45 protein-coding genes and 1 pseudogene (2 of these 46 only partly in view) are annotated in these 57,671 nt (G+C 55.4%); 11 read left to right on the forward strand and 35 right to left on the reverse strand.

Going from position 1 to position 57,671, the window contains the following annotated elements; genetic code table 11:
- From NR114_RS10590 to NR114_RS10660, 15 genes are all read right to left on the reverse strand, one after another.
- Positions 1 to 162: the beginning of a hypothetical protein gene (locus NR114_RS10590; RefSeq protein ID WP_115058613.1), read on the reverse strand. 1,092 nt of this gene lie to the left of the window's left edge; 162 of the gene's 1,254 nt are visible here — the first part of the coding sequence; the start codon lies at positions 160 to 162; its stop codon lies off the left edge, out of view.
- Positions 163 to 218: 56 nt separating this feature from the next.
- Positions 219 to 1,121, reverse strand: a complete 903-nt coding sequence (locus NR114_RS10595; RefSeq protein WP_176983426.1) for a glycosyltransferase family 2 protein — start codon at positions 1,119 to 1,121, stop codon at positions 219 to 221.
- A 103-nt stretch (positions 1,122 to 1,224) separates the two neighbouring features.
- Positions 1,225 to 2,211 carry a glycosyltransferase family A protein gene (locus NR114_RS10600; protein ID WP_256813581.1) on the reverse strand — a complete coding sequence of 329 codons (987 nt, stop codon included), beginning with the start codon at positions 2,209 to 2,211 and terminating at the stop codon, positions 1,225 to 1,227.
- A 6-nt stretch (positions 2,212 to 2,217) separates the two neighbouring features.
- On the reverse strand, positions 2,218 to 4,104 hold the full coding sequence (locus NR114_RS10605) for a carbohydrate-binding protein CenC (protein ID WP_256813580.1): 1,887 nt from the start codon (positions 4,102 to 4,104) through the stop codon (positions 2,218 to 2,220).
- Entirely contained in the window at positions 4,101 to 4,844 is a 744-nt protein-coding gene (locus NR114_RS10610) for a glycosyltransferase family 2 protein (RefSeq protein WP_020827444.1), read from the reverse strand. Before NR114_RS10610 ends, NR114_RS10605 begins: the two co-directional genes overlap by 4 nt.
- Before the next feature lies 1 nt (position 4,845).
- Positions 4,846 to 5,907: a glycosyltransferase family 4 protein gene (locus tag NR114_RS10615; RefSeq protein ID WP_256813579.1), complete on the reverse strand. Its 1,062-nt coding sequence runs from the start codon at positions 5,905 to 5,907 to the stop codon at positions 4,846 to 4,848.
- Between the two features lies 1 nt (position 5,908).
- Positions 5,909 to 6,814: a glycosyltransferase gene (locus tag NR114_RS10620; protein ID WP_256824832.1), complete on the reverse strand. Its 906-nt coding sequence runs from the start codon at positions 6,812 to 6,814 to the stop codon at positions 5,909 to 5,911.
- Between the two features lie 139 nt (positions 6,815 to 6,953).
- Positions 6,954 to 7,802, reverse strand: a complete 849-nt coding sequence (locus NR114_RS10625; RefSeq protein WP_020827447.1) for an ATP-grasp fold amidoligase family protein — start codon at positions 7,800 to 7,802, stop codon at positions 6,954 to 6,956.
- The gene (locus NR114_RS10630; protein WP_256813577.1) at positions 7,792 to 9,081 is read right to left on the reverse strand and encodes a flippase; all 1,290 of its coding nucleotides are present in this window, start codon (positions 9,079 to 9,081) and stop codon (positions 7,792 to 7,794) included. The genes NR114_RS10625 and NR114_RS10630 overlap by 11 nt, the downstream gene beginning before the upstream one ends.
- A 4-nt stretch (positions 9,082 to 9,085) precedes the next feature.
- Entirely contained in the window at positions 9,086 to 11,266 is a 2,181-nt protein-coding gene (locus NR114_RS10635; RefSeq protein WP_129940760.1) for a polysaccharide biosynthesis tyrosine autokinase, read from the reverse strand.
- A gap of 28 nt (positions 11,267 to 11,294) precedes the next feature.
- Positions 11,295 to 12,428 (reverse strand): polysaccharide export protein, encoded by a 1,134-nt coding sequence (locus tag NR114_RS10640; RefSeq protein ID WP_020827450.1) that lies wholly within the window; start codon positions 12,426 to 12,428, stop codon positions 11,295 to 11,297.
- 45 nt (positions 12,429 to 12,473) lie between these two features.
- Positions 12,474 to 13,523 (reverse strand): UDP-N-acetylglucosamine--undecaprenyl-phosphate N-acetylglucosaminephosphotransferase, encoded by a 1,050-nt coding sequence (gene wecA, locus NR114_RS10645; RefSeq protein WP_046373286.1) that lies wholly within the window; start codon positions 13,521 to 13,523, stop codon positions 12,474 to 12,476.
- Positions 13,524 to 13,703: 180 nt separating this feature from the next.
- Positions 13,704 to 14,660 carry an NAD(P)-dependent oxidoreductase gene (locus NR114_RS10650; RefSeq protein WP_046373285.1) on the reverse strand — a complete coding sequence of 319 codons (957 nt, stop codon included), beginning with the start codon at positions 14,658 to 14,660 and terminating at the stop codon, positions 13,704 to 13,706.
- A 182-nt stretch (positions 14,661 to 14,842) separates the two neighbouring features.
- On the reverse strand, positions 14,843 to 15,742 hold the full coding sequence (locus NR114_RS10655; protein WP_256813576.1) for a winged helix-turn-helix domain-containing protein: 900 nt from the start codon (positions 15,740 to 15,742) through the stop codon (positions 14,843 to 14,845).
- Positions 15,743 to 16,521: 779 nt separating this feature from the next.
- The gene (locus NR114_RS10660) at positions 16,522 to 17,910 is read right to left on the reverse strand and encodes a NarK family nitrate/nitrite MFS transporter (RefSeq protein WP_256813575.1); all 1,389 of its coding nucleotides are present in this window, start codon (positions 17,908 to 17,910) and stop codon (positions 16,522 to 16,524) included.
- A gap of 361 nt (positions 17,911 to 18,271) precedes the next feature.
- Between NR114_RS10660 and narX the strand changes: the two genes are divergently transcribed.
- A complete protein-coding gene (narX, locus tag NR114_RS10665) occupies positions 18,272 to 20,056 on the forward strand; it encodes a nitrate/nitrite two-component system sensor histidine kinase NarX (protein WP_256813574.1) in 1,785 nt (594 codons plus the stop codon).
- 11 nt (positions 20,057 to 20,067) lie between these two features.
- Complete coding sequence (gene narL / locus NR114_RS10670; protein WP_046373282.1) at positions 20,068 to 20,718, forward strand: two-component system response regulator NarL; 651 nt, start codon at positions 20,068 to 20,070, stop codon at positions 20,716 to 20,718.
- On the opposite strand, the gene NR114_RS10675 is transcribed toward narL, so the two are convergent.
- Positions 20,715 to 22,220: a YchO/YchP family invasin gene (locus tag NR114_RS10675; RefSeq protein WP_256813568.1), complete on the reverse strand. Its 1,506-nt coding sequence runs from the start codon at positions 22,218 to 22,220 to the stop codon at positions 20,715 to 20,717. The genes narL and NR114_RS10675 overlap by 4 nt on opposite strands.
- Positions 22,221 to 22,745: 525 nt before the next feature.
- On the opposite strand from NR114_RS10675, the gene NR114_RS10680 reads away from it, so the two are divergent.
- Positions 22,746 to 23,462: an A24 family peptidase gene (locus tag NR114_RS10680; protein ID WP_256813567.1), complete on the forward strand. Its 717-nt coding sequence runs from the start codon at positions 22,746 to 22,748 to the stop codon at positions 23,460 to 23,462.
- 100 nt (positions 23,463 to 23,562) lie between these two features.
- Entirely contained in the window at positions 23,563 to 24,129 is a 567-nt protein-coding gene (locus NR114_RS10685; RefSeq protein ID WP_020827459.1) for a YbhB/YbcL family Raf kinase inhibitor-like protein, read from the forward strand.
- Between the two features lie 16 nt (positions 24,130 to 24,145).
- On the opposite strand, the gene NR114_RS10690 is transcribed toward NR114_RS10685, so the two are convergent.
- From NR114_RS10690 to chaB, 9 genes are all read right to left on the reverse strand, one after another.
- Entirely contained in the window at positions 24,146 to 25,720 is a 1,575-nt protein-coding gene (locus tag NR114_RS10690) for an ABC transporter substrate-binding protein (RefSeq protein ID WP_234530638.1), read from the reverse strand.
- Positions 25,721 to 25,854: 134 nt separating this feature from the next.
- A complete protein-coding gene (locus NR114_RS10695) occupies positions 25,855 to 26,526 on the reverse strand; it encodes an ABC transporter ATP-binding protein (protein WP_234530639.1) in 672 nt (223 codons plus the stop codon).
- Positions 26,523 to 27,359 carry an ABC transporter ATP-binding protein gene (locus tag NR114_RS10700; protein ID WP_046373277.1) on the reverse strand — a complete coding sequence of 279 codons (837 nt, stop codon included), beginning with the start codon at positions 27,357 to 27,359 and terminating at the stop codon, positions 26,523 to 26,525. The genes NR114_RS10695 and NR114_RS10700 overlap by 4 nt, the downstream gene beginning before the upstream one ends.
- Positions 27,349 to 28,218, reverse strand: a complete 870-nt coding sequence (locus tag NR114_RS10705) for an ABC transporter permease (RefSeq protein ID WP_020827463.1) — start codon at positions 28,216 to 28,218, stop codon at positions 27,349 to 27,351. Before NR114_RS10705 ends, NR114_RS10700 begins: the two co-directional genes overlap by 11 nt.
- Positions 28,215 to 29,267 (reverse strand): ABC transporter permease, encoded by a 1,053-nt coding sequence (locus NR114_RS10710; protein WP_020827464.1) that lies wholly within the window; start codon positions 29,265 to 29,267, stop codon positions 28,215 to 28,217. Before NR114_RS10710 ends, NR114_RS10705 begins: the two co-directional genes overlap by 4 nt.
- Positions 29,267 to 30,835, reverse strand: a complete 1,569-nt coding sequence (locus NR114_RS10715; protein ID WP_116690271.1) for an ABC transporter substrate-binding protein — start codon at positions 30,833 to 30,835, stop codon at positions 29,267 to 29,269. The genes NR114_RS10710 and NR114_RS10715 overlap by 1 nt, the downstream gene beginning before the upstream one ends.
- A gap of 693 nt (positions 30,836 to 31,528) precedes the next feature.
- On the reverse strand, positions 31,529 to 32,482 hold the full coding sequence (cbl, locus tag NR114_RS10720; RefSeq protein ID WP_020827468.1) for an HTH-type transcriptional regulator Cbl: 954 nt from the start codon (positions 32,480 to 32,482) through the stop codon (positions 31,529 to 31,531).
- 299 nt (positions 32,483 to 32,781) lie between these two features.
- Entirely contained in the window at positions 32,782 to 33,477 is a 696-nt protein-coding gene (locus NR114_RS10725) for a gamma-glutamylcyclotransferase (RefSeq protein WP_020827469.1), read from the reverse strand.
- Between the two features lie 256 nt (positions 33,478 to 33,733).
- Positions 33,734 to 33,961 carry a putative cation transport regulator ChaB gene (chaB, locus tag NR114_RS10730; RefSeq protein WP_115060997.1) on the reverse strand — a complete coding sequence of 76 codons (228 nt, stop codon included), beginning with the start codon at positions 33,959 to 33,961 and terminating at the stop codon, positions 33,734 to 33,736.
- Between the two features lie 129 nt (positions 33,962 to 34,090).
- On the opposite strand from chaB, the gene NR114_RS10735 reads away from it, so the two are divergent.
- Together NR114_RS10735 and chaA are read left to right on the forward strand one after the other, a co-directional pair.
- A complete protein-coding gene (locus NR114_RS10735) occupies positions 34,091 to 34,909 on the forward strand; it encodes a siderophore-interacting protein (RefSeq protein WP_256813564.1) in 819 nt (272 codons plus the stop codon).
- A gap of 314 nt (positions 34,910 to 35,223) precedes the next feature.
- Complete coding sequence (gene chaA, locus NR114_RS10740) at positions 35,224 to 36,324, forward strand: sodium-potassium/proton antiporter ChaA (protein ID WP_020827472.1); 1,101 nt, start codon at positions 35,224 to 35,226, stop codon at positions 36,322 to 36,324.
- Between the two features lie 34 nt (positions 36,325 to 36,358).
- Here chaA and lpxO read toward each other — a convergent pair whose 3' ends face one another.
- The gene (lpxO, locus tag NR114_RS10745; RefSeq protein WP_020827473.1) at positions 36,359 to 37,261 is read right to left on the reverse strand and encodes a lipid A hydroxylase LpxO; all 903 of its coding nucleotides are present in this window, start codon (positions 37,259 to 37,261) and stop codon (positions 36,359 to 36,361) included.
- A gap of 463 nt (positions 37,262 to 37,724) precedes the next feature.
- Between lpxO and NR114_RS10750 the strand changes: the two are divergent.
- From NR114_RS10750 to NR114_RS10760, 3 genes and pseudogenes are all read left to right on the forward strand, one after another.
- Positions 37,725 to 40,059: pseudogene (locus NR114_RS10750) on the forward strand (molybdopterin-dependent oxidoreductase).
- A 2-nt stretch (positions 40,060 to 40,061) separates the two neighbouring features.
- Positions 40,062 to 40,616, forward strand: a complete 555-nt coding sequence (locus NR114_RS10755; protein ID WP_185959390.1) for a 4Fe-4S dicluster domain-containing protein — start codon at positions 40,062 to 40,064, stop codon at positions 40,614 to 40,616.
- A 3-nt stretch (positions 40,617 to 40,619) separates the two neighbouring features.
- A complete protein-coding gene (locus tag NR114_RS10760; protein ID WP_256813563.1) occupies positions 40,620 to 41,489 on the forward strand; it encodes a DmsC/YnfH family molybdoenzyme membrane anchor subunit in 870 nt (289 codons plus the stop codon).
- Positions 41,490 to 41,559: 70 nt separating this feature from the next.
- Here NR114_RS10760 and phoH read toward each other — a convergent pair whose 3' ends face one another.
- The 6 genes from phoH to putP form a co-directional block, all read right to left on the reverse strand.
- Complete coding sequence (phoH, locus tag NR114_RS10765) at positions 41,560 to 42,345, reverse strand: phosphate starvation-inducible protein PhoH (protein ID WP_020827477.1); 786 nt, start codon at positions 42,343 to 42,345, stop codon at positions 41,560 to 41,562.
- A gap of 683 nt (positions 42,346 to 43,028) precedes the next feature.
- Positions 43,029 to 45,173, reverse strand: a complete 2,145-nt coding sequence (gene pqqU, locus NR114_RS10770; RefSeq protein ID WP_142815049.1) for a TonB-dependent receptor PqqU — start codon at positions 45,171 to 45,173, stop codon at positions 43,029 to 43,031.
- A gap of 201 nt (positions 45,174 to 45,374) precedes the next feature.
- Entirely contained in the window at positions 45,375 to 46,673 is a 1,299-nt protein-coding gene (gene efeB, locus NR114_RS10775; RefSeq protein WP_256813562.1) for an iron uptake transporter deferrochelatase/peroxidase subunit, read from the reverse strand.
- A gap of 11 nt (positions 46,674 to 46,684) precedes the next feature.
- A complete protein-coding gene (gene efeO, locus NR114_RS10780; RefSeq protein ID WP_256813561.1) occupies positions 46,685 to 47,821 on the reverse strand; it encodes an iron uptake system protein EfeO in 1,137 nt (378 codons plus the stop codon).
- An 18-nt stretch (positions 47,822 to 47,839) separates the two neighbouring features.
- Positions 47,840 to 48,685 carry an iron uptake transporter permease EfeU gene (gene efeU / locus NR114_RS10785; protein ID WP_020827481.1) on the reverse strand — a complete coding sequence of 282 codons (846 nt, stop codon included), beginning with the start codon at positions 48,683 to 48,685 and terminating at the stop codon, positions 47,840 to 47,842.
- A gap of 248 nt (positions 48,686 to 48,933) precedes the next feature.
- Positions 48,934 to 50,418 carry a sodium/proline symporter PutP gene (gene putP / locus NR114_RS10790; RefSeq protein WP_046373267.1) on the reverse strand — a complete coding sequence of 495 codons (1,485 nt, stop codon included), beginning with the start codon at positions 50,416 to 50,418 and terminating at the stop codon, positions 48,934 to 48,936.
- A 556-nt stretch (positions 50,419 to 50,974) separates the two neighbouring features.
- Here putP and putA point away from each other — a divergent pair.
- Both putA and NR114_RS10800 read left to right on the forward strand, forming a co-directional pair.
- The gene (putA, locus tag NR114_RS10795) at positions 50,975 to 54,946 is read left to right on the forward strand and encodes a trifunctional transcriptional regulator/proline dehydrogenase/L-glutamate gamma-semialdehyde dehydrogenase (RefSeq protein WP_256813560.1); all 3,972 of its coding nucleotides are present in this window, start codon (positions 50,975 to 50,977) and stop codon (positions 54,944 to 54,946) included.
- Positions 54,947 to 55,144: 198 nt separating this feature from the next.
- Positions 55,145 to 55,597 (forward strand): transposase, encoded by a 453-nt coding sequence (locus NR114_RS10800; protein ID WP_256813559.1) that lies wholly within the window; start codon positions 55,145 to 55,147, stop codon positions 55,595 to 55,597.
- 92 nt (positions 55,598 to 55,689) lie between these two features.
- Here NR114_RS10800 and tcyN read toward each other — a convergent pair whose 3' ends face one another.
- The 3 genes in view from tcyN to tcyJ are tightly spaced (at most 3 nt apart) and all read right to left on the reverse strand, a layout consistent with a single transcriptional unit that may run on beyond the window.
- A complete protein-coding gene (gene tcyN / locus NR114_RS10805) occupies positions 55,690 to 56,442 on the reverse strand; it encodes an L-cystine ABC transporter ATP-binding protein TcyN (RefSeq protein ID WP_020827486.1) in 753 nt (250 codons plus the stop codon).
- Between the two features lie 3 nt (positions 56,443 to 56,445).
- Positions 56,446 to 57,108, reverse strand: coding sequence for a cystine ABC transporter permease (gene tcyL / locus NR114_RS10810; protein WP_020827487.1), 663 nt, complete (start codon positions 57,106 to 57,108; stop codon positions 56,446 to 56,448).
- Positions 57,108 to 57,671: the 3' portion of a cystine ABC transporter substrate-binding protein gene (gene tcyJ, locus NR114_RS10815; protein WP_046373262.1), read on the reverse strand. 237 nt of this gene lie beyond the right edge of the window; only the last 564 of its 801 coding nucleotides appear in the window; the start codon falls outside the window, past its right edge; the stop codon is at positions 57,108 to 57,110. Before tcyJ ends, tcyL begins: the two co-directional genes overlap by 1 nt.

Raw genomic sequence — 57,671 nt, forward strand, 5'->3', positions numbered from 1 at the left:
CGGAATTTTAATGAAGAAAAAGAAAAAACACAGCGCAATCAGCACATAAGCTGCCGAGTTTTTCTTTCCTGCCCTCAGCGTGCCTATGCTGTGCAACAAGGCGAAAAGCGGTACCGTCAGCAACAGTACGCTGCCGATCAGCGTCGAACGTTCAAAGCGCATAATCATCCTCTGAAAGGGGGAATCTCTTAAGGGTAACGGAGTACGCGAAACGCATCTCAGAATGGCACGCCGCGGAAAAACACATTGCGGATGATATTTTTCATATACACCCCCGCCATCAAGCCGCTATTAACGTAAACAATGCCCTTCAACCCATAGAAAACGCCTGCCAGGCGACTCTTGCCGTCGGTAATGATGCGCGAAGTAATGCAGGTATGGCGCAGACGCATGATCTTGCGTGCCCGGGGTGACACCTGCGGCATCAGCCGCTGCTCAAACTGCATTTTGTTGCGGTAGCCAATAATGCCCTTCGGACTGGAGGTGATGCGTTCGCCGTCATGGTCGTTGTGCACCGCCAGTCGTTCGTGCAGCGTACCGATCTTCGCTCCGGCCGCCAGCAGCCGGTAGAGGAAGATATGATCCTGGTAGCGAGGAGTGTTGAAAAAACCCCGTACCGCAATCGCCGTGCTACGGCGCATCATGATCATCGGCGTGTAGGCTACGCCGGCCAGCATAAAGTCCTCCAGCCCTTCGCAACGCGCGCGGTAGTAATGCTCAGCGCTGATCTGCCCGTTTTTCAGAATATCCATATCGCACAGGCTGACGTCGTAATCGCCCTGCTGCATAAACGCCAGTTGATGGGCGATTTTCTGTGGGTGGTAGTAATCGTCATCATCCAGAAAGCTGATGTACTGACCGCTCGAACGCAGGATCCCGCTGTTACGTGCCAGCGCGCCGCCGCCATTGCGCCTGCGCGGGTAATAGATAATCTCACCCCGCTCAATGTAGCCGGCCAGGCGTTCGCGGGTCGCCAGGCGATGGGCGTCGCCCTGCGGGTTGTCATCCACCACGATGATTTCCAACGGGCGATGGGTTTGTGCCAATACGCTATCGATGGCGCGTGCCAGCAGTTCGCTGCGGCCATAGGTGGGTATGATGACGCTGACGGTGATACTCATAGTTTTATTCTGCCTGTTGGGGGCGAGAGGGCTCGCCCCAATTGACATGGGTACAGCATGCTGCTGCTTTGACGAAAACGGGAAAGAGGCGAATGCTGTGCCGCTAGCCGCGCAGGTTGTACAGCCGGGCCATCAGGTAGTAAGCCAGCGGGCTACGGTAAAACAGCCGGTTTTTACGGCTCAGCATTTTACGCTCCTCGCCGCGCAGGCCGGAATAACGGCGCTTCAGCTCGCGGGTTTCGCGCAACGCATCACGCGGCCCGAAAAAGTCCAACCCCACCAGCAAGCGCGCTTTCAGGGTGGTGACGTAGAGAATCGAGTAAAGTCCATGCCCCAGTCCCTGCCGTCGCCCGCTGTCAGCGCCGTCGAGTGCGTAATCCAGATCGTCCAGATCGCGTCGCTTGGGCGCGCGCGTAATGCCATTCGGGTTGGCGCGGTATCCCACCAACGGCGTATCGCAGACCACGATGCGTTCGGCCTTCAGGTAAAGCTGCGGGATCAGCTGAATATCTTCAAAATTGCGCCCCGCCGGGAAGCGAGCCTCATCGAACAGCGTTTTGCGATAAATCCTCGCCCAGGCGTACCACATGCTGCGGTTAAAGCTGTCTGCCAGCAGCGCCATATGCTCATCACGCTGCTGCGGAGCCGCATTACCGGGCACGATAGCCATGGTTCCGTCCGGTTGGATCTTGCCGTTATTGAAGGTCGAAAAGCGCTGGGCGTTGAAGGCCACAATGTCGGCCAACGGATTATCCGCCATCAAACGCCCCAAAATGCTGAAGTAGCCCTCCAGCAGTACGTCGTCGGAGTCCAGGAAGCCAATGTAGTTCCCCTCGGCATGGTCAATGCCGTTGTTGCGCGCCTGGCTTAACCCCTGATTTTCCTGTCGCAGAATGCTGACCCGCCGTTTGTGCTGCGGGTAGCGACACAGCATCTCTTCGGCAATGCCGATGGCACCGTCCGGGCTGCCGTCATCCACGATGATCACTTCCGCCCAGTCAGGTAACTGTTGCAGCACCGAGTCAAGACATGCCTCGATGTAAGCCTCGACCTTGTACACAGGAATAATCAGGCTCAGGGTAATATTCATGACCGGTTATCCTTTATCTTCTGTTTGACGTTGCACCCATACCGCACGGCTGCCCATCGAAGGCAATTCCGCCTCAATCTGCCGTTGCCCCTGAGCCTGCCAACCGGCAGGCAGATCAAAACGTGCCGACATTTGACGGTAATAAGGGTTGGCTATCAGTACCAGGCCGCGATCGCCGCGGATAAACAGCCGGGCCGGGATGGCGGTATTGTTGCCTTGCAACAACCGGCTTTCACCTGAAAGCAGGTAAGGCTCAAAGCTGACAATCTGCTGTGCTACGCTGGCGACGCCACGCCAGATAGCATCGAACTCCTGCTGACTGAAGCCGCCACGCTGGCGCTTGTAGAACAAGTCGGTATAGGAATAAAACAGGATGCCTCTGGCCCCGCCGATCAGCCCTAGCCAGGCCTGATTGCGGATCTCCGCCTCGGTAGGCTGACGCGGTTTGCGGCCGGGGGCGTAAGCGGCATGATCCATAATTTGCATCACCAACCAGGCTCCTTTTGCCTGGCGCGCCACCTGGCTGGTAATACGGCTGTACTCCAGCGTTCGCGTCAGATCGGCGTCTCTGCCGACCGGATAAGGGTCGCTGGCCAATACGTCCGAACTGTTGAAATAGGCATTGAGCGTCCCGGTCTTGTCCAACACCTGGAACGTCAGGTGATCCGGATCCAACTGCTTGACCTGCAGGTGTTTTTGCTCAATCTGCGGCACATATTCCGGGCCCAGTTCGTCGTTGATGTACCAGGCGAGCAGGTTTGGTTGATGCTTGAACTTCTCCACATAGCTGGCCGTCAGCTGCGGATAGCTCATTTTGGTTTCCGGCGCAAAGCGGGTGCCGGCGTACATATCCTTGAGCGAAAAAATCACCTGCAAACCATACTGCTGGGTTTTGCGGAAATAGTTATAGGGGTCGCGGCCGGTGCCGTAGTTGTAATTGAGCAAGGTATTGAAACCGGCATCGCGGATGCGCGCCAGATGCTCATCCGTCGCCATCTCGCCGTACATGTAGATGCCGAGCGGGAAGAAGCGCTTGCCTTGCTTCAATACGTAACCCTGAGCATCCAGCGCTACCTTGGGCTGCGGGCGACCGACGCTGATCGGCATTTCGCTGCGCTGGCTGCGTTGCGAAGCCACGTCCGTCACCTGCTGCTGCAAACGATACTCGCCGGCGGCCAGATCGGCCGGCAGCGGAAATTCCACCTTTTGCTGCCCGCTGATGGCATAGCGGCGGCTATCATGTTTGACGGTGGTATTCTTGTCGTCGACCAGGGTACTGTCCACCTGCACCTGCTGCGGATCCACCACTTCAATCAGGCTGGAGGCCGCCTCCTTGCCGCTGCGCATCTGGTACAACTCCGGCGCAACGGGTTGCAGGCAGGCGTAAACATCGTCAAACCAGGCACTGCCGGTGGTGCCCTGACGCAGATAAACGCCCAGCACCACTTTCACCGCCCGTGGTGGCACCCGAAAATCGCCGGTCACCGGCTGCCAGCCGCTGGTGCCCAGCAGCCCCTGCGGATAGCTGCCCGCCAAAAAACGCCCCTGGTCGTCATAGCTTTCGACAAACACGCCGGCGCCCTGATTTTCGCCCTTGCCCCTGAGATTTTCACCGCGAACCCAGGCACCAAAAGCCAGCTGTTGACCCGGTTTGACCGGCAGGGTTTGCAGCATGTTGTGGTAGTTGGCCGGGTTGTGATTTTGATAAAACAGGCTGCTCTGACCGCCGTGGCCACCCGCGACCACCTGCGCCGAGGCCAGCGACCACCCGGCACCACCCTGCTCGAAGCCGGGATCCTTGAGCAGGTTGCTGTCGCAGCCGGCCGCATTGGCCAGCCCCGCCCAGCCGGCGCTCGCCAGCAGGCAGGCCGAGGTTAGTTTGCTGAAATTCATTGTCTTTTCATCACCGCGCTGTACAGATAGGAGAAGAACAGATAACAGGACTTCTGATAGGAAAGTCCCAGATGGCGGCGATATATCTGCCACTGCCAGTCGGCCGCGCGGAATTTATTGCCGGACAGCGACTGCGCCGACAGGCGATAAAAGGCCAGGGGTTCGGGGATGCAGTAAGCCATGTGGTTCCGCGCCTTCTCCAGTACCGACAGCCACATCACGTAGTCCTCATGGCCCACTTTGCTCTGGTACACCTTGCCGACCTGTCGCTGGTTGTACATGCCGGTCAGATTGCCGATCCAGTTGCTTTTCAACATGTCTTTATAGGCGATGATTTCGCCGGCGCCGCGGTAGTTTTTCACCCGCGTCGGGTCATCTTCGAAGGTGTAATAATGGGAGCACACCACGTCGTAGCGGTTGGTCTTGAGAATACCGACCTGGCGCGCCAGCTTGTTCGGGTGCCAGACATCATCGCTGTCGCAAAACGCAATATAATCGCCGCGTGCGGCTTCAATCGCGATGTTGCGGGTTTCGGCCACGCCCTGATTGGTGTTGTTGCGGATGTAAGTCAGACGATCGTGGATGAACGGTTTCACCACCTCGGCGGTATGATCCGTGGAAGCATCGTCGATCACATACAGGTGATAATCCTGGTAAGTCTGGTTCAACACCCCGAGGATCGACTCTTTGATAAAGCCCGCGGCGTTGTAAGCCGGCATGATAACTGAAACTTTTTCCATCTTAACCTCCAGCGATAAGCTGTTGCCATTGGGGATAAATACGCTCGGGAATGTACTGCTGCGCCCGCGCCAACGAGTGCAGAGAGAAGCGCTGACGCAACTCGCCGTCGCCTATCAGCGCCAGCGTTCGTTGGCTGAAGGCCTCGATATCGTCCTCCGCCACCAGATAACCGTTTTTACCGTCATCGATCAGCTCAGCCGGTCCGGTCAGACAGTCATACGCCACCAGGGGCAGACCAAAACTCATCGCTTCAATCAGCACCATCGGCAAGCCTTCGTAACGCGAGGTCATCAATAGCATCGCGGCCTGACGGTAGTGACTGGCGATGTCCGCCGTCGCCGGCAACAGCTTCACCTGATAACCCAGACCGGCGGCGTCAATCTGTTGTTGCAACGTTTCGCGGTCCGGACCGTCGCCAACGATATGCAATTGCCAGCCTGGCGCTTGTGGCGCTATCCGTTGCCAGGCGGCGATCAAGCGGTCAAACCCTTTCTGCCGGCATAACCGCCCCACCGCCAACGCCACCGGCTGTTGCTGAGCCGGTTGTGGCGGTTGCACCGGGAAGGGCGAAACGTTTTCGATCACCCGACATTTGCGGTCAGGCACCCAACGGCTGATGGTCGCCAAATCTTTCTTCGTCAGCAGAACCGTACGGTCACCGAGTCGGTACACCAGTACCTTCAACCACTTCATCGGCCAGGGGTACTGATGGAAACTGACGTGCTCACTCAGCAGCAGCCGGCTGTGCGGGCACAGCAAGCGCAGGTACGGCACAATAATCGACGAGAGTTTGCCCATCGAAACGGTGATAATTGCGTCATAGCGGCCGCGCCGTAAAAACCATGCCAGTCGCCAGGGCCACAGCAGCGTTCTGCCGCGCATAAAGCGCAAATTCACCGCCGGGTCCAGCGGGTAAAACGCCTGGTCACCGCTGATCGACACCAGATCCACCTGATGCCCTAAACGCGTCGCCAGCGCATTGGCCAGACTGCTGGCCACCCGCTCGGTACCGCCTTTTTCGGCGATATTCTCAATCACAATCGCTACTTTTCGTTGCTGCATGTCATCTCCGAAATCCCTCGCGAGCGGTACGCAACAGCCGCCCGCCCAGTGGAAACAGCCCCAGTCTGGCCAGACAGTCGCCGTACAGTTTGATCGCCCTGAATTTGCTGCTCAGGGCATCGCGCTCAGTGCGCGATGAGTAATAGTTAAAGGCCTGCAGATTTTCGCTGTAGAGCGAGGCCAGCAGGTGTTTGCAGGCAAAACCACTGATATAGCGGCCGCTGGCATTGAGATAAGCGTCAATAAACTGTTCGCTGGCGTCGATATTCATCCGGCAGCGGTCCGTATCGGCATCACCGCAGCGGATAAACACGCCGCGTCCCTCGTCAAAGGCCACTTTGGCTCCCAGGTTGGTGGCATTGACCAAAAATCCCCAATCCTGGTACTTATAAAGAAACTCCGGAAATAAAAACCGGCGGTCATCTTTTTTGCGCAGACTGATGGTTGAAGTGCGGATATCGCCCATGTCGATAAATAAAAAATCCGCCCCCGTTGCACCTTCTTTATAATCGAATCGATAGCTGCGTACATTCCTGTCGCTTACCGTAACGTAGTTACCAAAAATAATGTCTATACGGGTGTCCTGATGACGTTTCAGGCGGCGGATAATATAGTTGGTGTTAAACGAATCCTCCGGTTCCAGAAAGAAAACCACTTCCGCTCGCGCTAACCGAAAACCGGTATTGCACGACACCGCGGTATTACGGCGAACTTTATTTTCATGCAACCGCGCCCGACGATTTGCAACCAACAGGCTACGCATATTATCCAGCTCTTGTTTATCCGACGCATTATCCACCACGATAATTTCATAATCGAATCCGGAGCAGGCATTAGTCATCCTGACTAATGTAGTGGCCAGGCTGGCTGAGTTATTAAAAACGGGCATGACAATCGATAAGTCCATTTATTACCTCAACAATATATTATCATTTGGCAAAACAACGCTAATGCCAACGGAATAGCTTGTTATCCCAGAATGTCCTTGTCCGGTTACTCCCCCCGTCCTGACGCGGTGAAATACGCGCAGCCCACCGGTTACTCAACTACTCCTGGAAATAACCTCCCCACTCTTGTTCAATAATTTCCGGTGTGAATCGTTGCAGGCCGGCTCCGGGAGTAAATGTCAACTCGCCAAAATAGATCCGTTCCTGCACCTGATAAAAATCGACACGCACATAGGAGAACTGCTCTGCCACCTGGCGTGCCAGCTTCAGCATCTGTTCTAAACGGCAAGGTTTCTCCATCGGAACATCGCTGTTAGGCACCCCCATGCGGATTTCCGTGCGGTTCCAGTGGGCGTCGAAGAAGTCGCGACGGTGATCGATAAAACGCTGGTAATCAATCTGAATGAAAAAACGCACCTCTCCATTGCGATTAAAACAGTGGATCTTGATGTCGTTCGGCGTCTTGCCGTCTTCCAGCAACATCTTTTCCACCATGATGCAGGGCGAAATATCCTTATAATGTCGCTCGCGATAGACTTGATAAAAATTCTGTCGCAACCAACTGTTGGTCAATACCCTTAACTCATTAAAACTGGTCTGGCTTTTATCAAACACCAGCTTGTTATAACCGCTGCCGTGATTCGCCTTGATAACGAAGGTATTCGGCAATGACTCATACATTTCCTCAGTTAATTTTTTACCCTGTGCATAGAGTTCGATGAGGTATTCTTTCCCCCACAGCCGTTCAATGTACTCTCTGACCAGATATTTATCGGACAGTTGAGTATACATTGCCAGAGGATAGACTTTTCTGCGCATCAGTTTCTCGCTATACCCCACCGGTTTAGCAAGATGTGGCACCTTGCGAAAAAATAAGGCGTATTTTAACTGATGATATAATGCATCGGGTATATTACGGTAAAAACCCTTCACCAGATTATTTAGCATAAAGTTCTCGCACCTTCCCTATTAGTTGCGGTAAACAACGGTAGCAGGTGACCTGCAGCCGGGTAATTTGTCCTTTTCTAAAAATGCCATTAAGTACAAAAAACGAAATAAATTCGGTAATAAACGTTGATATCGCCGCGCCCAAAATGCCATAACGCGGGATCAACACCAGATTCATCAGCACGTTGACCAAAGCGGCCAAAGGCATTTTTATCGCGATAAACCGATAACCGCCAAACAACACGATCGCCCGGTAAGAAACAGTGCCCATCACCGAGAACAGTGAAGTCACCGAGCACAGCGCCAGAATGGCGGCGGTTTCACGGTAACTGTCGCCAAACATCAGCTTCACTATCGGGCCCGGGAACAGCGACAGCAGTAATATCACTGGCATAGAAAGCAGCAGAACCACCAGATACAGCAGTCGGATCCGCCCTTCCTGCTCGCTTAAGGAACCGGCGTTGGCCACCCCCGGCATCATCGAGGTAATCAGCGCAATGGGCACGAAGACCCATCCCTGACTCAGGGTGATGGCGGCACTGTACAACCCAACGCTGTGTTCCCCGAGGTAGTTACCGATCATGATCTGATCGATACGCGTATAGATGACAATCGATAACCCGGACACGGCCAGCGGCAACCCCACCTTCAGCAGATAGCGGCCATAGCGCCGTTGATGACGCAGGCTGATGGGCCGCATGCCCCCTTGCTCGCGGCGAAACAGCAGCCAACGTACCCCGTAGGGGATCAGGCTGCTCAGCACATAGGGCACCGCGAACCACTCCAGCGGCAGCTTGGCATGCACCAGCGCCAACCGCATCACAATCGACAACAGCAGCGCCACATTGTTGATCAGCGTGTTCAGCTTCGATTTCAACAGGGCGTCGTAATAAATTTTATAAACGTCCTGTACCGAGAAATATGTGCTGACCAGCATTAGCGCCATCATGATCTGGCTGGTGCGATCCTGCGTTAACAATGCCCAGGCCATCAGCGGCACCGCGATCAGCGCAAAGAGTTGCCGCCGCAGACGCATCGAGGCCAACATCAGCCGAATGCCGCTGTGCCGCTGGCGGGCGACGCGATTGAACAACACCGCGTCGGCCCCCAGTTGCACCAGCGGAACCGCAATGGCAATCACCGACAATAAGTAGTTAATCAATCCGTACTGCGCCGGCCCAAGATAGCGCGCGACGTAGACCGAAACGAAAATCCCCGACAGGCTCAGCGATACTCGCTCCAACATTAACCACAGGGAGTTCATCAGCATCGCTTTCATAGGGTTACTGGACCTTTTCCTGGTGGCTCGGGTAAGCAAAGGCATAGTAACCGGCGTCGGTAGCGGTTTTCTTCACCATGCCGTTGAGGATCACCCCTTTAATGGTGACACCATTTTGTTCGAACCGGCGGATGCTGGTCTCAATCTGCCTGACGGTGTTGACCTCAAAACGCACCACCATCAGTGCCGTACCGGCGTGGTGCCCGACAATGGCGGCATCGGTCACCGCCAACACCGGTGGTGTGTCGATCAGCACCAGATCGTAGTTCTGGCCCGCCCAACGCAGAAAATCGGCAAAGCGCTGGTGCATCAGCAGTTCGGACGGATTAGGTGGCACCTGCCCGCGCGGCACAAAATCCAGGTTGGCGATATCGGTCTTTTTCACCGCCATCTCTGGCGCAATCAGCCCTGACAGCATGTCTGAAAGGCCTTCCTTGGCGCTGTTGTTCAACCAACGGTGCAAGAAGCCTTTGCGCATATCGGCATCAATCAGCAACACCCGCTGCCCTGCCTGAGCGATCACCACCGCCAGGTTGGTGCTGGTGAAACTTTTACCACTGGCAGGGCTGGCACCGGAAACCATCAGAATATTGTTTTTGGCCTCCATCATGGCGAAATGTAGGCTGGTGCGCAGGCTGCGGATAGCCTCAACGGATAAGTCTTCCGGTTCTTCCTGCGCCAGGATCGGCAGTTTGCCGCTGCTGTGTTTGGTCAACAGCTGCTGCTGAACTCGATTGCGCTTTTGCTGCCATGGCGACAACGGCACCGTGGCATAGACGCTGATCCCACGTTTTTCCAGCGTATCGGTATCGCTGATGCCGCGATGAAGCGCAGCACGCAGTACCACCACTGACGCCGACAGCACGCCCCCCATCAACAGAGCGAAGAAAACGATCATCGCTTTCTGCGGCTGTACTGGCCGCAGACCGGTTTCGGCCTCATCGATAATGCGGATGTTGCCCACGGTACCGGCCTTGCTGATGCTCAACTCCTGCTGCTTGTTCATCAGCTGCATATAAACCTGCTGATCCACCTGCACGTCGCGGGTGAGGCGCAAAATTTCCTGTTGGGTTTTCGGCAAGGTTTGTACCTGTTTACCGAGCCGCGCCTTTTCAGCCTCCAGCGTGGCGCGTTTTTCCAACAGTGCGCGGTAGGCTGGGTGCACCCGGGTATAGAGCTTGGAAATTTCCGCCTCTTTGAAGGTCAGCTCATTGAGTTGCCCTTCAAGTTGCACCTGGGTGTCCAGCACCGACTTGGCCTCCAGCGACAGGTCTACCGAGTCGTTCTGCTGACGGAATTGATTAAGCTGATTCTCGGCGTTATTGAGCGAGGTCTGGGTCCGCGGCAACTGCTCGTGCAAGAAAGCCAGCATGCGCTGGGCCTCTTCAGTTTTGCGATCCACATTCTGCTGCAGGTAGTTATCGGTGATGCTCTTGAGCACCGCTTCCGCACGCTGCGGATCCTCCCCCGCCAGGCTGAAGGTCATGATGCCGCTTTCCTTGCCGCCAGGTGCGACATCCAGAATATTGCGCAGATCGTCCACCGCTTTTTGGCGCGGCACGTTTACCACGGTGAAGGTGGTGCCCGGCAGCGCCTCAAGCTCGCTCACGTTGACCGACCAACCGCCCTGCTGCAGCGTTTGCCCCACAACGCCGCTGAACAAGGTTTTGCCGTCATGACTCAGGCTGTAATGCTGCGGATCATCGACGGTCAGGGTCAGTTCCTGGCCCTGCATCACCGCCGGCACCTTCATGGAAGAAATACGCAGTACCGGCGTCACTTCGCCACTCAGGCGAGCGATGCCCTTGCCGAACAGCGGGAAATAATCCGGACTGATGCGCACCGTCAGGCCGAGGTCGTCGACGGTTTTGCCAATTACGTAACGTGATTTCGCCAGCGATACCTCGTCCTGGGTCGCCGAGTTCTGACCGACTCCGCCGATCGAACTGTCCAACGTTTCGCGCAGCAGCGAGTCGCCCGAAAGTTGTTTTTCCACCTGCACCAGCGCGGTTGCCTGGTAGATTGGCGTTGCCATCAACGCATAGGCACAGCCCAGCATCCCGGCTACGCCGGTCACCAGCAGAATGCGCCAGCGGTTGTCCCACAACGGGCCAATCAGGCGCTCCCACTCCAATTTGTCGTCCTGTTCGGCCATCACAATCGGCAATGCATTGTTCTTCATCATCGGTCTTCCTTTAGTCACCGTTACGGGGTTACCAGTTACGTACCCGCAACGTGGCCTCACTGAGGTCGTTGAAGCTGGAAATGGTCGGTACCAGCTGGCTAATCAAGCGGTTCCAGCGTGCGACCGGTGCCGCGGTGACGTACACCACGTCATAAGGCTCCAACTGGAATTCGGTGCCCATCGCCAGTGCGGCGGCATCAGACAGGTCGAACTGGTACAGCGACGCCAGCCGTTTTGGCTGCTTGCCGCCGTTTGGACGGATCACGAACACCCCGGTAGCATCGGCCACCGTCTGGCTGATCCCTTCGGAACTGCCCAGGGCTTCGGTCAGGGTCATGCCGCTGCGGTCCATTTTCAGCGTCGACTGCTTACCAACCTCGCCCATCACAAACACTTTCAGTTCGTCGTTGCGCGGCACATAGAGAATGTCGCCAGGCGTCAACAAATGGTTCTGGCTGATGTCGCCGCGCTGCATCAATGCCTGCAGTGAAATCGGCTGTTCTTTGCCCTGGTGCGTCAGCACCACGTTGCGCCAGTCGGCGTTATCGGTCAGCCCGCCGGCGGCGTTGATCGCATCCAGAATGGTCAGCGGCACGTTGGTCACGGCCTGCTGCCCAGAGGTTTTCACCTCGCCAGTCACATACACCTTTTGCGAGCGGAACGCGGCGATACTGACGTCCACCTGGGGACTTTCCACATAGGTCGCCAGGCGGCTGGCTATCTGGTTACGCACCTCGGTGACGGTTTTACCCACCACCTGCACTCGACCTATGTACGGATAGAAAATGCTGCCATCGGCATGCACCCAGTTGCCGGTGTCGCTGGCGCTGCGGTATTGCCCTGCCGGGGTGGTCAGTTCCGGGTGATCCCAGACGGTAACGTTGAGTACATCTCCAACGCCGATGCGGTACTGATAGCTTTGCAACCGCTGGTCCAATGCCAGGTTGGGGCGCGCTACCGGTTCTATGCGACGCATTTTTTCCAGCAGCATCGGCGTGACGCGATACACCTGAACCTGCTTGTTGAGGTCGAAATCTTCGTCCTGCTGAGTCACTTTTTCTTTTCCCTGGGTCGGCAGGTGTGAACCCGGAAAGGCGGTGCAACCACTGAGCAGCACGCTGGACAGCACCAGTGGCATCAAATGAGGCAAATGAAGGTTCATAACGGTACCGTGAAAAACAGGCCGCCGTTGCGGCCCGTGGGAGGATTAACGATCGGCGGTAGGGTTGTCGGTAAAAACTCTGGCCTGACGGGGTTCGTGCAGCAGGGCAAAATAACCGAAGAAACAAAATACAAAGGCCAACAGCATCAGATGATCGGGCAGTTGCAGCACTTCACTGCAGATGCCGACGCAGGCCAGCGTCACCGCCAGCATGCAGCTCATACCCAACGCCTGACGCGCATTAAGACCGCGACGCATCAAAATATGATGCAAATGATCACGCCCGGCCTTGAAGGGACTCTGGCGACGCAGCAAACGACGCGCCATCACCGTCACCATATCCATTAGCGGAATGGCAATCAGCCACAGCGCAGTCACCGGCCGCATCACGGCGTCGTCGCCCTGAGTGGCGACAATCAGCAACCACAGCACGCTGAATCCAATTACCATGCTGCCGGCATCCCCCATGAAAATCTTGTTACGCACACCAAACACGCTGAGGTTGAATAACAGGTAGGCGGCCAGAGCCGCGATCAGGCTCAGGCACCACAACGCCTGCTCTTCATGCCCGGCCAAGCCGAACAGGATGGCCAACGCGGTAAAGGTAACGCAGGACAATGCACCCAACTGGCCGTCGATGCCGTCAACCATGTTATAGGCGTTGATCGCACCCCACACCGCCAGGGGCGTGATCAACAAGGCCGCGTAGCCCAGCAGCAACTCTTGATGGCCCCACAGGAAACCGAATGAGGTAAGTTGCATCCCTGCCGCCAGCATCATCGCCAGCGCGATCCCTCCCTGCACAATGACGCGTGGCGCCACCGGCAGATCAAAACGGTCATCCAGTACCCCAAGCAGCACCAATGCCGTGATGCTCAGTAAATAGGTGGTACTGTGCGGCAACCAGTCCGGCTGCCAAAAGGTCACCAGCGTCATGATCAGATAAATGGCAATTCCACCAACCAATGGAACATGTCCCTGATGACGCTTGCGCGCATTGGGCTTATCCACTAGCCCCACCGCCAGCGCAGCGCGGCGGGCAATAACCACCAGCATCAACGCCAAAATAAATATCACGCTCAGTTGATATAACATTGTTCCTCCAGCGAATAAGCACGCTACCGCCCTTGAGTTACAGCTCCCAATGCGCTATTAACAAAAATAAAATTGACAGCCCCAGGATATAAGTCAGCATGAGCCGATCCCGTGTAATACAGATTTATCTGCTTGTCAGAGGCAAAAAATAAATAACCCTAACCCGTAATAAAGTTATCTCTAGGAAAACTCGTGTTTAATTGTTTTTTCGATTGCCGAATCAAGTTCGACTGGCGCCACGAAATCACATTGCACATTGCTTTTAAATTGCGTTCTGGCACAGAATTTTTGCACCCGTACCCGGCTAATAGGAAATTTACGGCGACTTATTTTACTCACTACATCTAATGCCGTGGCACCGCAGATCCCAAATAGATAAGGAATGCGAATAGTCTTATTATTTCTGCCTAATGAAGAGGAAATAACGTCAACCAATTGATTCATGGTGAAGTCAGGCTTATCAACATAATTGCTGACCTGATAAGTGGCTTGCTGATCCAGCGCGTACTCCAGTCTGGCAGCGATATTTTCGACATAAGCCATCGATTTCATATTATTGCCGCTGCCAATCATCACAAAACGGCCACTGGCAATTTGTCGGAACAGGTTATAAACGTTGCCACGATTGTTTTCGCCAAACACCACCGTCGGGCGGATGATGGTTAATTTGTTGCTGCCATCGGCTTTACGCCAGGCTTCGTAGACATACTCCGCTTCCAGCTTGGATTTACCGTAATGGTTAAAGGGTTCGAAAACCCCTTCCTCACCGGTTTCCCGAGTGACAAAGCCATAGACCGCCACGGAGGAGGTAAAGATGATCTGTGTGATATTCAACGCCGATGCCGTCATGCAAACATTGCGCGCACCCTCAACGTTGACCTGATAATATAGTGAGATAGGATCGACATTATCCTGATGCTCGGCCGCAAGGTTGATCACGGCGTCGCAACCCGCCAACGGCTGCTGCAGTGTCTCGGGCTGGGTTACATCGCCAAACTGATAGAGCTCAGGAAAATGCTCACTCTGCTTTTTATCTACGATGGTCAACACCAGGTCGTCACGTGCACTCAGACGCTTAACCAAACGCGTGCCGATAAAGCCGGAACCCCCGATGATCGCTACTTTACGCTTATCCATAATTTGTCACTCAACCCGGTTTCCCATTATTCCCCACCACACCATTGAGGCAGGACGCTAATTCGCGTTAGAACATGGAAACCAGACTGGACAAAACAGACCAGGCTTTCAAATAACAAATAATGAAATAAAAATAAGTACCAAATGTAAAATTATCGATAAAGGTGAAATGTTATCTCATGCTAATTTTTAACATCGTAAGCGACCTGATATTCCATGGTTTTATTCGGCAAGATGAGATTAATCTTACCCGCGCCCTGCGCATCCGAAGTTTCGTATTTCACCGGCTGTTTCAGCTTTCCTTGTTTAGGATCGACGCATTCGATGGTTGCCTGTTCCAAACTTTCTCCCTGATACAAGCAAAGCAGCGTTTGCGGACTGTTGGTTCGGGAGTTGTTCAACGTCAGAGTAAGCACTACGCGAGTGTTGTTTTGAATATCATTGATAATGGGTGGACGTGTTTGATTCCCCAGGACATAAGAAAAATGTGAAATAATCAGTAACGACACGAATACCGACAGGTATTTCACAACTCTGACGGCCGGTACGGAGAAAAAACCTGCCGACGCCGGGATTTTTTTTCTGATCGTCGTATTTTTAATCGTTCCTGGTGTGACAGATGGAGCAACGGGAGCAATATCCGCCTCATTGAACTCTATTTCTTCAGTAGCAATTTCATCCTGTTTATCGTTACTTTCAGAAAGTTCCGCTTGAATGTCTTTATTAATATCATCGTCGACACCCCATATTTCATCAGCGACATATTCTTCTTCTTCCGAAATAAAGTGAAAAACACCCTTGTTTTCCACCTTATAACCCAGGCGCGGAATAGTTCTGATAAGTGTATGCTCAGCATCACCGATTTTTTGACGAATTGATTTAATTGTTTGATTTATAGTTGAATCCGAACAATAAGTTCCTTTCCATATGTTTTCTATAATTTCTGTACGACTAACCAGTTCTGGGGATCTGGCGACAAGAAGTGAAAGTATCTGATACTCCTTCCAACGTAGGCGAAACTTTTCCCTGGACGGTGTCAGAACATCTAGATTCCTAATCTTTATTCTTTTATCAAGATTCACTTTTAATTTCCTTAGCGTGCCTGTCCTGCACACTTTGTATAGAAATATGAAAAAATGTTCAAGAAATTAAATGTAAACTCAACAGGTTGCATTCATGGGATATTTATTTTTATAAAAAATTACTGATTTCATTTTTTACAACACCTCTCAAAAGGAGGTTAGGATTCTTTGAATGTCTTTATTTCCCTGTTGGAAACATGGTTTCTCATCATGATTTCCGGCAATAAAACCAACGTAATTTATTGTTTTATAAGACCAAATATAAAAATGTTATCGAATTGTTATTTTAATGAAATTGTGAAATTTCATTCTGACATCCAACGATATCATCTGTTTTTCCACCTAATCCGATTGCCAGATAGCCTACAAAAAGCCTGCTAAAACAGAATGAGAGTTATCTGATTTAGCCGCTCTTGGAATGTAGAGTTAAAATATAGCACCAAATACAAAGGCCTATTGTTATCTTGGTGAAATGAATCTCATCCGTCGCAATGAAACGGAATTTCATTCCAACCCGATACGGCCATCACAATGCTTTATTTTTGTCAGAAACTCGACGTGAAAATGAAAAAATAATGCACAAATAACATTTTTGGTAAAGACAAGAGAAAGTCACAGCAGGATAGATGCGCCTATAAACAAAGGGAAAAACAGCGCGTAATAATAAGAATATTACCTAAAGCGTCGAGGATTTCACTGAGGGGGTAAAAGATTCATCTAAAAAGAGGATAAAAAGCTCCTCCCCGGCCGGAGAGGAGCAGGTGTTACCGAAAGGCTTTCTATTTCTTACGGCCGTAGACAATCCAGGTGACCAAAATGCACGCCACGTAGAACACCAGGAAGATTTTCATCGCGCCAGCCGGTGAGCCGGTCAGCGCCAGCGAGGTACCGAAAGCCTGCGGAATAAAGAAACCACCGGCGGCACCGATCGCCGAGATAAAACCCAAGGCCGCGGCAGAGTCGGTGACAGCTTCGCGCTGAGCGCTTTCGTCACTGCCACCGGCGGCCTTAACCCGATCGACGGTAATTTTACGAAAGATAACGGCAATCATCTGGAAGGTGGATCCGCTGCCCAACCCGGCGGTGAGGAACAACAGCATAAAGACGCTGTAAAATGCGATAAACGATCCTGCGTGCCCTGCCCCCGGTAAAGTCAGGAACAGTAAGGCAGCAAACACCGCCATCAGCACAAAGTTAATCAACGTGACGCGGACACCACCGAAACGATCGGATAACGCTCCACCTACCGGTCGTGCCAATGCGCCCAGGAATGGCCCAAAGAAGGCATAGTGCAGGATCACCACGTCCGGGAACTGGGTTTTAGACAGCATGGCGAAGCCGGCGGAAAAGCCGATGAAGGAACCAAAGGTGGCGAGGTACAGCAAGCTCAGTACCCACAGGTGACCGCGTTTGAGCACCGGCAATTGCTGACGCAGCGACGCTTTTGAGGCCGCCAGGTCATTCATGCCGAACCAGGCTGCCAGCGTGCCGATCAACAAAAATGGCACCCAAATCCAGGCCGCATTCTCCAGCCACAATGCGCTACCGTCCGGCTGTAAATGGCCGGTTCCTCCAAATGCGCCGAAAATGGCGATGGAGATGGCCAGTGGAGCCACCAACTGCATCACGCTCACGCCCAGATTGCCTAAACCGCCGTTCAGGCCCAGAGCACCGCCCTGTTTGGCCTTGGGAAAGAAGAAGCTGATATTGGCCATGCTGGAGGCAAAGTTGGCGCCGGCAAAACCGCACAGCAAAGAAATAATGATGAGTACGCCGTAAGGGGTAGTGGCGTCCTGCACCGCAAAGCCCAGCCACAGGCAAGGGACCAGCAGGAAGCAAGTGCTGATGGCCGTCCAGCGGCGTCCGCCGAAGATCGGGATCACGAATGAATAAGGCACGCGCAGGATAGCGCCAGAAACAGAAGGCAGTGCAGTGAGTAGGAATAGTTGATTGGTGGTGAAGTTGAAGCCAACTTTGTTCAAATTGACGGCGACCGCGCTAAACAGCATCCACACGCAGAAGGCCAATAGCAGGCAAGGAATGGAAATCCACAGGTTGCGGTTAGCAATGCGTTGGCCACGCTGCTGCCAAAATGCGGCATCCTCAGGTTGCCAATCCTGAATAACCGCGCCTGTTTGTTTTGATAATGACGTTGCAGATTGCGACATAAAAACCTCAGACACAGGGTGATAACTTCGCTCACCCTATGGGCCGCCCCCCGCAGCAAAGTTGATGTAAATCAACCCGGATGCAGGTAGCCAAATGCCGAAAAACGCCAGCCATCCCTTTATGAGTAACCCGCAATTCAAGGTAAAAACAAAATAAATCAATCGATTAAAAATCACCCCATACCGCTGCCACGACGCCATATTGCCGGGCGGAAACTAATGGGTACTTCGTTAGAGGTATGGGGTTATCTCTGGGTATGATGAAAAATAACGCTGAAACGTTACTACCCTCGCTGGCACCACCTGCTTTCGTCCTCTGGTTCCAGCCGTTGTTTTGCTATTTTCCAGGGATCCAAAGCTTATGAAACGCCTGTTAGCTCCGCTTTCCATCGTTAACCAGGTGGCTATTTTGATGCTGCTCCTGGGCATCCTGGGCGTGGCCGGCATGAGCATTTCCGCCTGGATGTCACAAAGCATTCAGGGCAACGCGCACGCCATCAACAAAGCCGGTTCGTTGCGAATGCAGAGTTACCGCTTGCTGGCCCAGGTGCCGCTGGATGCGCGCAGCGAATCCCTGGTACGCGAGCTGGACCAGGATGCCAACAGCCCCGACCTGCAGCGGCCGGTAGAACAAGAAGGCTTAACCGAGCAATTTCAGGCGCTGCATGACTATTGGCAATTGACGCTGCTGCCGCAATTGCGCCAGGCCCATAAACCGGCCGACGCAGCGCCGCAGGTAGCCCATTTCGTCTCTCTGCTGGACGCACTGGTCTCGGACATCGACCGTCATACCGAACGCCGGTTGCTGACGGTGACGCTGGTGCAGGCGGTGTTTATCGCGCTGACGCTGCTGCTGTTGGTAGGTACCATTTGTTACCTGCGCCGGCGCCTGCTGCATCCCTGGCGGCAATTGGTGGCGATGGCGCTGTCGGTGGGCCGCGGCGATTTCAGCCGCCGCTTCACCCAACGTGGTCACCAGGATGAAATGGCCTCGCTTGGCGGCGCGTTAAACACCATGTCCGACGAACTGGCCACCATGTACAGCGGGCTAGAGCAACGGGTGGTGGAGAAAACTGCCGATCTGCAGCAAAAAAATCAGGTATTGAGCTTTTTGTACCGCGCCAGCCGTCAACTGCACGCCAATGAACCGCTGTGCAGCCGCCTGACGCCAATACTCAATCAGTTGCAAACCCTGACGCCATTGCGCGCCATTCAGGTGCGGCTGTATGAAAACAACAGCCAGGAGCAGTTTGTGCAGTTGAGCGGCAACCAGCCTCTGCGACCGGAGTACTGCAATAATCCGGTGTGCAGCGCCTGCCTCAACGACGACGAGCAACAGCATGCCAGCCACCCATCGCTAAGCTGGAGCCTGAGCGACAAGCTGGGAGATTATGGGGTGATTGTCGCGCAACATGCGCCACAGCGCCCGCTGAATGACGACCATAAGCAGTTGATGAATACCCTGGTAGAGCAGTTGACCAGCGTGCTGGCGATTGAACGCCAGGTTGATCACCAACAGCAGTTGATGCTGATGGAAGAACGCGCGGCAATCGCCCGTGAACTGCATGATTCCATTGCCCAGTCATTGTCGTGCCTGAAGATGCAGATCAGTTGCCTGCAAATGCAAGGTGCGGAGCTTTCCCCCGCCAACCTGGGGCTGGTGCAACAGATGCGAGAGGAACTTAACATTGCCTATCGCCAACTGCGCGAGCTGCTGACCACCTTCCGCCTACGACTGACGGAGCCTGGGTTACTGGCCGCACTGCAATCGACGGTACAGGAGTTCAGCCAACGGCTGGGCATTCCCATCAGCCTCGACTATCAGTTGACGCCGCGCACCGTGCCCACTTATCAGGCTATCCACCTGCTACAGATTGCCCGTGAAGCGCTAAGCAATATCCATAAACATGCCCAAGCCAGCCAGGTGAGCATTCAGGTGATCAATCAACGGGGCGAAGTCACCCTGAGCGTCTGCGATAACGGCTGCGGCCTGCCGCAAGATACCCTTCGCCCCGATCACTATGGCCTGATCATCATGCGCGATCGCGCCAAAAGCCTGCACGGCCGCTGCGAAATTTTGCCCCGCAACGGCGGCGGCACCGAAGTCCGGGTGGTATTCAAGCCGGACAACCACGCCATCGACTAATGGGAGAAACCATGACGACCGAAACTGCCGCCACCATTTTATTGATTGACGACCACCCGATGCTGCGCAACGGCGTAAAACAGCTTATCGGCATGGACCCGCGCCTGCAGGTGATTGCCGAAGCCGGCAACGGTGAACAAGGTGTTTCGCTGGCCGAGGAGCACGATCCTGACCTGATCCTGCTCGATCTGAATATGCCGGGCATCAACGGGCTGGAAACGTTGGATCGCCTGCGCATGACCGCGCTTTCTGGCCGCATTGTGGTGTTTAGCGTGTCGAATCACGAAGATGACGTGGTCAGCGCGCTAAAACGCGGCGCAGACGGCTACCTGCTAAAAGACATGGAGCCGGAGGAACTGTTGAAGGCGCTGCACCAGGCCGCCGCAGGCCAGATGGTATTGAGCGAGGCGTTAACCCCCATTCTGGCCGCCAGTCTGCGTGAAAACCGCCCGAGCACCGAACGGGATATTCAGCAGCTCACACCGCGCGAGCGCGATATTCTCAAACTGATTGCCCAGGGTCTGCCGAACAAGATGATCGCCCGCAAACTGACCATCACCGAAAGTACCGTCAAGGTGCACGTCAAACACCTGTTGAAAAAAATGAAGCTGAAATCGCGCGTTGAGGCCGCCGTGTGGGTACTGCAGGGCAAAAACGGCTAGTCAGCGCCGTTCAACGGCCCGGTCTCTGCCGGAATGGTGGGCGTTTGCAGCGTTTTTGGCGGCGGCAAACCCTCGCCCTCCCCGGAAGAGGCGGTCAGCGGCGGCGTCACCTGCAGTTGGATCCAGTTGGACGTCACCAATTGCTGCTTGTCGTCTTCCAACGTGACCGATAAACGGTAGCGGTTTTCCGCCCCCGGCGTGTCATCCCACTGCGGCACAATCAGGCTCCAGCCGTGCGGATCGTTGCTGTTTTGCGACGACGTCAGGCTCAGTGCCTGGGTATCCCCCTGCCAACTGACGCGGGTGATTTTATTGGTGGTTTTAATCTCCAGCTTCAACGGCAGCGTTTCCCCCGGTTGTAGGCTCCAGGGCGGCGTGGCCAGGAAGACCTGCAGCGTTTTACGCTGGCGGAATTCCATTACCGGGACATTTTTCCGTTCGATATTGTCATAGCGGCTGCCGCGCAGCGATTTGGCCTGGGCCACATACTCCGGGGATATCTGCTTTACCAGCGGCACACCAAGGCGATAGCTCAGCGCCAGTTCGACCTGATCCTGGCTCACCCCGCCTTCCCCCATCTTGTGCAGCGCTTTCACCGTCACCAGCGGTACCGGCGTGTAATTCACCCCCAGTTGCATGGCGCGCGGGTCGTTTTGTTTTTTACCGCTGCCAAACAGGTTGACGTTCTCCCCCCAGTACTGCTCGTAGCTGAGAGAGCCGCCGATCTGGCGGTAAAACGGCAGGTAGCCCTGGGTGGTGATGTCGTAACCGCTTGCCGGACGACTGAGAAATTCGGCGTTATCTTTCTGTTGCGCCAGTGCCGATAACGGATAGTAATAATTGGCGGAAAAACGCAGGAAGTCACCCCAGGCTTCGGCCCCCAGGCTGGCGCGGTTTTGATTGCGCTTGAAGTCGCTGTCGAGCACCGTGTTATAGCCCAGCAGCCAATCACCGGCGACCCAACGCTGCCCAAGGCCAAAGTTACCCAATGAACCTTGACTTTGCTGCAGCAGACCGAGCTGGCTGTAAGTCAACAAACCGTTAACGTCATACAGAGGGCTGAACAGCTGGCCGCTGCTGCCGGAAAAATCCCCCTGGTCGGACATGACCAGCGACAGTTTGGCGGTGCCCAGCGGTGACAGCAGCTCTTGTGCCTGTTGTTGCAGCACCTCACCGGCTTGCCCTACCGCGTAACTCTCGGCGCGGGTTCGCACCTGCTGGCCGGAGACATTATTCAGGTTACGCTCACCCAGCTGTTTGGCCATGGTGGCCCACTCTTTCTCTCGCTCTGCGTCATTTGAGACGTTGCCCCCCAGCTCGGGCAAGTTGTCGTTTGCGTTCGCTTGATGGCTGACCGAGGGCGGCGCAGGGGGAGATTCGGCACCAGCCGGCAAGCTGCACAACAGCCACGCCAAACCCACCGCCGGTAAACGGGCAGGGAGTGAGAGGAAATCAACGGCTTTTTTCAATCTGTTACGCGCTTTAAGAATAACGTCAGTCATTACACCACCGCCGTTCCCTCATCCCGAGAGTGGGCGGAAAAACCTTTTTTGCTGCGGCCACTCCAGGCAGCAGAACAACGACCTTTGCACAGCGAACAACCAGGGTATTGGCCCTGTCGGGCGCCGGGGCGCCAAAGTGCATCATGAATCCCAAATTCTAATCGGTTTCTGATGATAAACCATCAGATAAACCTCAGTTTATTATGTGACAACGTCACCCACGCGTTTGATATTGCTTTGCGAAGAAAGGTCATTCCCGAACGCGCCGAACATTCGCCGTCGGGCAGGATAAATTTACTAAATTTCATCGCAGATTTTGCCTGATTAATCGGCATTCATCTTTTCATAAAACACAGTAATACGTTGATTATGCGTGAAAACCCTCAATTTCAGCGTATTTTACTTGGCTATAAATAATGCTTTGCGATCGCCTGCACAAAGCGCGTCATTACCTGGCACCTGCTCTGCTGTAAAACCCATTTTGCCGCTATTTTGAACGTTAATTTCAGTTCAGCAAGGATGCTCATGTTTAACAATCCGCAGGGGGATCTCTGGTTTCGCGGCCTGTTTATTGTGGCCATGTTACTGTCGGCGGTCATCGCCAGATGGCTCATGCATTCCGTGCCTCAGGACGTGGGGCAACGCCTGCCGCCGCTAAAAACCCGTACTCTGATGTTGATAGCGGCCTGCGCCGGACTGGCGGCATTGCCTTTTAGCCTCTCGCCGCTACAGCGAATCAGCTTGCTGCCGGTGGCGACCCTGCTGCTCGCGCTAGCGCTTATCGACTGGCGGCACAGGCTGTTACCGGATCGCCTGACGCAACCGCTGTTATGGGCTGGGCTGCTGGCCAATCAGCAAGGCTGCTTTACCTCGCTCGACGAAGCAGTGATCGGGGCCGTCGCCGGCTATCTGTCGCTATGGTGGCTTAACGCCCTTTATCGCCTTCGGCGGAAAACGGAGGGTATCGGCCAGGGCGACTTTAAATTGCTGGCGGCCCTGGGGGCCTGGAGTGGCTGGTCTGCCCTGCCGATGTTGGTGACCGGCGCAGCCATGGCAGGCTTATGCGTTGCGATTGTGGCCCATTTACGCCGCAGCCCCGGCAGAGATGCCCCGCTGCCGTTCGGCCTTTATCTGGCGCTTTCCGGTTGGTTTACCCTGCTTTCGATGGCCGACATGGATATCACGCCCTTCATCAAGGGAAATTCTCTCATTTCAGCTTATTTCACCCCAATGGCGGATTAATGCCGTGGTTGGCGCTGTTATAGCCGACTGTTGGCCAGGCTGTTATAGCGAGCCGGTCTCTGCACCACTATGCTTTATTTAACCAAACACAGGAGGCTGTATGATCGGTCGTGGTTTATCTGCTCTCGCGCTCAGCGCGGCATTACTTTCCGGTTCGCTGTCGTTCGCGGCGCAGGCTGCCGGTACCTTTACCCTCAGCTCATCGGCGTTTCAGGATGGCGGCATGCTGGCCCAGAAATATGCCGGGGCCACCCCGGGCAACGCCAGTTGCACCGGCGACAATGTTTCACCTGCGCTGAACTGGGCCAACCCGCCGGCGGGCACTACCAGCTTCGCCTTGCTGGTGTCCGATCCCGAAGGACGTGCCGGATTGGGCGCCAGCCACTTGGTGGCCTACGGTATTCCAGCCACGGCTCAGGGGTTCGCTGAAGGCGATCTTACCCAGGGCAAAGGCTTTGTCGGCGGCAAGAACTCACCGGGTACCGCGGTGTATCACGGTCCATGCCCACCGGCAGGCTCTGGGTTGCACCACTATACCTTCGTGCTGATCGCTACCGATCTCCCCCCGCATGCGCTGGGGCCAGGGTTAACCCGCGAACAGCTGTTGGAAAAATTGCAGGGCCACGCCAAGGGCGGTGCGGGCATTATCGGTCGTTTCGGTCAATAACCGGTGCCGGGGTGGCCTACTTACTCACGCGATCCAGATACAGCATGCTGTTGGCGATATCCACATGCGCATCTTTAACATTATCGCGCAGCGCCACCAGGGTTTGCCCCTGTAAGGCCACAACGTAAGGGGAACTGGCCTGCAGTTCGCGCTGCAACGTGACATAACGCGCGGCGCGGGTTGCAGCATCCCCCTCTGCTGCGGCTGCACGAGTTTCCGCACTCAATGTCGGGATGTTCCATTGCGTACGCCAGGCCAGGGTTTTCGGCCCATTCGGCACGTTGTAGGCGAAGGCGCTGGCGTTGGTGTTAGGATCCAGATAATCGGCCCCCCAGTAGGTGAAGATGGCCTGGAAATCACGGCCGCGCATTTTGCCCCACAGATCGCTCTCCACTACCGGATGAATGTCCAACTGCAAACCGGCCTTGGCAAAGCTGGCCTGCAGCGCCTGGGCGATATCGGTATACGGCGGCTGGTTGATGACGATCAGATCAATACGCGTTCCTTCGGCGATACCCGCGTCATGCAGAATCTGTTTGGCTTTGGTTACGTCGAGCTTAAAAGGTTGATTATCCAAGGCGCCATCCAACCCCTGCGGCAGGAATGCCTGGTGAACGCGATACTGCCCCTTCAACAGGTTGTCGGCAATCGTCTGGTAATCCACCAGCCAGCGTGCCGCCTGCCACAAGGCCGGGTTACTCAAAGCCGGTACCTGCTTGCTGCCGGTATTGAACCCCAGGTAATAGACTTTGGCCGAATCGCGCTGCTCGATCCTGATGCCCTTTTCATTACGCAGCGAGTTGAACTGATCGGCCCCCAGATCGTAGGCCACGTCAGCATCCCCTTTCAGCAGCAATAAACGGCGGGTGCCGGCATCGCTGACGTTTTTCAGCAACACCGTTTTCAGCTTGGCCTGCGGTTGAGCGTAATCGTTGCGGCTGAACAACAGCGCCTCGTGCGGTACATAGTTGCTGACGCGATAAGGGCCGGCACCGGCTGAGTTCGAACGCAGCCAGGCATTGCCGAAGTCCCCCTGCTGACCGTGCTGGCTGAGCAGCTTTTCATCGACTATCGACGCCACCGGCGCGGTTAACAGCCGCAGCGCCAGCCCACTGCCGATATTCGCCGACCAGCTTAGCTGCACCTGGTTATCGCCCAGTTTCTTCAACTGACTCTCGACGTTTTCCGGCGTCCAGCCGAATTCACCAAGGATAAACGACGGTGCCTTGTTCAGTTTCACCGCCCGCACCAGTGAGAAGATCACATCCTCCGGGCGTACCGGGTTGCCGGAGGCAAACCGTTGGTTGGCGTTCAAGGTAAATATCAAACTGTGGCCGTCTGCCCCCGTTTGCCAACTGCTGGCCAGTTCCGGCGCCAGCTTTTCCGGCGTGGTGCGATCCGGTGTCAGCAGGCGCTGATACAGATTGACCAGGTTGGCCGAACTGACGGTTTCAAAGCTTTCGGCAGGATCGAGACTGATGATGCCTTCCAGCGAACTGACCACCACCAGCGTGTCTTTCGGGGTGGCGGCCTGTGCGCCGAAGCTCGCCGCCAGGGCACTGAACAATAACGTTGGAATTAGCCGTTTCATTGATGCACTCTCCAGAATCACGCGGATGCGTTATTTGGCGAGTGTAGGGGCAGCGACTTAGCAGAAGAACGACTATAAATTGCTTTATTTATTACGCAGATGAATAAGCCAGCCGAGTGAACGGCAGGCTTATTTCAGTTTACCAACCGGCCATGCGCCATCGCCACCGAACGATCGCACATGTGGTCAATCACGTCGGCATCATGGCTGACCAGGATCATCGTCAGATCGCCCGCCTGCTTCAGCTCGTTCAGCAGGTTGAGGATTTCCGCCTGCACCGACATGTCCAGCGCCGAAGTTGGCTCATCCAGCAACAACAGCTTTGGTTTCAGCAACAGCGCGCGCACGATCGCCACCCGCTGACGTTGCCCGCCGGAAAGCTGGTGCGGATAACGATCCAACAGCCTGGGATCCAGCCCCACCTGGCGAAAACCGGCGCTGATTTTCTGCTCGATATTGCTCTCTTTCAGCAACTTTAGGGGTTCCGCCAGCGTGCGCAGCAATCGGTGCTTGGGATGTAACGAGGCATAGGGGTCCTGGAATACCATCTGGACCTCACGCCGCAGATCACCGGTAAAAGGACGGCCCGGTTGCAAATCACAGCCGAGCAGCTGAAAACCGCCGCTCCAGCTTTCATTCAGCCCGGCCAACACCCACAGCAGCGATGACTTGCCGCAGCCGGACGGGCCAACCAGGCCGAAGCACTCGCCCGGTTCGATGTGCAGATTGACATCATGCACCACGGTGCGTATCTCATAGCCCTGGCGGTGGCTGACGCTGAGGTTTTCCAGGGTAATCAGGCTCATTTCAGTGACTCCAGCAGTGCGCGATCCAGGACCGGCAGCGTTTTGCCGTGAGTCTCGCGGCTTGGCCGACATGACCACAGCGTGCGCGTGTAAGGATGGGTGGCGGAGGCCAAACGATCGGCAGGCAGTTGATCCAACAGTTCGCCCTTGTACATCACCAGCACCCGTTCGCAGTAGTGCGCCACCTGCTGTAAATCGTGACTGATCAAAATCAGGCCCATATTACGTTGCTCCACCAGATTTTCGATCAGTTGCAACACCTGATCGCGCATCTGGTGATCCAGTGCCGAAGTCGGTTCGTCGGCAATCAACAGCTGCGGATCGTTGATTAATGCGATGGCCAACATCACCCGCTGCCCCATGCCGCCGGACAGCTGATGCGGATAGCGCTGGCTCAGCGCCTGCGGATCGGGCAAGCCAACCGCCGCCAGCATGTCCAGCACCTTCTCCCGCCGCTCGGCGCGGCCCAGGCGGGTATGCAACAGCAGCGGCTCCTCCACCTGACGCCCAATCGGCTGGGTTGGATTCAGCGCGTGCTTGGGATCCTGCATCACCATGGCCACCTTGTTCCCGCGCAGCCGGTTCCACTGGCGCTCGTTCAAGCGCGTCAGATCGTTGTCGCCCAGCGTCAGACGCTGCGCCTGCAGCTGTAACGGCGGTGGCAACAGCCCCATCAGGGCGCGGGCGGTCAGGGATTTGCCGGAACCGGACTCCCCCACCAGCGCCAGCCGCTCCTGTCCCATGCTGAAAGAGATGCCTTTCACCAACGGTGGCGAGGCCGGTAACAGCACCGACAGGCGTTCGACGGTCAATAATGGGTTATCAATGTCCATGACGAGGATCCATTTTATCGCGCAGGCCATCGCCCAGCAGGTTAAAGGCCAGGCTGGCGAACAGGATAGCCCCGCCCGGTGCAGCGGCGACCCACCACTGATCAAAAATCACTTTGCTGCCCTCGGCCACCATCGAGCCCCACTCGGCGGTCGGCGGGGCCACGCCCATGCCGAGAAAGCCCAATCCCGCGGCGGAAAGAATTATTCCGCCCAAGCTCAGCGCCGCACGCACCACTGCGCTTGGCAGGCACAGGGGTAAAATATGTCCTGCCATCAGCCGCAGCCCACCGATCCCCTGCATGCGCGCCGCCGCCAGATAGTCACTGCGACGCAGCGCCAGCGTTTCCGCCCGGGCTTGCCGGGCAAAAGCCGGCCAACTGGTCAAGGCCAGCGCCAGTGCGCCGTTCATCAACCCCGGCCCCAATACCGCGACAAAGGCCAGCGCAATCACCAGGCTGGGTAATGAGAGAAAAATATCGGTGACGCGCATCAGAATACGCTCGACCCAGCCGCCGAGATAACCGGCGCTGATGCCCACCAACAGCCCAATCGGGATGGTCAGCAGCAGGATTAACGACACCAGGATCAACGTTGGCCGTGCACCATAAATCACGCGCGACAACAGGTCGCGACCAAAGCCGTCGGTCCCCAGCCAATGCCCGGAGGACGGCGGCAACAGGCGCAGTTCGATGTGTTGCAAGTTAGGGTCGAAAGGGGCCAGCCAGGGAGCCAGCAGCGCGGTCAGGATCAGCACAGCCACCAGCGTCGCCCCCAGCGTCAGCGTGGTGAGTTTGCCGCGCTGGCGGTAGCCGACCGCAGGCTCGCTCTGGGGTTCATGTTCAGAAAGATATTGGCTCATCGGGTTCGCGGGTCCACTAAATAGGTCAGCGCATCGGCCAGCGCGTTCAACACCACAAAGCAGGTGCCAATCAGCAAGGTAGCGCCAAGAATGGCCGGGGTATCGGCGGCAAACAGCGCAGTGGTCAGGTAACGCCCCACGCCCGGCCAGGCAAACACCGTTTCGGTCAGCACCGCCCCTTCCAGCAGGCTGGCATAGGACAGGGACAAAACGGTGATCAGCGTGCCGAGCACGTTGGGAAATACGTGTCGCACCAAAATACGCGTACGGCTGGCCCCCTTGGATCGCGCCAGGGTGACGTACTCTTTATTGCACTCTTCCAGCATCGCCGCACGCAGCAAGCGGGTGATACCCGCCATCGACAACAGCGCCAACGCCACCACCGGTAACCACAGGTGACTGATGGCGTTATAGAACATGTCGCGATCGCCGGACAGCCAGGTGTCGATCAGCACAAATCCGCTGCGCGGTTCCATGCTGTAAAGGTAGATATCGTCCAGCCGCCCCGGCCCCGCCGACCAGTGCAGCGTGGCGTAAAACAGCAGCAGCCCCAGCAGACTGAGCCAGAAAATCGGCACCGAATAGCCGATCAGCGACAGCAGGCGCGCGGCGTTATCCAGCCAACTGCCCGGTTTTATCACCGCCAAAAATGCCAGCGTAATGCCGCCGAACGCACCGAGGATAATGGCGCAGGTCGCCAGTTCCACCGTGGCCGGGAAGGTACGTAACAGATCGCTCAGCACCGGCTGCGCGGTAATGCGCGAAATCCCCATATCCCCGTGCGCCAGGTGCACCAGATAGCGCCAGAACTGCACCGGCAACGGCTGATCCAGCCCCAGGTCGTGACGGACCTGTGCGTAGGTGGCCTCGCTGGCATGATCGCCGGCGATCTGCAACGTAGGATCGATCGGCGCCAGATGCGAGAGCATAAAGGTGAACAGCAGCAGCCCAAGCAGCGTCAGCGCCAATGACAGCAAGCCGGTAAGCAGCCTGCGTCCCCAACGCCAACTGTGCCGGGCGAACCCGGCGGAAGCGGTACGGCTTATCATTACTTGCTGACCTTGCTGTAGAACACCATGTCAGGGTTGATGCCCTGCTCGTAACCTTTCAGGTTGTCACGCACCGCAATCAGGCTGCGGGCCTGCAGGCCGATTACAAACGGCGAACTCTGCTGCACGGCCTGCTGTAGCTGTTGATAATCCGCAACCCGTTTGGCGGTGTCGTTTTCCGCCGTGGCTGCCAGCGTCAGCTTGCTTAGCGCAGGGATCTGCCAGTTGGCGCGCCAGGCCAGCGTTTTGCTGCCGTCTTCCGGGTTATAGGCAAAGGCGGCGGCGTTGGTGTTCGGGTCAAAATAATCCGGCCCCCAGGAGGTCAGGGTCGCGTCATAGTTCAGGGATTTCACCTTGGTGGAAACCTGCGCGCTGAGGCCCGGCACCAGTTCCACCTTCACCCCACCCTGGGCAAAGCTGGCTTGCAAGGCCTGCGCGATATCCAGGTACGGCGGCTGATTGTTGACGTCAAGCTTGAAGCTGACGTTGGTCAGGCCGGCCTTCGCCAGGATCTCTTTGGCCTTTTGCGGGTTAAAACTGTATGGGCGATCTTTCAGCGCGCCCAGATAACCTTCCGGCAGAAACGCCTGATGGGTCTGGAACTGGCCCTTCAGCAGATCGTCAGCAATGCCTTTATAGTCGAACAACCAACGCGCGGCTTCCCAGAACGCCGGATTGCCCAGCGCCGGTGACGCCTTGGCGTTGAACTGCAGGAAATAAAGTGAGGCGTAAGGGATGGCCAACGGCTTGACGCCCGGCTTGCCTTTCAGCGCCGCCATCTGATCTGCACCCAGATTACGCGCGATATCGGCGTCGCCCTGTTCGATCAGCAACCGACGCGCAGCCGGATCCGGCACGTTCTTGATCAGGATAGTCTTCAGCGTCGGGGCGCCTTCCGGTGAACTCGGGTTAGCGTCGAGCACTACAACTTCGTGCGGTACGTAGGTGCGAATTTTATACGGGCCGCTGCCGGCGGAATGGCTGTTCAGCCATTGGTGACCCAGGTCATCCCCCTGCTGGTGCGACAAGGCTTCTTTGGCATCGACAATAGAAGACACCGGCGCCGAAAGCAGGCTAAGCACAAAGGCCGGGCTGACGTTTTCGCTCCAGCTTATTTTGACCCGTTGATCATCCACCTTGGTCAGGTGCTGGTCGACGTTCTTGGCGTCCCAGCCCAACTGGGTGAGGATAAACGAGGGTTCCAGATTCAGTTTCACTACCCGCGACAGTGAGAAAATCACGTCTTCCGGGCGCAGCGCATTGCCGCTGGAAAATTTGGCATCCGGCCGCAGAGTAAAGGTCAGGCTGCGGTTATCGCTGCCCGCCTGCCATTCGCTGGCCAGCGTCGGTTTGAGTTCGATAGGATTTTTGGGATCGGACTGGATCAGCCGCTGGTAGAGGCTGTTGAACGACTGCACCGTGGTTAACTCAAAACCCTGGGCCGGATCAAAACTGACCACGTCATCGATGGACTGGGCAATCACCAACGTGTTTGCCGGGGTTGCTGCCTGTGCGTTGAAACTGGCCGCCACGGCCAAAAACACCAAAGAGGGAACGAACGCTTTCATCAAAACTCTCCAAGCGGATGGAATTTATAGTAATTTCGCGAGTGTATGTGAGAGCTCTCGGCAGGCGAAGGTACTTAAATAACTATAGATATTCTTTTTCTGTCTATAGCTGAGATTTTGATTATTAAGCAGGCGAGGTTCTGCGATGTGTGGCGCAATCACCGTGTTCAATCCTGAACACACCCTCTATTTTTATGGCGTGAATCTGCACGCGCAAGGGCTGATATCTACAACCCTTCCCGCCATACTGATCGGTAACGTCCTAAACAATCGGCTACTCGAGCTTTATACCCGCCATGCGTCATTCACCGTGGTGCCCGGCACCATGAATTGCATAACGGATTTCATCGCCCTGAGAGAATACATACTTCGCCCTAGAAATATTCAGCGTCAAATCCCTACGTGATAAGGTGTGTACAAATAACGTTCAAAAGGAGAGCAACATGAAGGACAAGGCCTGAACGACCCAACGCTAACTATTCAAGAAGAAAAAGAAATTGCGATCGAAATTTTGAAACAACATCTCCACTGGCAAATGGCGAACCCTCCGTCCCCAGAAGAAATCCCCATTTTAGAACTCATTGGCCCAGTGCAAAAAAGTAAACGCCGTATGGTCAGAAAACTGTTGAGAAAACAGCTCTAGCATCGTCAAATGCCGGGCAGCAAGCCCGGCCCGTTATTGTCACATGCCGCTCAAATCTGGTAATCGATCACCGTTTCCAGCTGTGAAGAGAACACCTTGTCTTTGATTTCCGTCAGTGACAGCGTCGGGTTGCACAGCTGGATAAACTGCCAGGCATAGTTACGTTGTAACTGACTGCGTTTCAAACCTAACCACACGGTATTGGGCTCGAACAGGTGCTCGGCGTTAAGGCTGACCAGCCCATGATCGCGCTCTTTCTCATATGACATGTCCGCCAGTACGCCGACCCCCAACCCCAGCTCGACATAGGTTTTTATTACGTCGGAATCCTGAGCGCTTAAGGCAATGTCCGGCGTCAGCCCGGCGGCTTTGAAGGCGCTATCCAGCCGCGAGCGACCGGTAATGCCCTGGCGATAGGTTATCAACGGTAAGGTACTGAGCATTTCCAGCGTCACCTGCGGTTGCCGGGTCAGTTCGTGCCCTTCCGGTACCAGGATGGTGTGATGCCAGCGGTAGTAAGGGAACGCCGCAAGAGATTCATCGCTCATCAGCCGTTCACTGGCAATGCCGATATCGGCTTCGCCCGAGGCCAACATCGCGACGATTTCTTCCGGACTGCCCTGGTTCAGCACCACCCTTACCCGCGGGTACAGCGCACGAAACTCCTTGATGACACCTGGCAGGCTGTAGCGCGCCTGCGTATGGGTGGTCGCAATATGCAGTTGGCCGGTGTCGTTGCTGCTGAACACATCCGCCAGTCGGCGGATATTATTGGCATCATTCAGGATGCGTTCCGCCACCACCAGCAGCTCTTTACCCGGTTCGGTCATGCCCAATAAACGCTTGCCGCGGCGGATAAATATCTCAATGCCCAGTTCTTCTTCCAGTTCCCGAATATGACGACTGACCCCAGACTGCGAGGTAAATAAAGTATTGGCCACCTCGGTCAGGTTGTAGTTGCAACGCGCCGATTCCCGAATAATTTTTAATTGTTGAAAGTTCATCCACTCCCCCTGACGAGCAATATTGTTAACACCAGTGATACGGAGTCTGGCGGGAGGGGACAAATAAGAAATAACCTTTAGTTATGCATTTTCATGCTAAGTGAATTTTTCACCATTGCAAATTTGCTGTTTTTTAATCTTAGATTATCGAATGGCTTTAAAATTAACAACATAGATATCCACTTTAAAAATGTGGATTAAATGCTTATGCAAAATAAAGTTATTAAATATAGGCATTAGATATATAAACAAAAAAGGCTCAGCAAGCTGAGCCTATCGAAAGCGTCATATCAGCGGGATCAGGCAGTTGCCTCTCCGCCGATAGGGCCGGAGGTATTTTGCTGCAGCCATTGCTGCACGTAGCTGACCAAATCGCCAATGCAGTCATCCTGCATACCGTGGTTTTTCAGCTCGTTATCCAGCGAGAACAGGTACTGGGCGTTAGTTCCCAGCGGGCCGCTGGCGCTGGCGATCAGGGGGGCTATCACCTGATGGCTGGTATCTTCTTCAAACAGCGGGTGCTGCGGGTTCATGACAAACACCAGCGCGGTCACCACTTCACCGTCTGCCAAGGTGAGATCGCACCAGGTCGGCAAATAACAGCCGGTGACCATTTCGCGTTTCCACAGCAGTTCCAGCTCTTCGCGCAGCTTGGCTTCCGGCAGGCGAAACGCCAGACCGGTGGTATGGCCGCCTTCTTTTAACGCCAGCATCCGCCCCGGCTGGTGCAAGGTGCCGCGCCCAGCGGTAAGCCGCAAACAGAAGGCACGGTGCCAGCCTTGCAGCGTGGCCGGCCGCACCTCTTCGGATTCAAACACCGGGTTCCACATCAGTGAACCGTAGCCGAAGACCCACACCGGGCTATTATCCGGCCGACGGGATAAAGTACAATCCAACGAGGCCGCCCGCTGCTCTGATGTCAGTAACAGCGACTCCTCAATGGTGCCGAATGCAGTTTTGCAATCCGCATTTTGCAGAAAATCTCGCGTTAACACCTTAACAACCTCCCGGGAATAGGATTGCCCATACTCCCTCGCCACTGTTCAATCTTATTTATTAAGTGCGGAATTATATTAATACAATAATCTTCCCGCGATAATAATGACCTTATTCTTTTCTCAGTGAGCAATCAAGTTTCAAAAGAGCTTTAAAGTGAAAAAGTATTTGTACTCAGCAGCAATAATATTAATTGCCCGCGTAATAGGTTCGGATTTCATGATTTACCGGCGCACAAAGGCGCCGGGGAGCGCCTTACTTTTTGTGCCAGCGGTCGTCATCACCTTTGCGGTAGCTTTGCTTCACCGCCGCCCAGGCTACCTTGTGGGCGGTTTCCTCTCGGCTATCGTCGCCGCGCCGGTCATCCGGATCGCTATATTGATCCCAGGCGCTGTTAAAAGCTTCCTTATAGATCTCTTGCGCATGGGCCGGCAACACGTGTTTGACGTTGTCCGGCAAGGCATTTGTGCTGTTGTAGGGCATCATTTCCTCCCGCAGATATTCAGTGAACCTTAAGCTTAGATGACACCCCCGCCCGCCTCAATTAGCAAACAATTCTCATTATCACATGGCATGTTATACTCCTCGCCAAATGAACATAAGGAGAACCCCGTGACTACCGAAGCCCCACGCTCACGCGCACCCTACCTGATTGCTGTCAGCACGATTCGCGATGTTACCCCGCACCTGCGCCGCATCACTTTCACCGCCCCGGACCTGCGGTATTACCCGGCAAACGCCGCCGCAGCGCATATCAAGGTTTTCCTGCCGCTCGAAGGCCAGACGCAGCCGGATCTGCCGACGCTGACCGAAAACGGCCCACGCTGGGCGGCCGATGCGGTTCGTCCGATTGTCCGCACCTATTCGATTCGCGCCGTACGCCCGGAGCTGGCGGAAGTCGACATTGAATTCGCCATTCACGATCACAGCGGCCCGGCGGTTAACTTTGCGCGATCGGCCAAAGCAGGCGATAAAATCGGCATCAGTAACCCTGGCGGCCCTAAACCTATGCTGCCAGAGGCCGATTTCTACTGTCTGGCCGGCGATCCTTCCTCCTTGCCCGCGCTGGCGGCCTTGCTGGAAGGGTTACCGGCTCGTAGCGAAGGCCATGCCTTTATCCGCGTCGACACTGCGGCTGACGTTATCGTTCTGAAAAAACCGGCAGGCTTCGAACTGAGCTGGATTATCGGCGGCACCGAAAAAACCGCCGAACTGGTGACGCAATTTTGCTCATTGCCGCTACCTGAGACAAAAATCCAGTATTGGCTGGCCGGGGAAGATCGTTTGGTGGTAGATCTGCGCCGTTACCTGCGCCGCGAGCGCCAATGTGACCGTAATCAGCTTTATGCCGTACCTTACTGGCGTGAGGGGTTAAACGAAGAGGGTTATCATAATAAACGGCATGAAATCATGGACAATATTGACGATTGACTGTGATTTTCCCCTTTATTAATCAAGCAGCGCAGCCACAAACTGCAATTTATGTGCCGTTAATGAAGAAAACTCATCTCACTACGTAAAAGTAAGTAAATAAAACCGCATCCAATGCGGTTTTTTTGTTAACCTAGTCACAGAAAGCAAGCTTTTGCTTTTACAAGTAAAACAACATCACATCATTCCCCGGCACAAGCCTGCGGGTGTATCCTATTATTATTAAATATAAATACATTCTGGATGCGCATAATTGCCCTTAACGGCAGTCAGCGATGACGGGACCACGCTGTTTGAGAAGGAGTACCATCGAAATGAAGTCGCAAAACGATCCTGGCCGATCCAAATCCCGCCACACTGAGTACTCGCTGCTTTTCCCCATCGCCGCCTTGGTGGTGTTGAACCTGTGGGGCAGTACCAGCAATTTCCCGCTGATCGTCGGCATTAACATCATTGCCCTGGTCGGTATTCTCAGCAGCGCGTTCAGCGTTGTGCGCCACGCCGACGTGCTGGCTCACCGTCTGGGTGAACCCTATGGCTCGCTGATCCTGAGCCTGTCGGTGGTTATTCTGGAAGTGAGCCTGATTTCTGCGCTGATGGCCACCGGCGACGCCGCACCGGCACTGATGCGCGATACGCTTTACTCCATCATTATGATTGTCAGCGCCGGTCTGGTGGGCTTCGCTTTATTGCTGGGCGGTCGCAAATTCGCCACCCAATACGTCAATCTGGGCGGTATCAAACAGTATCTGATGGCGATTTTCCCGCTGGCGGTGATCGTACTGGTGTTCCCAAGTGCGCTGCCGGGCGGCAACTTCAGCACCGGGCAGGCGCTGCTGGTCGCGGTGATTTCCGCCGCCATGTACGGCGTGTTCCTGGTGATCCAGACCAAAACCCACCAGAGCCTGTTTGTCTACGAGCACGAAGATGACGACGGTGACCCGCACCACGGCAAACCTTCTTCGCACAGCAGTGCCTGGCATGCAGGCTGGCTGGTAGTGCATTTGATTGCGGTGATCGCCGTGACCAAGTTCAACGCCAACCCGTTGGAAGGTTTGCTGACCAAGGTGAATGCCCCTGCGCAGTTTACCGGCTTCCTGGTTGCGCTGTTGATCCTGTCGCCAGAAGGCCTGGGGGCACTGCGTGCGGTGTTGAACAATCAGGTTCAACGTGCGATGAACCTGTTCTTCGGCTCGGTACTGGCGACCATCTCCCTGACGGTACCGGCGGTAACCATCATCGCCACCCTGACCGGGCAAACGCTGATCTTCGGCCTGCAGACGCCGCATATCGTCGTGATGCTGACCGTGTTGCTGCTGTGCCAGCTGTCATTCTCGACCGGCAGAACCAACGTGCTGAACGGCACCGCGCACCTGGCACTGTTTGCCGCCTATATGATGACTATTTTTGCCTGATTGCCGGAGGGCGCTTTCGTAGCGCCCTCCCTCTTTAAATCGCGAAAAAAATACCCGCCGCGATACCGCCAAACAAAATCCATTTAATGATGTAGTACCCGGTTCGGTTCCACGCCTTCAGCCGTTTCCCTACCTTGCGTACCGCATAGATATACTTGAACAACTTGTTGACGCCACCGGTACGATCGCCCTCTTCATTGGGTGCGGTAGCCGCGCTCATCAGGTTGCGCCCCAGCCAGTGGTTAATGCCCTGTGCCCAGCGGAAACGCATCGGTCGCTCTATATCGCAAAACAGAATCAACCGGTTCTGCCCACTCTGGTTTTCGGCGTAATGCAGGTAGGTTTCGTCGAACATCACCGCCTCACCGTCGCGCCAGCTGTAGCGTTCGCCATCCACCTCGATAAAGCAACGGTCGTCATTCGGTGTGATCAACCCCAAATGGTAACGCAGTGAGCCAGCGTAGGGATCGCGGTGACGTGGCAGGCGGCTGCCATCCGGCAGTTCGGCAAACATCGCCGCCTTGACCGAAGGCAGGCTGCGCAACAATGCGGTAGTCTGCGGGCACAGGCTCATTGCCGACGGGTGGTTGTCTTCATACCATTTCAAATAGAAGCGCTTCCAGCCGGTTTTGAAGAATGAATTGAAACCGGCATCATTATATTGGTCCGAGGCTTTAATCTGCTGGATAGCCATCAGCTGCCGACCTTCATCGCGGATGCTTTGCCAGTTATCCCGCAGCGCCTGCAATTCCGGGAATTGTTCCGGCTGCAGATAGGGCGTGGTCGGTACGCGTGAAAACAGGTACATGAAAACGTTCAGCGGAGCAGTAAATGTGGAATGATCGGAGAGCTGCCGCCAGAAGGTGTAACGCACCCGCCCACGGTAATGGACATACACAACGCATAAAATAAATAGAAGTAAAATAATATATTTCATGATTGAACCGCATTGAAGATCCCAATACCTTGCACGCCCATCCGGCGTGCACCCCAGATATTTCCTTTAGGCCAATAAGTTGTTGCGCCCGTCTGGAACCCCCTAAGCATTAACGCTAAACCAACAAAAATCTATACAAAAAACCACAATAGTTTACACAAAGGCTAAACGAGCCGGCGTTATGGGCGGGAACCGCTTGCCCTCTGTCGATTTGCTGGTTGGCGCCCAAACCGATGACTGCCCGCCCTCCGGGTTAGATAAAATAGCCTTTGATATAAAAATAAGCGGGTATTTCAGGCTTGGGTTATTAACGATATCCGTTATTCACTCCAGAATAATACATGACTAATTTGATTTTGATCAGTGTGCAGCAATTCAACCATGATTAACTCAGGGGGCCTGATTAATCCCAAGGCAAGCCATTAAACAATAATAAAAACAAATAATACGTACGGAATACATCATGAAAAATATATCTGACATCAGAATGAATCGCCGAACCTTGTTAAAAGGGCTTGGCGTGATTGGGCTGGCCAGCATATCGCCCTGCGTATTTTCCATGGCAATGGACAAGGGCAAACCCCTGCCCCGAGTGCGTCTCAAACTCAGTGACTACCAGACGTTTCGTTCAACCTGCGCGATGGAGTGTTTACATTGTAATTTAACGGCTTATGTCTATCAGGGGGAGCTCAAAAAAATAGAGGCCAGCAAAGATTTTAACGTCAAATGCTGCCTGCGCGGCATCAGCCGGACCAAATGGGTCTATCACCAACAGCGGGTTAAAACGCCTTTGCTTCGGGTGGGGGAAAAAGGTGAAGGGAAATTCAAACCCATATCCTGGGATGAGGCGCTCGATCTGGTTGAACTTAATATTCGTAATACTCTTGCCAATCACGGTAATAAAGGCCTGTTAATTTCAAGCCATGCCGGGAATATGGATTCCATTAAAAACGACATGGGGAAAGCCTTCTTTGATTACCTCGGCGGGGCGACAAAACGCTCCGGTTCCTTATGCTGTTCTGCGGTGACCGCCGCCATGATCCCGATGCTTGGCCTGCGCTACGCGGATATGCGCGACACCATTGCCGACAGCCGCTACATTCTGTGCTGGGGCAATAATCCGGCCGTGACCATGCAGGCCTATTTCAAAGAATATATTAAGGCGCAGGAAAGAGGCGCGCGGCTGGTGGTGATCGATCCCCGCTTTAACGAAACCGCCGCCAAAGCCGATGAGTGGATCCCTATCGTTCCCGGCACCGACACCGCGTTGGCACTGGGGATGATCAAAATCATCATCGATGAACAGCGCTACGACGCTGACTTCCTGCGGCGACACACCGGGGGCCGTTTATCTGGTGAACCCCCAGCAAAAACAGCTCAGAGAAGATCCGCAGGACAAAGAAAGCTATCTGGTGTACGACACCCTGAGCCGCCGTCTGGTGCGCCATGACACACCCACCATCGTCCCGGCGCTCACCCAGGCCGAATTGCCTGCCGATGCGGCTTATACCACGGTATTTGAACTGATCCGTCAGGAGTCGGCTCCCTGGACCGTCGAGAAAGTGGCGGCGGAAACCGACATCCCGGCGGCCACCCTGCTCCGTTTGGCGCGTGAATATGCCAGCAATACACCTTCGATGATCGTACAGAACATGTCCGGCGCTCAGCGCACCGAATTCGGCACCTACGTGGCGGCCAGCCAGTTTTATCTGGCGCTGCTGACCGGCAATATGGGCAAAGCCGGTGGCGGAGTCTGCGACGCGGGCGGCGCCAAACAAATGATGAAGTTCAGTCCGCCGCTGCCTCCGGCACCCAACGTACACAAAATTCCGCCGATACCGGTCGCCAAAACCGGCGAGTGGATTGTCAACGATCGCCCTCACCCAATTAACTTTTGGTGGATCATGACCATGGGCGCGCTGACCCAGTTGCCCAACACCAATATGGTGAAGAAAGCCCTGAAGAAGGTGCCGTTTGTCGTCGTGGCCGATAACCTGATGAGTTCCACCACGCTATATGCCGATCTGGTGTTGCCGGTCACCACCATCTTTGAAGATCTCAGCCTGATGGCCGGCGTTCGCAGCCACTATGTCCAACTGATGGAAAAGGCGGTAGAACCGGTGGCGGAGGCCAAACCGGATTACTGGATTTTTGCCCGGTTGGCGGAACGCTTCGGCTTCGGCGAGGTGTTTAACCAGCCGATCGAACACTATATAGAAAACTGTTTGGCCGGAACCGGCCTCACTATCGAACAGCTACGTAAAGGACCGATTAAACCAGCCCCCACGCCGTGGATCCCGTTCAAAGACGGTATTTTTCGCACTCCGACCAAAAAGGCCCACTTCTTTATCGAAGAGTGGCAGAAGAAGGATTTCCCGCCGATTGTGACCTATATGCAGGTGAAAGAGTCACCGAAAGGTTCGCCGGAGTTGGCGAAAACATATCCATTAATGGCCGTTCAGCGCAAGCTGGCGCGCAGCATCCACTCCAGCCACGGCATGAATGAATGGATCCTCGAGGTGCAGCGCAATCAGCCCAATATCATGATCCATCCGGATGATGCCGCCAGCCGCCATATCAGGAACGGTGAATGGGCGATTGCTTTTAATCACCGTGGAGAACACCGGGCATTGGCGGTGGTAACGCGTCAAATCAAACGCGGCGTGGTATGCCTGGATAACGGCTGGTGGGAACAGCAAGGCGGCAGCAGCAGCCACGTCACCAACGACCATGCGGAAGTGCTGGGCAACGGTCATTGCTGTAACAGCACCCTGGTCGACGTCCGGGCGGAGGCATAATCATGGTCAGACAATATGGATTTTTAGTCGATATGCGCGGCTGTTATGGCTGCAAAACCTGCTCGATGGCCTGCAAATCTGAAAATGCCACCCCGGCTGGCGTGCTGTGGCGGCGGGTCAGAGAATTCCACTTTGACGCCCCTAACGCGATGGCGTTTATCTCGATGTCGTGCAACCACTGCGACGATCCGCAGTGCATGAAAGTCTGTCCGGCGGATACCTACAGCAAGCGACCTGACGGCATTGTCGTGCAGGATCATGACAAATGTATTGGTTGCCGGATGTGCATTATGGCTTGCCCTTATAATGCGCCGGTATTTGATCCCGTCGAAGGAAAAACCAGTAAGTGCAATTTGTGCGCTGAACGCCTGGATGAAGGGCTGCTGCCCCGCTGCGTCGCGTCCTGCCCGGCCGGTGTGCTGCAGTTTGGCGATATTGACGAACTGCGCGCTCGCCATTCCGCTGACCTGACGCGTATCGAGACCCGCTACTCACTGCCGGATCATCGAATCAGTCAGCCCAATATCGTCATTATTCCCGCCGGTGATAAGGAATAACCCATGTCTGAATATGAACTTCCCTTGGTCTTTTTTACCGTATTTTGTCAGTGGGCGGTCGGCACTATCGTAGCCATCACGGTATTGATTCTGGCGCAGCCTAGCTGGCTAAGCGACAAGAGACGCTTAAATGTCCTGCGACAGCTGGCGTTAGGGATTGTGGCGATCAATATCCTCGGCTCCGTGCTGTCGCTGTTGCATCTGGGTTCACCCACCGGCGCCTATCGAGCGATTCTGGGGATCGGCCATTCCTGGCTCAGCCGGGAAGTCATCGCTTTCGCCTTGCTGAACGCGGTGGTCGTCATCTGGGCCGCCATGATGTTTCGCTTTAACTCAAACCCCAGGCTGATTCGCCAGGTTAGCCTGCTGGCATCGGGCGCGGGTGTGGCTGCAATCCTGGTTTCCGCACAGGTTTATTACCAGATGGCGAGTCACCCTCTTTGGCATTCGCCGCTCACCCACCTCGGTTTTATCGCCACGGCCCTGTTGCTGGGGTTTACCACCCTTGGGCTGCGGCTCAGCGTGTTCAATGCGGCTCAAAATGATCGCGAAAGGTGGCTCCCCGTCGCGTTGCCGACAGGCATTTTATGCGGCGTGGTATTGGTGTTAGTTGTGATCCTGGGCTACAGCGCCGGGTTCAACCAGCAAGGGAAAATGCTCGCCAGCGCCGTCACCGTTTTTGGCTCGGGTCTGATGGGGTGGCTTATTTTTGGCGCACTGATTACCGGCAGCGGATTGGCGGCCTATCTGTATCAACGGCCGGTTCTGAACGTTGGCGTCGCGGGCGCACTGATGCTGACGCTGCTCTCAGCCTGTATTGGTGGCCGAATGCTGTTTTACGCCGGCGTCATGAGCCAATACCCTTGGTTTTAATGTTGCGGCTGCGCTGATATTCAAGGCAAGAAAAAGGCCGCCGAGGCGGCCTTTTGTGAACGGGCAGGTGTTAACTGTAGGCGTTGAGCGTACGCTGGCACAGGGCAGAGCGGACGCAGTCTTGTTTATCAAAGCGGATGATGCCGATCATTTCATCCTCTTCGAAGCGCTCCATCGCATCGCTGAGGCCGGACTTCACGCCGCGCGGCAAGTCGCACTGGGTGATGTCACCATTGACGATGACCGTGACGTTCTCACCCAGACGGGTCAGGAACATCTTCATTTGGCTGGCGGTAACGTTCTGGGCTTCATCCAGAATAACCACCGCATTTTCGAAAGTACGCCCGCGCATATAAGCGAAAGGCGCGATCTCCACCTTGCCGATTTCCGGGCGCAGGCAGTATTGCATAAAGGACGATCCTAAACGGCGCACCAGAATGTCATACACCGGACGGAAATAAGGGGCGAATTTCTCAGAGATATCCCCCGGCAAGAAACCGAGGTCTTCATCCGCCTGCAGAACCGGACGAGTAACGATAATCCGATCCACTTCTTTATGTATAAGGGCTTCTGCCGCTTTCGCAGCGCTGATAAATGTTTTGCCGCAGCCGGCTTCACCGGTGGCAAATATCAACTGCTTCTTGTCTATGGCTATTAAGTAATGACCCTGAGCTTCGGTTCGAGCCAGAATGGGGGAGCTATCGCGCTTGTCACGTGCCATGCCGATAGACTCAACACCACCCATTTGTACCAGCGAGGTTACGGATTCTTCTTCCAGCTGGCGATGACTACGAGCGTCACGGCGAATAACGCGTTTCGCTTCACGACGTGCTTTGATCACTGCTTTTTGTCTCATAGTGGCACCTTACAGTTTGTTTCACCTACCGCAACGGCCTGGCCGTGCGATTATGTTTCACATACAGATGCGGGTTTGGCTCCCTTTTGAGCCGACGATAGCCAATAGAAAAAGTGAATATCCGACGGGCATTTCGGCACGCCGATCTTTCACGGGACAACGCGATTGCATAATTAAATCGAGAGAGAAAAGTGACAGGAATTTGTGATAACGGGAGTGCGGTCTGGTCAGAAAAAGAGAGTCGGAGAGAGTGCCCTCGTTACAACGAGTCATCAGGGAAGAACTGTTATTTTTTCTTTCTAGCCCAACCAAGGACTTTACCATTAGCGATCCCCGCAGTGTTATTTACAGCTTCGAGCTGTGCACCTTGTGAAAACTACCGCCAGATGATTACAGTATAATGACATTCAAACCGCGCACGTTGCTAAAATGTAAAAAAATTTAATCTTTTTTGTTTTTAGGCGCCGCAAGAACACTATATCACGCCGATTACGTCATTCAATAAAATTTTTATCACGTTACATATCATGCTGTTATGATTAAAATACGCGGATGACATTTCGGTTTCCTGATTAAATTTTGCACAAACAAAAACCTGCACATCGCCCCAAATTTATAAATAAAAAAGGCGGGAAAGCTCCCGCCCTGCCGTTCTTTGATTGCGACGGTAACGCTGTTTAGCGTTATTCGAAGGTATAAGAAACGCTTACCCCGCCGCCCCAGTTTCTTCCCGGAGCCGGTTCGTAGTAACGGCCATTGCCTTCATTGACGATCACCGACCCTACGTATTGGCGGTCAAACAGGTTATCCACCCGACCGAAAACATTCAGCATCCAGTTCCCCATTGGATAACGATAGCCTGTATTTAAACCCACGGTGGTATAGGCCGGAGCCTGTTCAGTGTTGGCATCATTAACTTCGATATCGCTCATGTAACGTACCTCCGCACCGGCATACCACCCTTCAGGTGGGGACCAGGCCAATGAGGCATAGCCCATATTACGCGCAATACCCGGCATACGGTTGCCGCTTGGCACCTTATTGGCTTCTGAACACTGGCTGTCGCCGCACACATCATCGCGGTAACGCGCGTCTAACAGTGTCCAGGCCAACTGCACTCGCCAATCGTAGGCGAATTGCTGATCCAGCGCCAATTCCAGCCCGCGTCGGCGGGTCTGCCCGGCGTTTTTGTAGCTGGTGCGGCCGTTGCTGCTTTCATCCACCACAATTTCGTTACGCGTGTCGGTCTGGAATACTGCGGCGGTCAGCAGGCCGTTGCCAATGCGGGTTTTACTGCCCAACTCAACAGTGTCACTGGTCGAAGGCTGTAAACCGAAGTTAAGCCCAGCCTGATCGCCGGAACGGTACGACAGTTCGTTAATGGTCGGGGTTTCAAACCCGCGACCGGCGGACAGATACAGGTTCCAGCCACTCATCACCGCATAGTTCAGCGAGCCTGCCGGCAACCATTTATGGTAGCTGGCGTTACCGCTGTCATCACCGTTGCTGCCGGTCACGTAGTGGTCGTTGGAGTCGAAATTGACCGTGCTGTAACGCATGCCGGCATCCAGCGTCAGTTTTTGCGTCAACTGCCACGAACTTTGCAGATAGGGATCCAGGTTCCACATCAGGTTGCGCTCATTGCGGCGCAGCGCCCCCTGGGTGCCCAACTCGGTTACGCCGTTAACCTGGGTAAAGTTTTCATAGCCTTTACGCTGCTCGGTCATGGTTTCATAGTCCAACCCGCCGGTCAGGGTATAGGGTACGCCCAGCTCACCGCGGTGCGTCCAGCGGGTATCAATCCCCTGATAATGGCGCGTCAGGTCAATCACCCCGCCAGGATGCTGGGCGCTCCGCTGCTGCACCGCAACCGGGATCGACTGGTACTGGGTGGTTTCGCGCTCACCGGCGTACATCATGATGCTCAGGTCGTCATCGGCCCCCATCTGGCGCTCATAGTGCAACCCGGCCTGGGTCTGCGAAGTGCTTTTTCGGGTGTTGTACTGGTCGGCACGCGGCGCCTGGCGCGGATTATCGTGCCATTCTGCGTTCGTCAGGCCACCTGGGTCATTGGCGTGAATATCGACGCTGTTGAACAACAGCGTCAGGGTGCTGACATCGTCAATGCGTACGCCCAGCTTGGCATTGCCGAGGTTTTTCTGCGCGCCGCTGTGATCGCGAAAGCCCTGTGTCGTGAACCGGGTACCGGAAATAGTGTAGTTAACGTCACCGGCGTGGGTGCCGTCGCCGGTTGCCCCGGTCGCCTTGACGCCATAACGCCAGGTGCCGTAACTGCCAAAGTACGAACTGGCTTCAAGGCGCGCAGGTTGCTGGCCGGTTTCGGTTTCCACATTCACCATGCCGCCGGAGGCATTGCCGTAGAGGGCGGAAAACGGCCCGCGCAGCACCTCCACCTTTTCAACCGAGTTAAGGTCAATGTTCGACGTCTGGCCCTGACCATCCGGCATGGTGGCAGGAATACCATCGACATAAATACGTACGCCGCGCACGCCATACATTGAACGCGCACCAAAGCCCCGCACCGAAAGCTGCAGATCCTGCGCGTAGTTCTGGCGGTTCTGAATTTGCAGGCCGGGCACGCTGCCCAGACTTTCCGACAGGTTGATCTGCGGCCTGGCCTCACGGATTTGATCGCCATTCACCACGCTGACGGCAGCCGGGGTGGACAGTTCGGATAGGCCGCTGCGTTTGGCCGTGACCACCATGGTCTGTTCGCTATCCTTGTCCTGCGCCAGGGCGCAGACAGGCAGTAAGGCAGGGATAACCAGAGCTGAAACCGCCAACCGGTTTTTATGAGTGCTTTTCATCAGGAGAATGCCGTTAAAGGGATCGGAAAATATGAACCATTTGGAACGTTATGGCCGATATGTTAATGCTTTTAACAAAAAATGAAAATAGTTAGCCTAATTAAAGACGGAGCTCTCGATTTCGCAAGCCCAGGGTTGATTTTAATTAACGGCTGTTGATTCAAAAATAAGGCGGGGAAACCCCGCCTGGTGAAGTGAGGCTCAGGCTCTCAGCAAGCCGCTGCCCAGATAGTCGTTGCTGTCTTTGACCCCTGGCAGCGCAAAGAAATAACCGCCGCCGATAGGTTTGACGTACTCTTCCAGCGCCTCGCCGTTCAGACGTTTTTGCACCGTCAGGAAACCTTTCTCCAAATCGGCCTGGTAGCAGACGAACAGCAGCCCCATTTCCAACTGGCCGGAGTTGGACACGCCGATCGAATAGCTGTAACCCCGGCGCAGCAACAAATTACTCTGAGTTTGCGGGGTGCGCGGGTTTGCCAGGCGGATATGCGCATCCATCGGGATCATCTTTCCTTCGGGATCCTTCTCATAGTCCGGCTCGTCGTGTTCATGCTTCATGCCCAGCGGCGCACCGCTGTGCTTTTCACGGCCGAAGATGGTTTGCTGCTCCTGCAACGGAGTGCGATCCCAGAACTCCACGTGGAAGCGGATAATACGCGCGGCCTGATAGCTGCCGCCCACCGCCCATGCCGGTTCCCCGGCATTATCGGCCACCCACACCACCTGATCCATCAGCGGTTTATCGTCGGTTTTCGGGTTGGCGGTGCCGTCTTTAAAGCCCAGCAGGTTGATTGGCGTTTCTTTGCCCTTGCTATGTGCGGCGTGGGCGGAAATAAACCCTTCTCGCTTCCAGCGCACGCTGAGCAGATCCGGCGAATGCTTGATGATGTCACGCAGCGCGTGGATCACGGTTTCATTGGTATTGGCGCAAATCTGCAACACCAAATCGCCGTGGCACAGGCTGGCGTCCAGCGAGTCGTTGGGAAAACGCGTCATTTTTTGCAGCCGCAGCGGCTTTTGGGCCTGCAGACCAAAACGCTCGTCAAACAGCGAGGTTCCAACCGACACGGTGATGGTCAGGTTGTCCGGGTAGATCTCCGGCCCCATGATGCCCGAATCAAGCGGTGGCAGCTTGGGATCCACTTCCGGCGCTTTGCCGCCGGTGGTCAAAAACGCAATGCGGTTGGTCAACAGCCGAAACAGCCGCTCCAAATCCTGCTTGTTGCTGGCCAGCACGTCAAAGGCCACCAGCATCATCGCCGCTTGCTGCGGCGTGAGGATCCCGGCCTGGTGCGCGCCGTAGAACGGTTGCTTCTGCCAGCGTTCATCCTTGGCGACCGCCAGCGGTTCCACCGTTTTATCTGCCGCCTGGGTCAGACGACTGCCGCCCAGCGCCAGTACGCCCAGCCCCAATCCCTGCAATAAACGACGGCGCGACGGTGACGCCGCACCCTGCGTTTGTGGATGCGGCCCGTTTTCCGGGCCGATCTTGTTACTCATGATGCTTTGCCTCAGTCCAGACCCAGAACGCCACGCAGCTGTGACAAATCTTCCGCCAGAGTGGTGATTGGCCCTTTCATGGCGTTGCGATCGGCATCGGTCAGCTTCTCGTAAGACTCATAGCCATCTTTGGTTTTGTATTTCGCCAGAATGGTATCGACGGTTTTAAAGTTGGCGTCGATCTTGTCCAGCAACGGCTTGTTGGCCTTGACCAACAGCGGGCGCAGCAGGTTAACGATTTTTTGCGCGCCGTCTACGTTGGCCTGGAAGTCCCACAGGTCGGTGCGGCTGTAACGGTCTTCTTCACCGCTGATTTTGCTCGCCGCCACTTCTTCGATCAGGCCCGCAGCGCCGCCCACTACCTTATTTGGCGGGAAGGTCAGGTCGGTCACGCGTTTTTGCAGCTCAAGGGTGTCCTTGTACAGCTGATCGGCGTATTGGTTCATGTCTTTGGTGGTGTTGTCGGCAAACAGCGCTTTCTCCAGCCGGTGGAAACCGGTGAACTTCGGATCTTCCGCTTTTTTCTCGTAGTCATCTTCGCGGGCGTCGATACTGCCGTCCAAATCGGAGAACAGCTCGGCGATCGGCTCAATTCGCTCGTAATGCTGACGGGTCGGCGCATAGAGTTTACGCGCTTCTGCCACGTTGCCGGCCTTCACGGCATCGGTGAACAGCTTGGTCTGTTTGACCAGCCCTTCCACTTCTTTGGTGACGTAGACTTTGTATTCAGCAATCGGCCCAACCAAATCCATGGCGTTCGGTTTACCGTCGGTGGCAGCACCGACCGCCGCGGTCACGGTCAGCTTGCCTTTCGGATTGCTGAGCAGCCCACAGGTCATGTCGTATTCGCCCGCTTCCAGATTGGCGGTCATCTTCTGGGTGAAGCCCGGCGCGATGTTTTCACGCTCTTCCACCACCATCACCCCTTTCAGAATTTCCCACTCCACGTTTTTCTGGCTGGTGTTGTGCACCACAAACTGGGTTTTACCGGCCGGCACCGTCAGTTGCATCGGCTCACACTGTTTGTCGTTAACGGTAATCTTTACCTGCGGCACGTCCGCCGCCAGGGCATCAATGCTCAGCGCGAACGCCGGGATAGCCAGTAATGCTGCGTGCAAAGCCTTGCGGCGGAATAACGGAGTAGACATACAAGATTCCCTATTAAATTAATGATTGATTTTACGTTGCGTCGAAACCGCGACCGGTTCCACACGCTGCGGCAGGAAAAAGAAAATCAGTGCTGGGATCAAATACAAGAAGTAGACCGCCACTTCGCTTACCGTTGGCGTTTCCTGGTAGCCGAAGATGCCTTCGAGCAGGGTGCCAAACAGGGAGTGGGTCGACAGATGGTTACTCAGATCAAACGCGATGTCCTGGAAGTGGTTCCACAACCCGGCTTCGTGGAAGGCGCGGATCGCCCCGGCGGCCAGGCCGGCGGCAACGAACAGGATAAACAGGCTGGTCCATTTGAAGAATTTGGCCAGGTGCAGCTTCACGCCGCCCCAGTAAATCATCATGCCCAGTACAATGGCGGCCACCAGACCAAGCACCGCACCTATCGGGGCTTCAATCCCCACGTCTTGCTGGAAAGCCGCCAGCAGGAAGAACACCGACTCCAGCCCTTCGCGCGCCACGGCAAAAAATACCATCGCTACCAGCGCCCAGCCCTGACCTTTGCCGGAGTTGAGCGCATTGTCGATGGCGCCTTCCAGATGCACCTTGACCGATTTGGAGACCTTACGCATCCAGAACACCATATAGGTCAGGATCAATACCGCTACCACCGCGACAATGCCCTCGAACAGTTCTTGCTGCTTTTGCGGGAATTCGCCGGTGGTTTCATTGATGAAGATGCCGAGCGCCAGGCACAGAGCGGCGGCAACAATCACCCCTATCCATACCACGCCTAACCATTGACCCCGCTGCGTGCGTTTCAGGTAGCTGGCAATCAGGCTGACGATCAACGCCGCCTCCAGCCCCTCACGGAACATGATAAGGAAGGGAACAAACATAAGTAATAACCCCTAAAAAGGCAGCTGCTGCGAAGCGCCCGCACGTCAGAAATGACGGCAGCGCCAATGTAAAGAAAAGTAAAACACAACGATAGTGATTATCATTCTGGCTGAAAGAAATACAAGAGCTCCAAGGGTGATTTTTTCTAATCAAATGTCGCCAGTTGTTTCCGCAAGATGACGAAAAACCTGGGAGGATGAAATAAAAAAGGCGCCTTAAGCGCCTTTTTGACTCGCGATGCGAGAGATTAAACGGTTTTGAATTCGGCTTCCGCCTGATCGAAACGCTCGGTAATGGTGGCGGAAGGAGAACGCCCCATCAGACTCACCACCACGATGGCGATACAGCCGAACAGGAAGCCCGGGATGATTTCATACAGATCCAGCCAGGCGAAGTGTTTCCAGACGATCACCGTTACTGCGCCAACCAGCATGCCAGCCAGGGCGCCGTTACGCGTCATGCGTGACCACATGACCGAGATCAGCACCACCGGACCGAAGGCAGCGCCGAAGCCGGCCCAGGCGTAGCTCACCAGACCCAGCACGCGGTTTTCCGGGTTTGCCGCCAGCGCAATAGCCACTAACGCCACCACCAGCACCATGATGCGCCCTACCCATACCAGCTCACGCTGGCTGGCGCCCTTACGCAGGAAGGCTTTGTACAGATCTTCGGTAATCGCACTTGAACACACCAACAGCTGGCAGCTCAGGGTACTCATTACCGCCGCCAAAATTGCCGACAGCAAAATGCCGGCGATCCACGGGTTGAACAGAATCATCGCCAGCTCGATAAACACGCGCTCGCCGTTTTGCGACACGTTGCCCGCCTGGTCCGGGTTATTGGCGAAGTAAGCAATACCGAAGAAACCGACGGCAATGGTGCCCGCCAGACACAGGATCATCCAGGTCATGCTGATGCGACGTGCGCTGCGGATAGTGCGGTGAGAGTCGGCCGCCATAAAGCGCGCCAGAATGTGCGGCTGACCGAAGTAACCCAGCCCCCAGCCCAGCAGCGAGAGAATAGCCACAAAGTTCAGGCCTTTCAGCATGTCGATATTGGCCGGGTTTTTCGCTTCGATAACCAGCATCGAAGTATCGATGCCGCCAACGGCAAAGATAACAATCACCGGCGTCAGGATCAGCGCGAAAATCATCAGGCTGGCCTGGACGGTGTCGGTCCAGCTCACCGCCAGGAATCCGCCGATGAAGGTATAAAGGATAGTGGCCGCAGCGCCGGCCCACAGCGCCGTTTCGTAGCTCATGCCAAAGGTGCTTTCGAACAGACGCGCACCGGCGACGATGCCGGAAGCACAATAGATAGTGAAGAACACCAGAATGACAATGGCGGAGATCACCCGCAGCAGCTTGCTGTTGTCTTCAAAACGGCTGGTGAAATAATCCGGTAACGTCAGGGCGTTATTGTTGGCTTCGGTATGAACACGCAGCCGCCCCGCCACCAGCTTCCAGTTAAGGTAAGCGCCGATGGTCAGGCCTATCGCAATCCAGCTTTCAGAGATGCCGGACAGGAAGATGGCGCCCGGCAGGCCCATCAGCAACCAGCCGCTCATATCCGATGCGCCGGCAGAGAGCGCGGTCACCACGCTGCCCAGGCTACGACCGCCCAGAATGTAGTCGTCAAAGTTATTGGTTGCCCGGTAGGCAAGTAGGCCGATTAACACCATCCCGAAGATATACACCAGGAAGGTGACCAGCATTGGTGTGCTCATTGTCATGAAATTCTCCACTCTCATTATTATTTCGCGCTGTATTGCGATAGTTACTGCTTGCCAATCCGCCGGAACGTGGCGAAAAGCGGACACTCCCGCGAGTGAAAATAGTTTCCCCCCGCAATTGTCTGACCGTCGGCTATCCTAGTTGACCTGTTGATTATCCAACAAGACATTTAACAACAAAGTTACACAAAGTTTACCCTGCGTCACATTTAACCACCTACAAGGTTACACCCCGCATTCAAAAACAGAGTTGCACCTCATACTAATTCAACGTTACCCCTGATATTGCTGGGGTTAACGCGTGCAGACGACCGCCCCTCGACGCACCACCCCACTGGCAGAGCAAGAACCATGCCGATTATTGATGTTAAAAAATCGATGGAACTCACACTTCGTTCATCCGCCTGATTTAACACGGTTGCACAAAGTTGCAACATGCAGGATATTGTCTGCATTCATCACAGCACACAACGCACGAACCTATCCCAGCAGCCTATCTGGCCCGCAGTTTGTATAGCCTGATGGGATAGGTTCTTAACACAGGAGTTGGATTGGCATGGGCACTACCACAATGGGCGTGAAACTCGACGAGGCCACTCGCGAGCGAATCAAAAGCGCCGCACAGCGTATCGATCGCACGCCGCACTGGCTGATCAAGCAGGCCATTTTTAATTATCTCGAACGTCTCGAGAACGGTTCCGATATCCCTGAAATTCCAGCACTTGCCGCTGCCGGCCAGGCCGAAGCGGACGATATTATGCCGCAAGTGCAGGAAGAGTCCCACCAGCCATTCCTTGAATTTGCAGAACAAATTCTGCCGCAGTCGGTTAATCGCGCAGCCATCACCGCGGCCTATCGCCGCCCTGAGACTGAAGCGGTGCCGATGTTGCTCGAACAGGCGCGATTACCTGCCGATCTTGCCAAAGCCACCCACAAGATGGCTTACGACATCGCCGAGAAGTTGCGTAACCAAAAGAGTGCAAATGGCCGCGCCGGTATGGTGCAAGGGCTGCTGCAAGAGTTCTCACTCTCCTCACAGGAAGGCGTGGCGCTGATGTGCCTGGCCGAAGCCCTGCTGCGCATTCCAGACAAGCCAACCCGCGATGCGCTGATCCGCGATAAAATCAGCAACGGCAACTGGCATTCTCACCTCGGCCGTAGCCCATCGCTGTTTGTTAACGCCGCCACCTGGGGCCTGTTGTTCACCGGCAAGCTGGTGTCGACCCATAACGAAGCCAACCTGTCACGCTCGCTGAACCGCATTATCGGCAAAAGCGGCGAACCGCTGATCCGTAAAGGCGTGGATATGGCGATGCGCCTGATGGGCGAACAGTTCGTGACCGGCGAAACCATCGCCGAAGCGCTGGCCAACGCCCGCAAGCTGGAAGACAAAGGGTTCCGTTATTCCTACGATATGCTGGGTGAAGCCGCCCTGACCGAAGCCGACGCGCAGGCCTATCTGGTGTCTTACCAGCAGGCAATCCATGCGATCGGCAAAGCGTCGAACGGCCGCGGCATCTATGAAGGCCCGGGCATTTCGATCAAGCTGTCTGCTTTGCACCCGCGTTATAGCCGCGCGCAATACGAACGCGTAATGGAAGAGCTTTACCCTCGCCTGCTGTCATTGACCCTGCAGGCGCGCCAATACGACATCGGTATCAATATCGACGCTGAAGAAGCCGATCGCCTGGAAATCTCGCTCGACCTGCTGGAGAAGCTGTGCTTCGAACCTCAGTTGGCCGGTTGGAACGGCATCGGCTTTGTGATCCAGGCCTATCAGAAACGCTGCCCGTTCGCCATCGATGCAGTCATCGACATGGCACAACGCAGCCGCCGTCGCCTGATGATTCGTCTGGTGAAAGGCGCCTACTGGGACAGCGAAATCAAACGCGCCCAAATGGACGGGCTGGAAGGCTATCCGGTTTACACCCGCAAGGTCTACACCGACGTTTCCTACCTGGCCTGCGCCCGCAAACTGCTGGCGGTGCCGAACCTGATTTATCCGCAGTTCGCGACCCATAACGCCCATACCCTGAGCGCGATTTATCATCTGGCGGGCAACAACTATTATCCGGGCCAGTATGAGTTCCAGTGCCTGCACGGCATGGGCGAACCGCTGTACGAACAAGTGGTGGGTAAAGTGGCCGACGGTAAGCTGAACCGTCCATGTCGCATCTATGCACCGGTCGGCACCCATGAAACGCTGTTGGCGTATCTGGTACGTCGCCTGCTTGAAAACGGCGCTAACACCTCGTTCGTTAACCGTATCGCCGATGCCACCCTGCCGCTCGACGAACTGGTTGCCGATCCGGTCACCGCGGTCGAAGCCCTGGCCACCAGCGAAGGTCAACTTGGACTGCCGCACCCACGCATTCCGTTGCCGCGTGAACTCTATGGCACCAAGCGCATCAACTCCAGCGGCCTGGACCTGTCGAACGAACAGCGTCTGGCATCTCTGTCCAGCGCACTGCTGACCAGCGCTACTCAACCCTGGCGCGCAGAGCCGATTATTGACGCCGAGCTGGATCAGGGCGTGGAGCAACCGGTCATTAACCCTGCCGAGCCGGGCGACGTGGTCGGTTACGTGCGTGAAGCCACCGAAGGTGAAGTCAGCCGGGCGCTCGACGCCGCCGCTGCCGCCGGTCCAATCTGGTTTGCCACCCCGCCGTCCGAGCGCGCCGCCATTCTTGAGCGCGCCGCCGAACTGATGGAAGGCCAACTGCAAAGCCTGTTGGGCATTCTGGTGCGCGAAGCGGGCAAAACCTTTAACAACGCCATCGCCGAAGTGCGCGAAGCGGTCGACTTCCTGCATTACTACGCCGGTCAGGTGCGCGATGATTTCGCCAATGACAGCCACCGTCCGCTGGGCCCGGTGGTGTGTATCAGCCCGTGGAACTTCCCGCTGGCCATCTTCACCGGCCAGATTGCCGCTGCGCTGGCGGCAGGCAACAGCGTTCTGGCAAAACCGGCAGAGCAAACGCCGCTGATCGCCGCACAGGCGGTGCGCATTCTGTTGGAAGCCGGCATTCCGCAAGGCGTGCTGCAACTGCTGCCGGGTCAGGGCGAAAGCGTCGGCTCGGTTCTGGTTAATGACGCTCGGGTTCGCGGCGTGATGTTTACCGGCTCGACCGACGTTGCCGGTATCCTGCAACGCAGCATCGCAGGCCGTCTGGATCCGCAAGGTCGTCCAACGCCGCTGATTGCCGAAACCGGTGGTCTGAACGCCATGATCGTCGACTCTTCCGCTCTGACCGAACAGGTAGTGACTGACGTGGTCGCCTCCGCATTCGACAGCGCAGGCCAACGCTGCTCCGCCCTGCGTATCCTGTGCATTCAGGAAGACGTGGCGGAACACACGCTGCAAATGCTGCGCGGCGCGATGGCCGAATGCCGCATGGGCAACCCGGAACGCCTGTCGACCGATATCGGGCCGGTGATCGACGCCGAGGCCAAAACCGGCATCGAACGTCATATTCAGGCGATGCGCGCCAAGGGCCGTAAGGTCTATCAGGCCGCGAAAGGCAACGTACAGGATGAGAAAGAGTGGTCCCGTGGCACCTTTATCAAGCCAACCCTAATCGAACTGGACAGCTTCGACGAGCTGCAAAAAGAGATCTTCGGCCCGGTGCTGCACGTGGTCCGCTTCCAACGCACCAATCTGGAGTCGCTGGTCGATCAGATCAACGCCGCCGGTTATGGTCTGACGCTGGGCGTTCACACCCGTATTGATGAAACCATCGCCCGCGTGACCGAACGCGCCAAGGTGGGCAACCTGTACGTTAACCGCAACATGGTCGGCGCCGTGGTCGGCGTGCAGCCATTTGGTGGCGAAGGCCTGTCCGGCACCGGTCCTAAAGCCGGTGGTCCGCTGTACCTGTATCGCCTGCTGGCCAACCGTCCGGATGATGCGGTGCAACGCACCCTGCACCGCCAGGACGAAGAACGCCCGCTGGAAGCCACCGCGCGGCCACAGTTGCTCAAAGCCCATCAGGCGCTGGAGCAATGGGCGATTGCCGAAAACCAGCGCGATCTGGTGACGTTGGCGCAACGCTACGCCGAACTAGGCCAGGGCGGTACCCTACGTCCACTGCCTGGTCCAACTGGCGAACGCAATACCTATGCCCTGTTGCCGCGTGAGCGCGTACTCTGCCTGGCCGATAACGAGACCGATGCCTTGACGCAGTTGGCCGCAGTACTGGCCGTCGGCAGCAGCGTGCTGTGGCCGGAAGCCGAGCTGCAACGCACCCTGTATCGCCGCCTGCCGGCGGCGGTTCAGGCCAGCATCAGCTTCAGCAAAGACTGGCAGCAGGACAAGGTGGAGTTCGATGCCGCCATTTACCACGGCGACGCCGATCAGCTGCGCACCCTGTGCGAGCAAATTGCCCAGCGCAGTGGCGCGATCGTTTCAGTGCAGGGCTTTGCTCACGGCGAAACCAACATTCTGTTGGAACGCCTGCTGATCGAGCGCTCGCTGAGCGTCAATACCGCAGCCGCCGGCGGTAACGCCAGCCTGATGACCATAGGGTAATGACGTGAACTGATGAACCTAGAGGCGCAGCATAATGGCTGCGCCTTTTTTATTAAAAACAGTTATCTACTCGTAGGGGCGCTGCATGCTGCGCCCTGAACATAACAACAATTTCTGCAAAACATTTCGCATAACCGATCACCCAATATGTTTTCTCCACAGAAATTCTGGTTAGGTATCCAAAATGCTGGAGGAAGAATGACACATTACCCATCAAGAAAGTCCTTTCGTTTGCGCTATTACAATTACGCTTCCGTGGGGATCTATTTTGTGACGATTTGTACTCATAAGCGGCAATGTCTTTTCGGCACGATAAATAACTCAGTCATGCAAATGAATACCTACGGGAAAGTCGCGGAGGAGTGCTGGTTACAAATCCCTCAACACTTTAACTGCGTGCATTTAGACAGCTTTGTCCTGATGCCTAACCATCTGCATGCACTACTTCACCTTCGCAACGAAAAGGCAACTAGCCTTGCAACTGTCATTCGCAGCTTCAAATCTGCTGTAACGCGGCAATTACACCAACCTGTCTGGCAACGAAGCTATTGGGAAAGGGTCATTCGTAGTGAAAGAGAATTGGCGTTAACTCAGGAATATATTGCAAACAACCCTGCCCAATGGGGAACAGACAGAGGAGAAGATTATTAGTCTACGGGCCGAACGTGTTCGGCCCCTACAACTAACAATTCGCCCAATGTATGACAACAATTTTTGGTCAAACACCGTTCGAATTCTAATGCTTACTGATTCAAAAACTTGTCGAGGAATTGTTGGGTACGCTGGTGCTGCGGATTAGCGAACAGCTCTTTTGCCGGCCCTTGCTCCACGATACGACCGTGGTCCATAAAAATGGCGCGGTCGGCCACGTCGCGGGCAAAGCTCATCTCGTGCGTGACGATCACCATGGTGCGCTTTTCTTCCGCCAGCGAACGTATGGTGTTGAGCACCTCGCCCACCAGCTCCGGGTCGAGCGCCGAGGTCGGTTCGTCAAACAGGATCACTTCCGGTTGCATCGCCAGCGCCCTGGCAATTGCCACCCGCTGCTGCTGGCCGCCGGAAAGACGGCGCGGATAGGCCGACTCTTTGCCGCTCAGCCCCACTTTGGTCAACAAGGCCCGTGCGCGTTGTTCCGCGCTGGCCTTGGGCTCGCCTTTTACGATGACCGGACCTTCAATAATATTTTCCAATACCGAACGGTGCGGGAACAGATTGAAGTTCTGAAACACGAACCCCACCTGCTGGCGTAAGGCACGAACCTGTTTTTTCTGTTTGCTCAGTGGCTTGGAACCGTCGATCAGTATATCGCCGACGCGAATGGTACCGGAATCCGGCACTTCCAGCAGGTTGATGCTGCGCAATAAGGTGGTTTTCCCCGAGCCGCTTGGCCCGATAATCGCCACTACCTCACCGGCACCGACTTCCAGATCAATCCCATGCAGCACCGTTTGACCGTTGAACTGCTTGGTCAGATTTTTCACTTCAATGGCACTCATGCGTTACTCCTGATCCTGGCGGTTTACGTGGGCTTCCAGACGATTTTGCAGCGCAGAAAGCAGGGTCGCCATCACCCAGTAAATCAGCGAGGCCGCCAGATACATGGTGAACACTTCCAGGGTACGCGAGGTAATCAGCTGCGCCTGACGGAACAGTTCCGGCACCTGAATGGTCGCCGCCAGCGAGGTGTCCTTCACCAGGCCGATAAAGCTGTTGCCCAACGGCGGCAATGCGGTACGCGCCGCCTGCGGCAGGATCACCCGACGCAGCGTCTGCCAGCGGGTCATGCCGATGCTGGCTGCCGCTTCCCACTGCCCTTTTTCGATCGACGAAATCGCGGCACGCAGGGTTTCTGAAGTATAGGCAGCAGTATTGAGCGACAGGCCAATCAGCGCCGCCGGGAAGGGATCAAACTCGATGCCGAACTGCGGCAGGCCGTAGTAAATCATGAACAGCTGGGCAATCAACGGCGTGCCGCGAAACAGCGACACATAAATGCGCGACAGCCATGACAGCGGCCATAACGGCGAAAGGCGCATCAGCGCCAGCAGAAAACCGAGCAATAAACCGAGCGCCATGCCCCCCAGACTGAGCTGGAGAGTGAGGATCGCGCCCCGCAATAAAAATGGCGCTGAATCCAGCGCCAGTTGGATACTTTCGTGCATTATTTAGTTACGTCCGCGCCAAACCATTTCTCGGAGATCTTCGCCAGCGTGCCGTCTTTTTGCATTTCGGCAATCGCCTGGTTAATCGCAGCCAGCAGTTCCGGGTTGTTTTTACGCACCGCCACGCCAGACTCCTGACGAGAGAACGCCGGGCCCGCTACCGCCAGCGTGTCGCCGGTTTTCTTCACCAGATCCAACGCCGCCAGACGGTCAACCAGAATAGCGTTGATACGGCCTACGCGCAGATCCTGGTATTTGGTCGGGTCATCATCATAGGTACGCACGTCCACACCCTGCACATTGTCACGCAACCATTGCTCGTAGTTGGTGCCCAGGCCCACGCCGACCTTTTTACCCTTCAGATCTTCCGGCTTGGTGATGGTGCCTTCGTTGCCCTTCTTCACCAAGGCCTGAATGCCGGAGACGGTATAAGGCGTCGAGAAATCGTATTTCTTTTTGCGCTCGTCGGAAATGGTCACCTGATTGATCACCACGTCGATGCGTTTTGAGTCCAGCGAAGCCAGCATGCCGTCCCACTTGGTAGGATTCAGCTTGGCTTTAAC

Origin of the sequence: Serratia sp. Ser99, from assembly GCF_024519545.1 — a bacterium.
Lineage (GTDB): Bacteria > Pseudomonadota > Gammaproteobacteria > Enterobacterales > Enterobacteriaceae > Serratia > Serratia liquefaciens.

Bases quoted from the DNA above. Each gene is read 5' to 3' on its own strand.
- chaB (WP_115060997.1), bottom strand. From the start codon at position 33,961: ATGCCCTACAACAGCACAAATGCCTTGCCGGACAACGTCAAACACGTG.
- NR114_RS10620 (WP_256824832.1), bottom strand. From the start codon at position 6,814: ATGGACTTATCGATTGTCATGCCCGTTTTTAATAACTCAGCCAGCCTG.
- NR114_RS10635 (WP_129940760.1), bottom strand. From the start codon at position 11,266: ATGATGAAGAACAATGCATTGCCGATTGTGATGGCCGAACAGGACGAC.
- tcyN (WP_020827486.1), bottom strand. From the start codon at position 56,442: ATGAGTGCCATTGAAGTGAAAAATCTGACCAAGCAGTTCAACGGTCAA.
- NR114_RS10675 (WP_256813568.1), bottom strand. From the start codon at position 22,220: ATGACTGACGTTATTCTTAAAGCGCGTAACAGATTGAAAAAAGCCGTT.
- NR114_RS10705 (WP_020827463.1), bottom strand. From the start codon at position 28,218: ATGAGCCAATATCTTTCTGAACATGAACCCCAGAGCGAGCCTGCGGTC.
- NR114_RS10600 (WP_256813581.1), bottom strand. From the start codon at position 2,211: ATGAATATTACCCTGAGCCTGATTATTCCTGTGTACAAGGTCGAGGCT.
- pqqU (WP_142815049.1), bottom strand. From the start codon at position 45,173: ATGAAAAGCACTCATAAAAACCGGTTGGCGGTTTCAGCTCTGGTTATC.
- NR114_RS10710 (WP_020827464.1), bottom strand. From the start codon at position 29,267: ATGATAAGCCGTACCGCTTCCGCCGGGTTCGCCCGGCACAGTTGGCGT.
- efeU (WP_020827481.1), bottom strand. From the start codon at position 48,685: ATGTTTGTTCCCTTCCTTATCATGTTCCGTGAGGGGCTGGAGGCGGCG.
- NR114_RS10605 (WP_256813580.1), bottom strand. From the start codon at position 4,104: ATGAATTTCAGCAAACTAACCTCGGCCTGCCTGCTGGCGAGCGCCGGC.
- efeO (WP_256813561.1), bottom strand. From the start codon at position 47,821: ATGTCTACTCCGTTATTCCGCCGCAAGGCTTTGCACGCAGCATTACTG.
- NR114_RS10660 (WP_256813575.1), bottom strand. From the start codon at position 17,910: ATGTCGCAATCTGCAACGTCATTATCAAAACAAACAGGCGCGGTTATT.
- NR114_RS10755 (WP_185959390.1), top strand. From the start codon at position 40,062: ATGGTCAGACAATATGGATTTTTAGTCGATATGCGCGGCTGTTATGGC.
- putP (WP_046373267.1), bottom strand. From the start codon at position 50,418: ATGACAATGAGCACACCAATGCTGGTCACCTTCCTGGTGTATATCTTC.
- NR114_RS10715 (WP_116690271.1), bottom strand. From the start codon at position 30,835: ATGAAAGCGTTCGTTCCCTCTTTGGTGTTTTTGGCCGTGGCGGCCAGT.
- NR114_RS10700 (WP_046373277.1), bottom strand. From the start codon at position 27,359: ATGGACATTGATAACCCATTATTGACCGTCGAACGCCTGTCGGTGCTG.
- phoH (WP_020827477.1), bottom strand. From the start codon at position 42,345: ATGAGACAAAAAGCAGTGATCAAAGCACGTCGTGAAGCGAAACGCGTT.
- narL (WP_046373282.1), top strand. From the start codon at position 20,068: ATGACGACCGAAACTGCCGCCACCATTTTATTGATTGACGACCACCCG.
- NR114_RS10650 (WP_046373285.1), bottom strand. From the start codon at position 14,660: ATGGATAAGCGTAAAGTAGCGATCATCGGGGGTTCCGGCTTTATCGGC.
- NR114_RS10760 (WP_256813563.1), top strand. From the start codon at position 40,620: ATGTCTGAATATGAACTTCCCTTGGTCTTTTTTACCGTATTTTGTCAG.
- wecA (WP_046373286.1), bottom strand. From the start codon at position 13,523: ATGTTATATCAACTGAGCGTGATATTTATTTTGGCGTTGATGCTGGTG.
- NR114_RS10685 (WP_020827459.1), top strand. From the start codon at position 23,563: ATGATCGGTCGTGGTTTATCTGCTCTCGCGCTCAGCGCGGCATTACTT.
- NR114_RS10800 (WP_256813559.1), top strand. From the start codon at position 55,145: ATGACACATTACCCATCAAGAAAGTCCTTTCGTTTGCGCTATTACAAT.
- NR114_RS10680 (WP_256813567.1), top strand. From the start codon at position 22,746: ATGTTTAACAATCCGCAGGGGGATCTCTGGTTTCGCGGCCTGTTTATT.
- chaA (WP_020827472.1), top strand. From the start codon at position 35,224: ATGAAGTCGCAAAACGATCCTGGCCGATCCAAATCCCGCCACACTGAG.
- efeB (WP_256813562.1), bottom strand. From the start codon at position 46,673: ATGAGTAACAAGATCGGCCCGGAAAACGGGCCGCATCCACAAACGCAG.
- putA (WP_256813560.1), top strand. From the start codon at position 50,975: ATGGGCACTACCACAATGGGCGTGAAACTCGACGAGGCCACTCGCGAG.
- NR114_RS10615 (WP_256813579.1), bottom strand. From the start codon at position 5,907: ATGCAGCAACGAAAAGTAGCGATTGTGATTGAGAATATCGCCGAAAAA.
- NR114_RS10610 (WP_020827444.1), bottom strand. From the start codon at position 4,844: ATGGAAAAAGTTTCAGTTATCATGCCGGCTTACAACGCCGCGGGCTTT.
- NR114_RS10695 (WP_234530639.1), bottom strand. From the start codon at position 26,526: ATGAGCCTGATTACCCTGGAAAACCTCAGCGTCAGCCACCGCCAGGGC.
- NR114_RS10640 (WP_020827450.1), bottom strand. From the start codon at position 12,428: ATGAACCTTCATTTGCCTCATTTGATGCCACTGGTGCTGTCCAGCGTG.
- NR114_RS10630 (WP_256813577.1), bottom strand. From the start codon at position 9,081: ATGAAAGCGATGCTGATGAACTCCCTGTGGTTAATGTTGGAGCGAGTA.
- NR114_RS10690 (WP_234530638.1), bottom strand. From the start codon at position 25,720: ATGAAACGGCTAATTCCAACGTTATTGTTCAGTGCCCTGGCGGCGAGC.
- tcyL (WP_020827487.1), bottom strand. From the start codon at position 57,108: ATGCACGAAAGTATCCAACTGGCGCTGGATTCAGCGCCATTTTTATTG.
- narX (WP_256813574.1), top strand. From the start codon at position 18,272: ATGAAACGCCTGTTAGCTCCGCTTTCCATCGTTAACCAGGTGGCTATT.
- cbl (WP_020827468.1), bottom strand. From the start codon at position 32,482: ATGAACTTTCAACAATTAAAAATTATTCGGGAATCGGCGCGTTGCAAC.
- NR114_RS10595 (WP_176983426.1), bottom strand. From the start codon at position 1,121: ATGAGTATCACCGTCAGCGTCATCATACCCACCTATGGCCGCAGCGAA.
- lpxO (WP_020827473.1), bottom strand. From the start codon at position 37,261: ATGAAATATATTATTTTACTTCTATTTATTTTATGCGTTGTGTATGTC.
- NR114_RS10625 (WP_020827447.1), bottom strand. From the start codon at position 7,802: ATGCTAAATAATCTGGTGAAGGGTTTTTACCGTAATATACCCGATGCA.